This window comes from Nostoc sp. CmiVER01, from assembly GCF_034531135.2.
GTDB lineage: Bacteria > Cyanobacteriota > Cyanobacteriia > Cyanobacteriales > Nostocaceae > Nostoc.
Window position 1 is genome coordinate 560,359 of the sequence record NZ_JAVRBU020000001.1, and the last position, 57,671, is coordinate 618,029.

29 protein-coding genes and 1 pseudogene (2 of these 30 only partly in view) are annotated in these 57,671 nt (G+C 40.8%); 10 read left to right on the plus strand and 20 right to left on the minus strand.

What is annotated here, in order from left to right; translation table 11 throughout:
- From RMZ43_RS02200 to RMZ43_RS02210, 3 genes are all read left to right on the plus strand, one after another.
- On the plus strand, positions 1 to 709 hold the final stretch of the coding sequence (locus RMZ43_RS02200) for an NHLP bacteriocin export ABC transporter permease/ATPase subunit (protein ID WP_322655566.1). 2,207 nt of this gene lie to the left of the window's left edge; 709 of the gene's 2,916 nt are visible here — the last part of the coding sequence; the start codon falls outside the window, past its left edge; the stop codon is at positions 707 to 709.
- Between the two features lie 432 nt (positions 710 to 1,141).
- The gene (locus RMZ43_RS02205; RefSeq protein WP_322655567.1) at positions 1,142 to 1,777 is read left to right on the plus strand and encodes a PEP-CTERM sorting domain-containing protein; all 636 of its coding nucleotides are present in this window, start codon (positions 1,142 to 1,144) and stop codon (positions 1,775 to 1,777) included.
- 405 nt (positions 1,778 to 2,182) lie between these two features.
- A complete protein-coding gene (locus RMZ43_RS02210; RefSeq protein ID WP_322645962.1) occupies positions 2,183 to 2,566 on the plus strand; it encodes a nuclear transport factor 2 family protein in 384 nt (127 codons plus the stop codon).
- A gap of 83 nt (positions 2,567 to 2,649) precedes the next feature.
- On the opposite strand, the gene RMZ43_RS02215 is transcribed toward RMZ43_RS02210, so the two are convergent.
- Positions 2,650 to 2,964: a hypothetical protein gene (locus tag RMZ43_RS02215; protein ID WP_322645963.1), complete on the minus strand. Its 315-nt coding sequence runs from the start codon at positions 2,962 to 2,964 to the stop codon at positions 2,650 to 2,652.
- A 2,481-nt stretch (positions 2,965 to 5,445) separates the two neighbouring features.
- Here RMZ43_RS02215 and RMZ43_RS02220 point away from each other — a divergent pair.
- From RMZ43_RS02220 to RMZ43_RS02240, 5 genes and pseudogenes are all read left to right on the plus strand, one after another.
- Positions 5,446 to 7,368, plus strand: a pseudogene (locus RMZ43_RS02220) (non-ribosomal peptide synthetase); the annotation flags it as partial.
- Positions 7,369 to 7,371: 3 nt separating this feature from the next.
- Positions 7,372 to 12,285, plus strand: coding sequence for an aminotransferase class III-fold pyridoxal phosphate-dependent enzyme (locus tag RMZ43_RS02225; protein WP_416212464.1), 4,914 nt, complete (start codon positions 7,372 to 7,374; stop codon positions 12,283 to 12,285).
- Positions 12,286 to 12,319: 34 nt separating this feature from the next.
- Positions 12,320 to 13,318, plus strand: a complete 999-nt coding sequence (locus RMZ43_RS02230; RefSeq protein WP_322655570.1) for a cupin-like domain-containing protein — start codon at positions 12,320 to 12,322, stop codon at positions 13,316 to 13,318.
- A 66-nt stretch (positions 13,319 to 13,384) separates the two neighbouring features.
- Entirely contained in the window at positions 13,385 to 17,920 is a 4,536-nt protein-coding gene (locus tag RMZ43_RS02235) for a non-ribosomal peptide synthetase (protein WP_322655571.1), read from the plus strand.
- Positions 17,917 to 22,155, plus strand: coding sequence for an amino acid adenylation domain-containing protein (locus tag RMZ43_RS02240; protein ID WP_322655572.1), 4,239 nt, complete (start codon positions 17,917 to 17,919; stop codon positions 22,153 to 22,155). Before RMZ43_RS02235 ends, RMZ43_RS02240 begins: the two co-directional genes overlap by 4 nt.
- A 148-nt stretch (positions 22,156 to 22,303) precedes the next feature.
- Here the strand turns inward: RMZ43_RS02240 and RMZ43_RS02245 are convergent, their stop codons facing one another.
- The 14 genes from RMZ43_RS02245 to RMZ43_RS02310 all read right to left on the minus strand — a co-directional run bounded on the left by RMZ43_RS02245 (position 22,304) and on the right by RMZ43_RS02310 (position 47,123).
- Complete coding sequence (locus RMZ43_RS02245; protein ID WP_322655573.1) at positions 22,304 to 25,162, minus strand: CHAT domain-containing protein; 2,859 nt, start codon at positions 25,160 to 25,162, stop codon at positions 22,304 to 22,306.
- Between the two features lie 230 nt (positions 25,163 to 25,392).
- Positions 25,393 to 29,064, minus strand: coding sequence for a filamentous hemagglutinin N-terminal domain-containing protein (locus RMZ43_RS02250; RefSeq protein ID WP_322655574.1), 3,672 nt, complete (start codon positions 29,062 to 29,064; stop codon positions 25,393 to 25,395).
- Positions 29,065 to 29,122: 58 nt separating this feature from the next.
- Entirely contained in the window at positions 29,123 to 29,938 is an 816-nt protein-coding gene (locus tag RMZ43_RS02255; protein ID WP_322655575.1) for a DUF928 domain-containing protein, read from the minus strand.
- A gap of 131 nt (positions 29,939 to 30,069) precedes the next feature.
- On the minus strand, positions 30,070 to 32,382 hold the full coding sequence (locus RMZ43_RS02260) for a CHASE2 domain-containing protein (RefSeq protein WP_322655576.1): 2,313 nt from the start codon (positions 32,380 to 32,382) through the stop codon (positions 30,070 to 30,072).
- Positions 32,383 to 32,645: 263 nt separating this feature from the next.
- Entirely contained in the window at positions 32,646 to 33,926 is a 1,281-nt protein-coding gene (locus tag RMZ43_RS02265; RefSeq protein ID WP_322655577.1) for a DUF1822 family protein, read from the minus strand.
- Between the two features lie 23 nt (positions 33,927 to 33,949).
- Positions 33,950 to 35,593 (minus strand): sigma-70 family RNA polymerase sigma factor, encoded by a 1,644-nt coding sequence (locus RMZ43_RS02270; RefSeq protein WP_322655578.1) that lies wholly within the window; start codon positions 35,591 to 35,593, stop codon positions 33,950 to 33,952.
- 506 nt (positions 35,594 to 36,099) lie between these two features.
- Positions 36,100 to 38,136: an ATP-binding protein gene (locus tag RMZ43_RS02275; protein WP_322655579.1), complete on the minus strand. Its 2,037-nt coding sequence runs from the start codon at positions 38,134 to 38,136 to the stop codon at positions 36,100 to 36,102.
- Positions 38,137 to 38,218: 82 nt separating this feature from the next.
- The gene (locus RMZ43_RS02280) at positions 38,219 to 39,202 is read right to left on the minus strand and encodes a YbjN domain-containing protein (protein ID WP_322655580.1); all 984 of its coding nucleotides are present in this window, start codon (positions 39,200 to 39,202) and stop codon (positions 38,219 to 38,221) included.
- A gap of 192 nt (positions 39,203 to 39,394) precedes the next feature.
- Positions 39,395 to 41,920: a hypothetical protein gene (locus RMZ43_RS02285; protein ID WP_322645978.1), complete on the minus strand. Its 2,526-nt coding sequence runs from the start codon at positions 41,918 to 41,920 to the stop codon at positions 39,395 to 39,397.
- 113 nt (positions 41,921 to 42,033) lie between these two features.
- Positions 42,034 to 43,341 (minus strand): DUF4255 domain-containing protein, encoded by a 1,308-nt coding sequence (locus tag RMZ43_RS02290; protein ID WP_322655581.1) that lies wholly within the window; start codon positions 43,339 to 43,341, stop codon positions 42,034 to 42,036.
- A 57-nt stretch (positions 43,342 to 43,398) separates the two neighbouring features.
- On the minus strand, positions 43,399 to 43,884 hold the full coding sequence (locus tag RMZ43_RS02295; RefSeq protein ID WP_322645980.1) for a phage tail protein: 486 nt from the start codon (positions 43,882 to 43,884) through the stop codon (positions 43,399 to 43,401).
- 120 nt (positions 43,885 to 44,004) lie between these two features.
- Complete coding sequence (locus RMZ43_RS02300) at positions 44,005 to 44,463, minus strand: phage tail protein (protein ID WP_322645981.1); 459 nt, start codon at positions 44,461 to 44,463, stop codon at positions 44,005 to 44,007.
- A gap of 50 nt (positions 44,464 to 44,513) precedes the next feature.
- Complete coding sequence (locus tag RMZ43_RS02305; RefSeq protein ID WP_322655582.1) at positions 44,514 to 46,232, minus strand: phage tail sheath family protein; 1,719 nt, start codon at positions 46,230 to 46,232, stop codon at positions 44,514 to 44,516.
- Between the two features lie 45 nt (positions 46,233 to 46,277).
- A complete protein-coding gene (locus tag RMZ43_RS02310; RefSeq protein ID WP_322655583.1) occupies positions 46,278 to 47,123 on the minus strand; it encodes a beta-sandwich domain-containing protein in 846 nt (281 codons plus the stop codon).
- 783 nt (positions 47,124 to 47,906) lie between these two features.
- On the opposite strand from RMZ43_RS02310, the gene RMZ43_RS02315 reads away from it, so the two are divergent.
- Positions 47,907 to 48,275, plus strand: coding sequence for a hypothetical protein (locus tag RMZ43_RS02315; RefSeq protein ID WP_322645984.1), 369 nt, complete (start codon positions 47,907 to 47,909; stop codon positions 48,273 to 48,275).
- A 123-nt stretch (positions 48,276 to 48,398) separates the two neighbouring features.
- Here RMZ43_RS02315 and RMZ43_RS02320 read toward each other — a convergent pair whose 3' ends face one another.
- Positions 48,399 to 49,409 carry a helix-turn-helix transcriptional regulator gene (locus RMZ43_RS02320; RefSeq protein ID WP_322645985.1) on the minus strand — a complete coding sequence of 337 codons (1,011 nt, stop codon included), beginning with the start codon at positions 49,407 to 49,409 and terminating at the stop codon, positions 48,399 to 48,401.
- 147 nt (positions 49,410 to 49,556) lie between these two features.
- Here RMZ43_RS02320 and RMZ43_RS02325 point away from each other — a divergent pair, with 147 nt between their 5' ends.
- Positions 49,557 to 50,465: an SDR family oxidoreductase gene (locus RMZ43_RS02325; protein ID WP_322655584.1), complete on the plus strand. Its 909-nt coding sequence runs from the start codon at positions 49,557 to 49,559 to the stop codon at positions 50,463 to 50,465.
- 362 nt (positions 50,466 to 50,827) lie between these two features.
- Here the strand turns inward: RMZ43_RS02325 and RMZ43_RS02330 are convergent, their stop codons facing one another.
- The 4 genes from RMZ43_RS02330 to RMZ43_RS02345 all read right to left on the minus strand — a co-directional run.
- The gene (locus tag RMZ43_RS02330; RefSeq protein WP_322655585.1) at positions 50,828 to 52,747 is read right to left on the minus strand and encodes a glycoside hydrolase family 15 protein; all 1,920 of its coding nucleotides are present in this window, start codon (positions 52,745 to 52,747) and stop codon (positions 50,828 to 50,830) included.
- A 908-nt stretch (positions 52,748 to 53,655) separates the two neighbouring features.
- Positions 53,656 to 54,357, minus strand: coding sequence for a serine/threonine protein kinase (locus RMZ43_RS02335; protein ID WP_322655586.1), 702 nt, complete (start codon positions 54,355 to 54,357; stop codon positions 53,656 to 53,658).
- Between the two features lie 242 nt (positions 54,358 to 54,599).
- Positions 54,600 to 55,991 carry an ATP-binding protein gene (locus RMZ43_RS02340; protein ID WP_322645988.1) on the minus strand — a complete coding sequence of 464 codons (1,392 nt, stop codon included), beginning with the start codon at positions 55,989 to 55,991 and terminating at the stop codon, positions 54,600 to 54,602.
- Between the two features lie 18 nt (positions 55,992 to 56,009).
- Positions 56,010 to 57,671: the 3' portion of an FAD-dependent oxidoreductase gene (locus RMZ43_RS02345; protein ID WP_322645989.1), read on the minus strand. It continues 3 nt past the right edge of the window; the window shows 1,662 of its 1,665 coding nt (coding positions 4-1,665); the start codon falls outside the window, past its right edge; the stop codon is at positions 56,010 to 56,012.

A 57,671-nucleotide genomic window follows, 5' to 3' on the forward strand; every position in this document is an offset into this window, starting at 1 on the left:
CGCTGTAGATCATGTCACATTCCGCTACCGACAAGATGGCCCTCTGATCCTAAATGATGTGAGTTTGTATGCCGAGCCTGGGGAGTTTATCGCACTTGTAGGTGGTTCTGGGAGCGGTAAATCTACTATATTTAGATTGCTATTGGGGTTTGAAGCTCCTGAAGATGGCACTATTTATTATGATGGCCAAGATTTATCTGGGTTGGATGTTGATGCAGTGCGCCGACAGTTAGGTGTTGTCCTGCAAAATGGTCGGATGATGTCGGCTTCCATTTTCGACAACATTGCTAGCGGCGCTGGGATTACACTTGATGAAGCTTGGGAGGCAGCTCGTATGTCTGGGTTTGCTGACGATGTTGCAGCTATGCCCATGTCTATGCACACTGTGATTAGTGAAGGAGGTGGCAATCTCTCTGGAGGACAACGACAACGGTTATTGATTGCTCGCGCTCTAGCATTAAAACCCCGTATTTTGTTATTCGATGAAGCTACTAGTGCGCTCGATAACAGAACCCAGGCTATTGTCAGCGAAAGCTTGGATAAGTTACAAGTTACCAGAATTGCGATCGCTCACCGACTTAGCACTATCCGTAATGCTGATCGCATTTATGTACTTCAGGCAGGGCGGGTTGCACAACAAGGAACTTTTGAGGAACTTGCTGCTGTTGAAGGTTTATTTGCCCAATTAATGGCTCGGCAAATGGCCTAGTGGTCTGTCTCATAAGTTCTGATTGATTAGTTTGTTACCAAAACCCTATATAGACGCGAAATTTTGCGTCTCTACAACCCAGCAGAATTAATGCGATAGACCACTAGTTAGTTGAGATTTGTGAAAGCCATTACCTGACTACCTGTTAAAATATCATTGCCAAGAGTTGCACAAATACTGATAAAAACTCTTACTTGCAGCGTCAATAAGCTGTTACACAAATAAACATTACACATCCACTGACTTTTTTTCTGAAGCATTTATCAACGCAGATTCATTTAGCGATCGCAGCTCATGTCGGCAGAATACCGAAAACCCGTATTGAACTAAGTACAAAGCTTCTTGAATTCTCTTTGCTTAAATAATACTAACCTTCACCAGTTTCCGTATAATACATGGGAACTCTCTACAAGAATCGGGATCACCTTTGTTATGTTGAAAGCGATCGCACTAACGACCTCTAGGAAAAATTTAGCTCTACTATCTGCTACAGTCCTTACTACCACGTTTGGCTTAGTTTTTGGAACAATACAAACCGCCTCTGCAATAAATTGGAACTGGAATTATTCTGGTACTGGTATAGAAGCGAACGGAACTTTCATCACGAATGACACCCCTAACGAATTAGGTTATTACTTAATTTCTGGAATTACTGGTACACGTAATGGTGAAACAATTACTGGTTTACAAGCCGCAGGGACTCCAATCTCAGGAAACGAACCTTTTAATGTTGATAATTTAATTAGTCTTAATAGTCAACAGTTAACGGGTGATGGTTTTGGTTATTCTACATCAGGAGGAAACTTTGTGAGTCCTTTTTTTGCTAGTTTCTTGCCGACACCGGGTTATTTAGAGATTTTTTCTGCACCACCGTTAACACCAGGTTTTGAAAATTTGGGAACAGAAGATAGTGAATTACCCATTAGGTTTTCTGCAACTATAATCAGTGTCCCTGAACCCACATCTATCGTGAGCTTACTTGCTCTCGGCACTTTTAGCACACATTTATTATTGAAACGTAAAAAGCTATCCAAATTAACTGATAATAAGCTCGAAAAAGTTTCCTAAAACTATCAGCGAAAGCAGAAAAGATGGCAATAAGTCACATAAGCAACCTTAACGAATACTGATCAAAGCTAAATATGGGCATAAACTGGCGTACAGTCCAGAATTTTCTCAAATCATTCCTGCCAATACTATTTAGCAACTTCTGGTTTGTTTTCTAACCAGAATGTTGAAAGTGAACGCTTGATTTCTCTAGTTTTACTGATAGCGATCGCTTACATTTCTGCAACGATTCAAGGTTAGCAGATTAAACGTAAACGCTATAACTTGTATAACTTCGTCGCCTGATTAAACTTGCTTATGGTTGCAGCAAGTTTACTCAAAACAGGTATGGTCTAGCCACCTTGCTCGTTGGCTTCACACCCTGTACTATGAACTCATCTAGGGTCAAATTAAACAACAAACAGTATGGATGCCACCCCCAAAGCCCAGGTCATCGCTAACGAGAAAAATCTTCTCTCAGCGATGAAAACCAATAACGTGGAACTTTTGGATCAACTGCTTCACGATCAGCTTCTCTTTAACGGGCCTAGTGGGGAAACGGCAACCAAAGCGATGGATCTGGAAAATTACCGTTCGGGAAATATCAACCTGCATACAATTGAATCAAGTGATCTAATGCTAAACATGGTCGGAGACGACATTGTTGTTGCCGTTACGGTAGAGATCAAAGGAAACTATTTAGGGCAAGAAATTGATGGCAAATTCCGTTATCTCAGGGTTTGGAAGCTATTTGAAAAAAACTGGAAAGTAATTGCAGGAAGTGTGGTTACGTTAAACATCGGCAACTGAAGACTGCCAGAGCTTTTCGATGATCTCTATTTGCACGTATTTCGTCATACCTGTACCAATCGCTTGTTCGCCTCTTTTAAGAACTAATTCTCCATTGGATCATCCCGCCCGATACCAAGCGATCGCAATTGTACTTTAATATTTTCTGGATCGGTTCCACAGTAATAATATTCTTTCTTGCGGAGGTCAGCCAAGTAGTATCCTGGCTTTCCACCATTGATCCGAAATAGTTCAATAACAACTTTCTTTTTAGTTGTGCCAAACATGAATTCAATATCGCCATCTGGCAAATTTAATGGGTTGTAAAAAGTTTTACCTCTAAGAAAATGCCAGTAAGACTTTTCAAATGTGATTTTACGCTCAATGATTCGGTATCTAATGGGATGAATTATTGTCATCTTGCGATCGCCTCTTTTAAGAACTAATTCTCCATTAGATCATCCCGCCTGATACTAAGCGATTGCAATTTAGCTTTGACATCTTCCCAGTCTCGGCCACAATAGTAATATTTTTTGTCCCGAATATCTGCCAAAGAGGGATGCTCCCGTGTCAAATAGTGTAACTACCTTTCCTCATTAGGCAAAAAAAACCACGTTGAAAAACGTGGAATTCAAGCAAGAACACTTTGTATTACCTTTAATGCGATTCTGCTTTTATTGAAGAGGTAAGAAGCAGAACGCTTTTATGTTTTATTTAGAACAAGATTTAGACTCATTAGGATTAAAAACACAAATTTAATAACCTGCAATTTTGATTTAACTTACAATAGTGGCGTACTTTCATCTAACGAACCCTACTTTTGCACTTTATTTAATACACTACCTTTAGATATTGCTTGACATTGCTCGTCAGTCAATATTTCAAATCCTTCTATTAATGCTGTTTTATAGGAAAACTGGACTGTTTGATTAGCTGCCATTTTTTTTGACAAAGTTTGGGGGTTTAAGTCCCCTGCCTCTACAGGCAGCACGTTTTGTGTCGGGTAAAATCCCCGTTACAAAACGTAATTGCGTTAGCGTGGCGGGGCGTTCGCTTTTAGCGTCTCCAAGAGTTGCCCATTGCGTTAGCGTAGCGGGGCGAAGCCCATTGCGAATTGCGTTAGCGGAGCGGGGCGAAGCCCATTGCGAATTGGTTTAATGCTTTTATTAAGCATGTCTCTTTCTCCTGATTGACTAATATTTTGTTATCAGTTATACAATTGCTCTCCTGAGTCTTTGTGTGAGTGGTTTGTTAAAGTTTGACTTAAGATTAGGGAAAAATTTTATGTAGAACCAGCTAATTATTTACAAAAGTTCATAAATGATTCTGTCCAATAATTTGGCAGATACTGTGTCTATTGAGTTTTCATTTCCATCTCATAAGTTTTTCGCAGACGACACGCGATATTTACAAAAGTTCACTAACTGCGCTATAGCCAATATTTTCTCTGTAACCCAAAATGAGGACGAATCATACCAATTCACAATTCTCAATGGGCTACGCCCCGCTACACTAACGCAATTAAAAAACTTATATGCAGCAAGGCTTTTAGGGTTTATGTCTACATCAAATTTTTCGTGAAGCAGCAGTTATAGAGGGGTTGAAAAGACATTTGAGTTGTATAAAGAAATTTTCTCTAAAGCTACGCCTAGCTTTAGTAGCGACAACCACCACCAAAATTTGCAATTCGCAATTCGCAATTTGTAATGACGGACGAAACTCGTACTGAGCAAAGCCGAAGTATTGAAAATTCATTCAAAAATTTAAGTTCCTAATTTAAATTCTAAAAAAACAATTAGTATTAATATTTGAGCCAGAGTATTTTTGCCTAGTATTTTAATTGCGAATTGCGAATTGGTTTGCTCTATGGTCAAAGCTATTGTCAACCGTCTTATACATTAGACCTTCATAGGCAATTGATATTCTTGCAACACATTCAATATTTTGGGTGATGTCTACATCCCGCTTTGAGAGCGATCGCTCGTTTAGGGAGTTACTTAGAACATCGACATAAAACCTCTATTGGTATTCAGGTACTGTGGCGAGGCTAGTTAAAATTGCACGACCTTTGTGAAGGCTGGCAGCTTGCAAAAGAAACTTAACGAGAAAAGTCAGAAAAATCGTTCTATTCCTTTCCCCTCAAGCTCTTTACTTCTCTTGCCATCTCAAAATTAGCGAACGTACAGTTAATACTCCCATTGCAAACCATCTTTAAAGTTTTAATTTTCAATGAAGATGTATTGAAAATAACTACAATTTTGAAAAAATAAGTCAAAATGAGAAAACCAAATCTTAAAGTCAGTCTCCTTTCATACAAACATTGTAGTATTACAGCCTAGTTTCTTGTGAAATGAGTTTTTTAATATAAATTTAAAGCTAACAACGAAACTATAAATCAATAGGGTTCATTTAAGAAAAATTGTAGGTTTGGTTTGGAATGAGCCTGCATGGTCAAGTAGTACAGAGTGAATTACGTACATGCTATTAGCTTTATTATTATTTTTTTAGTGAAACTTCCAAAAATATGTGATTTAAAGATTTATCTAAGTTCCTTAAGATGTTTATTTTGATTAATAAAATTTAACTATGGACATTTGAATTTTTTAGGTATACCTTCAATATGTATATGCACTCTAGAAACGATAGTTGGGGTTTTTACTTATAAAGTCTACCGTAGTAATTATCGAAAATATCTCAGCCTTAATTTCACTGTAACTTTATTATGATTATGGGTAGTAATTGTTATGCATTATGAGTATCAGGATATATTGATAATTTCAGGTTTTTCCATCTTAATAACTTTATCTGTTTTTATAAATACGAAAAATAATAATTAATTGCTGGCAACTCAGTGTCAAGCTTCATTATCAAAAAATAACTTGAAACGAAATAACTTGATATTACCTATTTTGAAAGAATCCAAAAATCACCTACTATTTGAGTTGAATGATACTCAAACTGATTATCCTCGACAAGCGTGTATTCATCAATTATTTGAAGCACAAGTAGATAAAACACCTGATGCTGTAGCACTAATCTTTAATAATCAGCATCTCACCTACAGAGATTTGAATAGTCATGCTAATCAACTAGCACAATATCTCCAAACAGTAGGGGTGGGAACAGAAACTCTTGTAGGAATCTGCATAGAGCGATCCTTTGAAATGGTTGTAGCACTTTTAGCTATTCTCAAAGCAGGTGGAGCTTATGTACCATTAGATCCAGGATACCCGCAAGAACGTTTAGCTTTCATGCTGTCAGATACTCAGGTATCAGTACTATTAACTCAAAAAGAACTAGTTACGAAATTACCTACTCATACAGCATTTTTAATTTGCCTAGATGCAGATTGGCATAAGATTGCCCAAAATAAAAATGAGAACTTAAGCACTAGCATCACTGCTGATAACTTGGCTTATGTCATGTATACCTCAGGTTCTACAGGTACACCCAAAGGTGTTAGCGTTATCCATCGTGGTGTAGTTAGGTTAGTCAAAAAAACTAATTATGTTCACCTCACAGATGAAGAAATAATTCTTCAACTCGCTCCTCTTTCCTTCGATGCTTCAACTTTTGAAATTTGGGGTTGCTTACTTAACGGTGGTCGGCTAATAATTTGCCCTCCTCATACCCCATCCTTAGAAGAATTAGGACAGATTATTCAACAGTATCAAGTTACTACTCTTTGGCTGACAGCCGGTTTATTCCACCTTATAGTAGATGAGAAAATTGATGCTTTAAAACCCTTGCGGCAACTTTTAGCTGGTGGCGATGTTTTATCTGTTCCCCATGTGCAGAAATTTATCCAAACAGTAGAGAACTGTCAGCTGATTAATGGCTATGGTCCAACTGAGAATACAACTTTTACCTGTTGCCATCCTATAACAGCGCCACTGCAACCAGATGTTTCTATTCCTATTGGTCGTCCAATTGCGAATACTCAAGTTTATATATTAGATAACAACCTACAACCAGTATCATTTGGAAAAATTGGCGAACTTTACATTGGTGGTGATGGATTATCTAGAGGCTATTTGAACCGTCCTGACTTGACTGCCGAAAAATTTATTTTTCACTCCTTGGATAGCAATTTAGCAACTCGCCTTTACAAAACCGGAGATTTAGCTCGTTATCTTCCCGATGGCAATATCGAGTTCTTAGGCCGGGTTGACAATCAGGTAAAAATTCGCGGTTTCCGAATTGAATTAGGGGAGATTGAACGTGAAATTGCACAACATCCTGACGTTCGTGAAATTGTTGTTTTAGCTCGTCAGGATGAAATAGGTGAAAAACAGTTGACAGCTTATATTGTTCCTTACTATAACAGTAGATACACGCATAATAAATTGCGTAGTTTCTTACAAGGGCGACTACCTAATTACATGGTGCCATCAGCGTTTGTGATGTTAGAATCACTCCCTTTGACTGCAAATGGCAAAGTTGATAGACATAAATTGCCAGCACCAAGTAGAGAACGTCCGCAACTAGAACAAGCCTACATTTCTCCCCAAACTGATTTAGAGCGTCTGCTTGCAGGTATTTTGTCTGAATTACTCAAAATTGATCGCGTTGGGATTGATGATAACTTCTTTGATTTGGGAGGAACTTCAATCTCAATTCTACAAGTTGCTGTGCGAGTGCAACAGGAACTTGGTATTGAGCTATCGGCTGTTAAGTTATTTCAGTATTCAACGATTGGTTCTTTAGCAAAGTATTTGCATTCAAGCCAGAATAGCCAACCGTCTTTTGACAAGCTGCAAAATCGTGCTCAACGCCAACAAGCCGCTAGAACTCGCCGCCGTAATCATCAACAAGGTGTTTAAGAAATGGTGAATATGCAAGCATCTGATAACCAAGATCCTATTGATGGTGTTGCCATTATTGGCATGGTAGGAAGATTTCCTGGCGCTAGGAATGTCAATGAGTTTTGGCACAATCTGTGTAAGGGATTAGAGTCAACGACTTTTTTTGAAGATGAGGAGCTAGATCCCAGTATTGACCCGAACCTTTGCAAAGATCCTAGCTACGTAAAAGCTAAAGGAATCATTCCTGGGGGAGAAACCTTTGATGCTGCCTTCTTCGGCATTAATCCACTGGAAGCTGTGGTTATGGACCCACAGGCTAGAGTTTTTCTAGAGTTGGTTTATGAAGCCCTCGAAAATTCTGGTTATGAATCAGAGTCTTTTGAGGGTTTGATTGGTTTGTACGCTGGTTGTGGTCAAAATACTTATTTTGCTAACCACATTTCTGGACGTATGGAAATTGTCGATCGCATCGGTGAGTTCCAAACGATGTTAGCCAATGAAAAAGACTTTTTAACTACTCGTGCTGCTTACAAGCTCAACCTCAAGGGTCCGGCTGTCAGTGTTAATACGGCTTGTTCTACTTCTTTAGTAGCAATTATTCAGGCTTGCCAAGCCTTAAGCAACTATCAGTGCGATATAGCCTTAGCTGGTGGTGTATCTATGACTACACCCCAAAATAGCGGTTATGTGGCTCAAGAAGGTAGTATGTTGTCTGGGGACGGGCATTGTCGTCCCTTTGACGCCAGCGCTCAGGGGACAATGTTCAACAATGGCGCAGGAGTAGTTGTCCTCAAGCGTTTAGAAGATGCACTCAATGATGGCGATCGCATCTATGCTGTAATTCGGGGATCTGGTATCAATAATGACGGCGCTGATAAGGTGAGCTTTACGGCTCCCAGCGTAGACGGACAAGCAGAGGCCGTTGCAATGGCGCAAGCTGATGCCAACTTTCACCCAGAAACCATCTCTTATATTGAAGCTCACGGTACAGCTACACCCTTAGGCGACCCAATTGAAATTGAAGCGCTGACGCAAGCATTTCGTGTGCATACAGACGCAAAACAATTTTGTGCGATCGGCTCTCTTAAAAGCAATGTCGGACATTTAGTTGCGGCGGCTGGGGTCGCAGGGTTAATTAAAACCGCTCTCGCCCTGCATTATAAAAAGATTCCACCTAGCTTAAATTTTGAGGCTCCCAACCCCAAGATTGATTTTGCCAACAGCCCTTTCTATGTCAATACCAAACTAGTTGAATGGTCAGAGGGTGAAACTCCGCGACGAGCTGGTGTGAGTTCTTTTGGTGTCGGTGGTACTAATGCTCATATAGTGCTAGAAGAAGCGCCACAAATCCAAAGTTCCGGATCTTCTCGCCCACAGCAGCTATTGTTGCTCTCGGCAAAAACTAGTAAAGCTTTAGAGACTGCAACCGCGAATTTACAGCAGCATTTACAATACAATACCGAAATTAACTTAGCCGATGTGGCTTATACCTTACAGCGAGGGCGCAAAGCCTTCAACTATCGACGCAGTATAGTTTGTCACAACATAACAGATGCGATCGCAGCCCTCCAATCTTTAGATGCAAATCAAGTAACTACCCGTCATACTGAAATCCGCAATCCAGGCGTTATCTTCATGTTCCCAGGACAAGGATCGCAATATGTGAACATGGGACTGAATCTCTACAACTGCGAACCAGCGTTTCAGGAGGTAGTAGATCGATGTGCTGAAATCCTTAAACCTTTGTTAGGCAGGGATTTACGAGAACTCATGTATCCTGCATCGAGCGCTTATGAAACTGCGGCTATCTCCCTGCGGCAAACCTGCTTTACTCAACCAGCATTATTCGTCATTGAATATGCTTTAGCGCAACTGTGGCAAAGTTGGGGGGTTAAGCCCCAAGGCATGATTGGTCACAGTATTGGTGAATTTGTCGCCGCCTGTATAGCGGGTGTATTTACTTTAGAAGATGCGCTGATGTTAGTTGCAACTCGCGGTCGCTTAATGTGGGAGTTACCGAAAGGAGCTATGCTCTCAGTACGCCTACCAGCCAAAGAGTTAGAGCCGCGATTGAGTGCAGAACTAGCGATAGCCGCAATTAATGGCCCTTCCCTGTGTGTAGCTTCTGGCCCCACAGAGGCGATCGCGGCTCTGCAAAAACAATTAGAAAGCGAAGAAGTTGTCTGTCGCCATTTACACACTTCCCACGCTTTCCACTCCCCAATGATGGATAGCATCATTGCCCCCTTTGCTGAGGTAGTTGGGAAAGTTAAATTATCGCCACCCCAAATTCCCTTTGTTTCTACAGTTACCGCCGACTGGATTACAGCCCTGCAAGCAACCAATCCGATGTATTGGGCTACACATCTACGTCAGACTGTGCGATTTGCCGAGGGTGTACAAACCCTATGGCAGCAGCCAGAACGCCTACTTTTAGAGGTGGGGCCACGAATCACAACTACGACCCTAGCCCGCCAACAAGCAAAAGATATTAAACAACAGATAGCGATCGCTTCTCTAAGTGATAACGCCGAGAACGAAGCCGAATGGACGGCATTACTCAAGGCAGTAGGACAACTGTGGCTAGCAGGAGTATCTATTGACTGGAGCAACTTTTATCAAAGGGAAATGCGACAACGAATTCCCCTGCCTACCTATCCCTTTGAACGCCAACGCTTCTGGATTGATCCTCCACCTCATCCCAATCGCGCAGTAAATCCCAAGCTTCAAAATCCCCAGTTATTAAAGACCCAAACTATGACAACATTCCCTCAGCAAAAGCTCATTCCCCTGCTCAAAGAAATTATCGAAGAAACTTCGGGATTGGAAATCGCTAGTGTTGACAACTCGACAACGTTTTTAGAAATGGGCTTAGATTCCTTATCTCTGACGCAAGTCGGGTTAGCTTTGAAGAAAAAATTTAAAGTCAAAGTAACACTTAGGCAGTTACTAGAAATTTGCCCGAATTTAGTAACGCTAGCTGATTTGATCAATCAAGCCTTGTCTCCCGAAACTTTATCTGCACTGGGATTAACAGAAACTGTTGCAAACTCTATTCCAGAAGCGCCAGCACCTGCAACCACATCACCCACTTTGGCAGTGCATGAAGTTCATACAAATGGATCTGCACCTCAGATTTCTTCCCAACCTCAACCTATTGCATCTAGTTTCCTAGAAACTATGATTAATCAGCAGCTACAAATCATGAGCCAGCAATTGGCCCTATTGGGTAACAACAGTCAATCTGTAACAATCCCAGTTGTACCTGCGGCAACGTCTCAAAATAATCATGTCAAGCCACAAAACGCTGTATCTATCTCAGCTACTCAAATGAGTAAAGAATCAGCATTGGTAGATACAGAGTTAAATGGTGCGAAAAAAGCATTTGGTGCGGCTGCTCGAATTGAAAAGACCCAGACTAAAACTCTGACAGCGCAACAACGCACTCATCTAGACAAAATTATCCAAAGATATACACAACGGACTAAAAAATCTAAAGAATATACTCAAACTCATCGCCCTTATCTGGCAGATCCAAGAACTGTTTCTGGCTTTAACCCGACAATGAAAGAGATGGTTTACCCTATTGTGGCGTCTCGTTCATCGGGTTCTAAACTTTGGGACATTGATGGTAATGAATATGTTGATTTAAGCAATGGCTTTGGCTTAAATTTGTTTGGTTGGTCGCCACCTTTCATTACCGAAGCAATTGAAGCACAACTGAAACTCGGCATGGAAATTGGGCCACAAACTCCCTTAGTTGGAGAAGTGGCGAAGCTAATGTGTGAGTTGACCAACTTTGACCGAGCAGCCTTTTGCAACACAGGTTCGGAAGCGGTTCTGGGAGCGATGCGGATGGCGCGCACCATCACAGGGCGTAACTTAATCGCCATCTTTTCTGGAGCTTATCACGGTATTTTGGATGAAGTAATTGTTCGGGGAACAAAAAAACTCCGATCAATTCCTGCTGCTCCCGGTATCCCGCCGGAAATGGTAGAGAATATCTTGGTACTAGATTATGATTCACCTGAGTCTCTAGAAATCCTCAAAAATCGGGCCAATGAGTTAGCAGCAGTGATGGTTGAATCTGTGCAAAGCCGTCGCCCTGAATATCAGCCCAAAGAATTCCTCCAGCAACTGCGTGATTTTACTCAGGAAGCTGGTATTGCTCTGATTTTTGATGAAATCGTTACCGGATTCAGAATTCATCCAGGTGGCGCTCAAGCACATTTTGGTATAAAGGCAGATATAGCCACTTATGGCAAGATTGTGGGCGGTGGACTACCAATTGGAGTCATTGCTGGCAAATCACAATATATGGATGCTCTAGATGGTGGGTTTTGGCAGTTTGGCGATGACTCTGTTCCAGAAGTGGGTGTAACATACTTTGCTGGTACATTTGTCCGCCATCCTCTAGCACTTGCAGCCGCCAAAGCAGTACTTCAGCATTTACAGCAGAGTGGCCCCAGCTTGCAGCAAAATCTCAATGCCAGAACTGATAAGTTTGTAGCGGAACTTATGGGCTATTTCCAGCAAGTTCAAGCTCCATTCACAGCTTATAATTTCGGCTCCCTTTTCATGGTGAAATCTTCACCAGAGTTCCCCTACGGAGATTTACTGTTTTACTTGCTGCGGGATAAGGGAGTACATACTTGGGATCATCGTCCTTGCTTCTTAACGACAGCTCATTCCGAAGCCGATTTGGCTTTCGTAATGGCAGCTTTTAAAGAAAGTATTGCCGAAATGCAGTCTGCTGGCTTCTTAGCTGCACCACCCATAGAAGTAACAAACCGCGAAGTTACCAATAACAGCCTACGTAATCGTCCTCCGCAACCTGATGCCAAATTAGGACGAGATCCCCAAGGGAACCCTGCCTGGTATATTCCCGATACCGAACGACCTGGCAAATATCTACAAGTTGCCAGTGTTTCCTGAAGCGGGGTTAGTAAATATTTAGTAAAAAATTGATATGTCACTAGCAGATTCATCATATAAGCAGCTAGATTTGCTTGCTCCCGCCCAAAAATTTTCTACTTTTATTATTGAGGCTGACACACCACAATTTCGTGAGCATTTCAACCTTTCATCTTTCATGTTTTCGCACAACCTTGCAGGACATCCTTTATTTGAGATTCCCCGCTTGGTCGAACTAGCAAATACTATCTTGAGTAAAGGTGAATCTACAAAAGTTACTTGTCAATTAGGTCAAATTCCAGTCAACCTAAAATGGTCACAAGTACCGCGTAAAGATCAAGTTTTAGAAGCGATCGCCCGCATTGAAGAATCAGGTTCTTGGATATTGCTTAAAAGTGTCCAGCTTGACCCTGAATATAACACCCTGCTAGACCAGATTGTAGTGGAACTGGAAGAACTGACAGGCGTACCTTTACGAAAAGAAATCACTTGGCTGGATGCTTACATCTTTATCGCCTCTCCTCATTCAATTACTCCTTATCACATTGACCATGAGTCAAACTTTTTATTTCAGATTCATGGCGATAAGGATGTGAATGTTTTCAATCCACGCGATCGCTCAGTTCTTACCGAGGAAGAAATTGAACATTATTACATTGGACAGTTGGATTCAGCGAATTATACAGATGAGAAACAAACAAAAGCTAGCGTTTATCATTTAACTCCAGGTAAAGCAGTTCACCACCCCGTCCTAGCACCTCATTGGGTGAAAAACGGTAGTAATGTTTCTGTTTCTCTTAGTATTAACTTTTGTATGCGATCATTCGATTTACAAGCTAGGGTTTATCAAATCAACCATTACCTCCGAAAGCTAGGTTTAGAACCAACCTCACCTGGTCAATCTGCAATAAAAGATTATGCCAAAATATTGGCACTGGGTATTTTATCTAAGCGTCAATCAAAAAGCAAATTTGAGTTACTACGCTCAGGGGTAGCTAAGTTGAATTATTTAGAAAAATCAGCAACCAAGTTAAAGAATTTGTTTTATCGTTAGTTCCATTCAGTTAACATATCCTTCATTTTGAGCTATTTAAAAAAGCTGTAACATTAAAGGTTTTGTATGAGTTTATTACCCTTGAATTCGCAATCTATATTAACTGCTGTTGATTTCGATCCATTTTCTGGTGGAGAGTTATTATTAACTGCTCCTGCAACCGAATCTCAAAAAGAAATTTGGGCTTCTGTACAAATGGGAGACAGTGCCAATTGTGCTTATAACGAGTCCCAATCTCTGCGATTAAAAGGAAACCTTGATGTAGAAGCTTTCCAATCTGCTGTGCAACAGTTAGTCCAACGCCATGAAGCGCTACGGACAACCTTTAGCACAGATGGCAATACACTCTGCATTGTTGCCTCCCTAAGAATAGAAATCCCCATCATCGATCTTGCTGGACTAAAGCCACAGGAGCAAGAGACAAAAATAGCTAGTATATTGCAACAAGAGGTAGAACAACCATTTGATTTAGAACACGGCCCCCTATTTCGGGCAAAAATTGTCAAATTGCATCCTCAAGAGCATTTAGCAATTATGACTGCCCATCACATTATTTGTGATGGTTGGTCATGGGCAGTGTTGATGCCAGATGTGGGTAAACTCTATTCTGGCTTGCAACAGGGTATTGTTCCTGAATTGGAAGAACCAGACCACTTCAGTGAATATGCGATCTTGCAGGAAGAAGAAGCCCAAAGTCTAGAAGCGATCGCTATAGAACAATACTGGTTAGATCAATTCTCCGATTCTGTGCCTGTACTCGATTTTCCCAGCGATCGCCCTCGTCCATTATTTAGAACCTTTAACGCTGCCCGTGAAGATTGGCATTTAAATCCCGAACTAGTTGCTAACCTTAAACAACTAGGAACAAAACTTGGTTGTAGCTTTATGACTACGATCTTGTCAGGATTCGAGGTGTGGCTCCACCGCTTGACAGGGCAAGACGACCTAGTTGTAGGTATTTCCGCCGCCGGACAAGCTGCTTTAGGGCAATATAATCTCGTAGGGCACTGCGTTAATTTATTACCATTACGTAGCCGCATCAATGGAGAAAAATCCTTTAGTGACTACTTGCAAACGCGGCGGTCGGCTGTATTAGATGCCTATGATCACCAACAATTTACCTTTGGCAGTCTGATCAAAAAATTAGTGTTTCCACGGGATTCTAGCCGTATTCCCTTAGTACCAATCACCTTTAATATCGATCAGGGCTTGGACGGAGACAGCTTGCCATTTGCAGGGCTGGAGGTAGAATTTTTCTCCAATCCTCGCGCCTTTGAGAATTTTGAACTATTTATCAATGCTACGGAATTGCGTGGTCAGCTGACGCTGGAGTGCCAGTACAACACCAACTTATTTGATGCTGATACTATCCGTCGTCGGATGGCAGAGTTTGAGACTCTTTTAGCAGGTATAGTTGCTAATCCCAATCAAATTATTGCCAAATTGCCAATCTTGCCAACAACTGAGCAGCAGTTGTTAGCAGCATGGAACAATACTCAAACAGCTTATCCTGAAGATAAATCGATTCATCAGCTGTTTGAAACTCAAGTCGAGCGAACACCAGATGCGATCGCTGTTGTGTTTCAAAATCAACAACTGACTTATCTGGAACTTGACTGGCGTGCCAATCAGCTTGCTCATTATCTCCAAACTTTGGGAGTCAAGCCTGGAGTGCTAGTTGGCATCTGCTTGGAACGGTCAACAGAAATAGCGATCGCTCTGCTAGGTGTACTCAAGGCAGGTGGCGCTTATGTACCCTTAGACCCCACGTATCCCAAAGAACGCTTGACTTTCATGCTTGATGATGCTCAAGTGTCCGTGTTACTTACCAAAGCTAACCTACTTAATTTGTTACCAGACAACCAGGTAAAGGTGGTTTGTTTGGATACAGATGGAGAAAAAATTGTCTATTATCCAACTCATAAACCCGATTACCTAGCAAATGCTGAGAATCTAGCTTACGTCATCTACACTTCCGGCTCCACAGGAACACCCAAGGGAGTGAAAGTTTCTCACCAAAATGTTGTCAACCTTCTGGAAAGTATGCGTGAGCAACCAGGGTTGACGCAGCAAGATATTCTGCTATCTGTCACCACTCTCTCCTTTGATATTGCCGTTCTAGAAATATTCTTGCCATTAATCGTGGGGGCAACTACTCTAATAGTCAGCCGTGAGGTGGCTACGGATGGAGAGAAACTGCTCAAAACTCTCAACCATTCAAGAGCAACAATCATGCAGGCCACTCCTGCAACCTGGCGATTACTGCTGGCGGCTGGCTGGCAAGGTTCCAAACAACTCAAGATTCTGTGTGGTGGAGAAGCGTTACCACCTACTTTAGCCAAGGAACTGGTGAATCGTGCCCACAGTGTTTGGAATATGTACGGGCCAACCGAAACAACAATCTGGTCTACCTGCTATCAGATTCAAGCAGACGGAATCCCCCTAATTGGTCAGCCCATTGCCAATACTGAAATTTATCTATTAGATGCTTACCAGCAGCTCGTGCCTGTGGGAATTCCTGGTGAACTTTATATTGGTGGTGCAGGTGTAGCGCTGGGTTATTTAAATAGACCTGAGTTAACTACAGAAAGGTTTATCTCCAACCCATTTAGCCAAGAACCTCATGCTCGACTCTATAGAACAGGTGATTTAGTTCGTTATCGCGCCGATGGCAATCTTGAATATCTGCAACGAATTGACAATCAGTTGAAAATTCGCGGTTTTCGGATTGAATTGGGTGAAATTGAAACGGTGATGGCTCAACATCCTGCTGTGAAAGAAGCCGTCGTTGTTGTGCGAGAAGATATCCCAGATGAGAAAACTTTAGTCGGTTATTTAGTTCCAAAAATACCATCTGAAGTTGAGTCTTTAGCAGAGTCTGCTAGCAGTACTCAACATATCCAAGCCTGGAATCAAAGGTGGGATTTACTGTATGAATCAGGTTTAAAGAATGCCTCACCAGAATCTTTACAAGACCAAACATTAGGCGATGCCGCCATTATCAAGCAATTAAGTAATCAAGATAATTTTGAAGAGCAAGTCCAAGAGTGGCTAGACCAAACTGTAGAACGGATTCTCGATCTGCAACCCAGTCGAGTGATGGAAATTGGTTGTGGAACGGGTCAAATCCTACTAGAAATTGCTTCAAAATGTACATATTACTTTGGTACAGATTATGCTGCCTCAGCATTGCAAGAATTAGATAAGCAACTGCGAATATCTGAGAAAGAATTACCTGAAATTATTCTTGATCACCGAGCAGCAGATAATTTTCAAGGAATTGAAGCAGCTTCCTTTGACACAGTAATTATTCACTCAGTTGTTCAGTATTTTCCAGATATTAACTATTTACTGCAAGTCTTAAAAAATGCCGTTGAGGTAGTGAAACCAGGCGGTTGTATTTATGTCGGTGATGTCCAAAGCTATGGATTATTAGAAGCTTACCATACTGCTGCTCAACTAAAAAATTCATCATCATCAATGTCAGTCGATAAACTGAGGAGCATTGCTGAAAATAGAGTTCGTAATGAAGATGAATTAGTTGTTGATCCAGATTTCTTTTATGCCCTGAAACAGTATATTCCGGCAATTGGGCATGTTGAGATAAAGCTGCGTCGTGGTCATATTTGGAATGAGACAACTCAGTTCCACTATGATGTATTTCTTTCCATTGAACCAGAAGCAACAACAGCTATTAAACCAACATGGCATGACTGGCTAGATGAAAACTTGACAGTAGCAGATGTGCAGCAAATTCTCGAAAAAACTCAGCCAGATTATTATTGCATCAAAAAAATTCCGAATGCTCGGATTCACAAAGAAGTTCAAGCTTTGGCGTTACTTAAAGGAGACAGCCAGTTACAAACTGTCGCAGATGTAATAACAGTATTGGAGAAGCTACCAGGGGGTATCGATCCAGAAAATCTTTGGGCATTGGGTAAAAGTTTGCCATACAACGTAGACCTCAGATGGTCAAATGCTGCTAAAGATGGTTACTTTGAGGCTGTTTTTACACGAATTTCTCCAAAACAAGCACAGACTGTTGTCATCGATTCGCAGGCAGAGAATCAAGTAAGACCTCAGTCGTGGAGTGCTTATGCCAATAGCCCCATGCAGAAGCAGGCTGCAAATAATCAGCTAATCCCACAATTACGCGAGTTCTTAAAGGAAAAGCTACCAAACTATATGGTGCCTGCTACCTTCATGACACTGGATGCGATGCCTCTTACTCCTAATGGCAAAGTGGATCGGAAGGCTCTACCAATACCCGATTTTGCTCGTCCAGAACTGGCACAGAATTATGTTGCACCTCGCACTTTGGTTGAACAGCAGATTGCTGGCATTTGGGCACAAGTTCTCAACTTAGAAAATATCGGCATTCACGACAATTTCTTTGAGCTAGGGGGACATTCAGTACTGGCGATTCAAGTTACTTCACGGTTGCGTCAAACCTTTCAAGTAGAAATACCTTTACTCAACTTATTTGAAGTACCAACTGTAGCTGATCTAGCTGAACGAGTTGAAACACTGCAATGGGCAGCGCAAAATTCCCAAGCTTCTCAGACTGAGACAATGAGCGACTACGAAGAGGGACAATTATGAAAACCATTCATGAGTTTTTATCAGAACTACGTCATCTAGATGTGAAATTATGGGTCGAAGGTAGTAACCTGCGCTATCGAGCTGCTAAGGAGAGTCTGACATCAGATTTGCTGGCGCAGATGCGAGAACGGAAAGCCGAAATCCTAGAATTTCTCCTCCAGGCTAATTCTGCTAGTAGTAACAATCTTCCCCACATATTACCTAACATCAGAGATGGTAAACTCCCTCTTTCCTTTGCTCAACAACGTTTATGGATTTTAGAGCAATTTGATCCTGGTAACTCTGTCTACAATATACCCCTAGCCTATCGCCTCACAGGCTCACTTAATGTTGCACTACTGGAGCAATGTCTAGTTGAAATTGTCCGCCGTCACCAAATCCTACGAGTTACCTTTATATCCATAGATGGACAACCCAGCCAAGTAATATCTCCAGACATAACCCTGAATCTGCCGCTTGTTGATTTGAGTCAGTTACCTATAAAACAACGGGAAATTGAAGATAAAAGATTAGCTGCCCAAGAAGCTCAACAACCCTTCGATTTGGTGCAAGGGCCATTATTTCGCTTTCAACTGTTACGCCTAACTGAAAAGGAGCATGTGTTGCTCCTGATTTTGCATCATATTATTGCAGATGGCTGGTCTTCAGAGGTTTTCTTTCAGGAACTCACAGCACTTTATGAAGCTTTCGCTGCTGGCAAATCTTCCCCACTGCTGGAATTATCTGTCCAGTATACTGACTTCGTTCACTGGCAGCGTCAGTGGCTGCAAGGTGCAGTCCTAGAATCTCAGCTTGATTATTGGAAGCAGCAGTTAAGTGGCAACCTACCTATATTAGAACTGCCCGGCGATCGCCCACGCCCACCTGTCCAAACTTACTCAGGTGAAATTTGTCGCCAGATGCTACCGCAGGACTTGACTGATGCCCTCAAGGCTTTGAGTCAGCAGTCAGGGGTAACATTGTTCATGACTTTATTGGCAGCTTTTAAGGTATTGCTCCATCGCTATACAGGACAAGAGGATATTCTTGTTGGCTCCCCAATTGCCGGTCGCAACCAGGTAGAAACCGAAGGATTGATGGGTTTATTTGTCAATACCTTGGTCATGCGGACTGACCTTTCCGGCAATCCCACTTTTCGGGAAATACTCGATCAAGTGCGTCAGGTGGCTTTAGGTGCTTACGATCACCAGGATTTACCTTTTGAAAAACTGGTAGAAGAACTCAAACCGGAACGCGATCGCAGTCATTCACCACTGTTTCAAGTAATGTTCGCCATGAATCCCCCTTGGACAAAGGGGGCAGAGCGAGAAGTAGCAGATTTGAAAATTGCCTCCACCTTTGGATATACTCATAGCGGCACGGCAAAATTGGATTTAACCCTGGTGATGCGGGATACAGGCAAAGGATTGAGAGCTTCCTTTGAGTACAATACCGACCTATTCGATGAAGCAACGATCGCTCGGATGCTTGGGCATTTCCAAACAATCCTAGAAGGTATTCTTGCAAACCCAGAGCAACGTATCTCAGAGTTACCCCTATTAACGCCAGCCGAACGGCAACAGTTATTTATAGAGTGGAACAAGACTCAAACTGACTATCCCCGACACGCTTGTATTCATCAACTGATTGAAGCACAGGTCGAGAGTACACCTAATGCTGTAGCAGTAGTATTTGGAAACGAACAACTTACCTACCGTGAACTCAATAGTCGTGCCAATCAATTAGCTCATTATCTGCGATCGTTGGGAGTTCAAACTAACGAGCTAGTAGGAATTTGTCTAGACCGTTCTTTAGAAATGGTAGTGGGGGTATTAGGCATTCTCAAAGCTGGTGCGGCTTATCTACCGCTAGATCCAAACCATCCAGAAGCGCGTGTAGCATTTATGCTGGAAGACTCGCAAGCGAAGGTATTATTAACTCAACAACGGCTTGTAGAGTTTTTACCCAAACATACCGCTAAGTTAGTAGAAATTGATGCTGATTTTCAGTTTATTATTGAGCAGAATCAAGAAAACCTGCTCTGTGGCAAAGATACAACACCTGAAAATCTTGCTTATGTAATTTACACTTCCGGCTCTACAGGAATACCTAAAGGAGTAAAAGTTCCTCACCGAAGCGTTGTTAACCTCCTAACAAGTATGCGTGAGCGACCAGGCTTAACTCAGCAAGATATTCTACTATCCGTCACCACACTCTCTTTTGATATTGCGGTTCTGGAAATATTCTTGCCGTTAATTGTGGGGGCAACTACTTTTATAGTCAGCCGTGAAGTCGCTACAGATGGAGAGAAACTGCTCACAACTCTCAACCATTCCCAAGCAACAGTTATGCAGGCTACTCCTGCAACCTGGCAACTGCTGCTAGCTGCTGGATGGCAAGGTTCCCAACATCTAAAGATTCTTTGTGGCGGAGAAGCTTTGTCAACAAGTTTAGCCAAGGAATTGGTGAATCGTACCCAGAGTGTTTGGAATATGTACGGGCCAACCGAAACAACAGTCTGGTCTACCTGCTATTCGATTCTAAAAGATGGAATTCCTCTAATTGGTCAGCCCATTGCCAATACTCAAATTTATCTGTTGGATAGCTGTTTGCAGCCTGTGCCTGTGGGAGTTCCGGGTGAAATGTATATCGGCGGTGCTGGTGTAACGCTAGGTTATCTGAATCGATCTGAACTTACTCAAGAAAGATTTATCTCCAACCCATTTAGCCAAGAGCCGAATGCTCAACTCTACAGAACAGGGGATTTAGTTCGCTATCGCGCCGATGGGAATCTTGAGTATCTGCAACGGATGGATGACCAAGTAAAAATTCGCGGTTTCCGCATCGAATTGGGCGAGGTAGAGTTAGCTATAGCCCAATATCCGGGGGTAAAGCAGGCTGTTGTCATAGCGCCAGAAGTTGTTCCTGGAGAAAAACGCTTAGTTGGTTATGTAGTTCCTAATTCACAGCAGAAAATTGCGATCGCAGAATTACGTAATTTATTGCAGATGAAGCTACCGAATTACATGGTTCCCTCAGTCTTTGTCATACTGGATACTTTGCCACTTAATACTAATGGCAAAGTTGATCGTAAAGCTTTACCTGTAGATAATTTAGCTAATGCTGAAATAGAAAAAATTTTTGCTACAGCAGAAGATCCACTACAATTTCAGTTAACTAAAATTTGGGAAAATGTTTTAAATATTTATCCTATTGGCATAAAAGATAATTTTTTTGATTTAGGAGGGCACTCACTACTCGCAATACGTCTGTTTTCTCAAATTAATAAGACATTTGGTCAAAATCTACCTACAGCTATTCTTTTTCAAGCTCCTACTATTGAACAATTAACTAATATTCTCCGCCAACAAGGATGCTCAACCCGTTGGTCTTCATTAATTCCCATTCAACTCCAGGGTTCTAAATTACCTTTTTTCTATATCCATTCACTATACGGAAATCTTTTTCACAGCCGCGAACTACTGGGTAATTTAGATTTAGATCAGCCAGTTTATGGGCTGCAAGCACAGGGTTTAGATAGAAAACAGGCTCCTTATACTCGCATAGAAGATATGGCAGCCCACTATCTCAAAGAAATACGTACTATTCAACCTCAAGGTCCTTATTTATTGGGTGGCTGGTGTATAGGAGGTACGGTAGCATTTGAAATGGCTAGGCAACTTGAGATACAAGGAGAAAAGGTAGAATTACTAGCTTTATTTGATTGCTACCCTCCCCAAGTAAAATCAGGTGGAAATATCAAACGCTCCTTCGTGGATAAATTGAAAAAGCGTTTTAGTCATTTCCTCATTAATTCGCAGGATATAATTAAAAGGAATACAAGTCATATTGCTAAGTTAGAACAAAAGCAGCAGCTCATCTTTTTTGTTGATCGGGTCAATCACAGATTGCAAAATTTTATTAGGGAAATTGTTTACAAGCTTCATCTGAAGATGCGACTACCTTTACCTATTTCTGTGCTAGATTTAGCTGTTCGAGATGCTAATACTCAAGCGCAAAGAGCTTACATAGCTAAGGATTATAATGGTAAAGTGACACTTTTTTGGGCAATGGAAAGACCCGTAGAAGAGTATTATCTCATGGAGAAGTGGAAGGAACTAGCTACGGGTGGAATAGAAATCTACAAAATTCCTGGTTCCCACGATAGCATCATGTCATTGCCTCATGTCTTAGTCTTATCTGAAAAATTAAATGATTGCCTAAATAATGCTCAGAGGTATCCGCTCATTAAGTAGCAGGGCTGTTTCATTCCCTATAAGGCGCTAATTTACAAGCGTTTCAATCAAAAAAATCAGGTGACTAAAAAATATGATTGGACAAGAAAATGGCGATGCCTTCAATTGGGAACTGCTATATGTCCTGGCTTATTTCAGCGACAGTCACCTAAAGCCAATTCCCTACTAAAACATAGGGTGCCCAATAAAATGGATGTTCTTTATCCTTCAAAAGAAACTCTTGAGCACGACGTAGGGCTTCTGCTTTACTTAAATTAGTATTTTGTGTTAACTGTCGATAGAATTCACTCATCAAAACAGAGGTAGATTTATCGTCTACTTGCCACAGTGAAGCCAAGGTACTGCGTGCGCCAGAACGCACAGCTACACCAGCAAGCCCCAAAGCAGCACGCTTATCTCCAGTCGCTGTTTCACAAGCACTGAGGACAAGTAATTCAATTGGAGGAGGTACGCGATTGGAGCGCCCTACCACTTGTTCTCTAGTTTGCAGTATTTCACGCAACTGTTTAATTTTAATCTTGTCATTCCAAGCAAGAATATATGTATCTTCAAGTTTAGAACTAAATTTGCCGTGAGTTGCTAAGTGAACCACAGGAAAAGAAATTGTACTTACTAGCTGTTCAATGTTGATGCTAGTAAAAGCTTGGTTGATGAGTTGTTTAGAAGGAATAATAGACTCTATTTGCTGTAATTCAGTGCCGACATTTGATAGGGAACTAAAGCCTAAGCGAGATTCTGTTAATCCGGCGATTAATGCTTCCAATCGTCTTTGTTTTTGTTTGGGTGCTAGCAGTTGCAAACCGGGTGAAAGGGCAACACTATATTTTTCTATCAAATATTGTTTGCCGTCATAAAGCGCAGCCATTGGGATATTCTGCAATGAACCATCCATCACAAAGACTAGATTTTTGACATTGCTTTGCTCCAAACCTGCGATCGCAGGTTTGATAATCCAGTTATATACTTCTTGGGAAAGGTCTTCGCGATCGCGAAATGTATAACGTTGTTCTAGTTTTTGGCGCAGTGCTTCTAAAGTGTTTTCTACTTCAACTTTGGGTTTGTAAGTCGTGTAATGCCGTAATTCTTGAGAATATGGTAATTTGACAATTATTTCGATGCGGTCTGCTAATATAATTGAATAAAAAACTGCTGTTACTGGATTAGAATTATCTACTACTTCGTCAATCTGGGTTGGCTGGATGGTAATACAAGCATCTTGGAAAAAGTTGTCTAATTCAGCCAATTGTAAAGCTTCAATTGCATCACGAGCTTGCTTTAAATTCTTCTGACTGACTTGTTTTGTTACTGCTTTGTCAGTCGAGGTTTGGTCAGATTCTAAAAGTAATCCTACCAATTGACGATACACTGGTTCTACTTCATCTCGAAAGTCAAATTGAGTATCGGTATTAAGAGCTACTAAATCACCGCGTAAAGTATGAAGAGTGTCTACTGCTGTGGTATAAGCTGCTACTGCTCTTTCTAAATTTCCTTGTGCCATAAGCAGGCGTCCGAGTTGCCATTCCCAGTGATAAGCAATATCTGGTGCATTTATCAGTTGAGCAAGATTTAAAGCTGACTCAGTGTATCGCTGTGCGTTTGAAAATTGTTTTCTCATCTCGTAAAATTGAGCCAGATAACCCAGACTATAAGACTCGGCTCGTTGGTCTTTGATTTCTTTGGCTTGTTGCACAGAGATATTTAATAGCTCGACAATTTCTTCAAAATTTTGAATTTTAGCTTGTTCTCTGGCTCCTGCTTGGAACTCTTGATTTTGGGTTGGGGAATTGAAAATTTCTTTTGTTGTCTGCTTGTGCGTCTTTTCAAAGCAAACCAAACTCTGAACAAAATTTATTCTGGCGTATACTGCGGCTCGACTGGGGGTTAAATTGGAGAGTGCAGATTTAATCGATCCAAGATATTCGCTCGTCGGTTGTTGCCCAAGAAACTGCAATACGCTCAAGCGATTGAGTTGAGCTTGTACAGCAGTAATGGAAGAACTTGACTTATTAGCGATTTCATGATAATAATAAAATGCTTTTTTGAAGTATTTGGTATCCTCTGTTTGGGCGATAGCTGTTTGTCCACACCGCGACGGGAGAAAATTATCCTCGGTAGTGCTTTCTTTGATGAGATTTCTCTTACCCTTTGCGAATGCGGCATTGCCTAAACTGAGTAAAGTTGCACTTTCTTCTTGTGGCGATCGCAATTGTTGCGCTACTATCAAACTTTGCTCCAGCATTTTTTGAGAATTTTCTATATCTCCACTGGCTAGCAGCCAATTCCCCCAACTTCGCAATCCAGCAGCTTTTAAAAGCGAGTTTGGCATAGAAAGGAGATTCTTTTCTACTTGCTCAAATATTTTCATTGTGCGGCGGTAAAGCCCCAAAGATTGGAAAGCTGTAGCCTGGTTAATTAAACTACCAATATTACCAGCCGTATCACCAATTTCAGTATAGGTTTTAGCTGCCTCTTGCCATGATTGCAAAGCATTTTCAGCTTGACCCAGTGCTAATTGTAAATTGCCTTGAGTGTTGAGAACTAGAGCGAGAATGTGTTTTGCATTACTATTAGTTAATTTTGATTGGTTTAATAAATCGAGACTAGTTGTAATTGCAACACTTGCTTGGTTCCAATGACCCAATTTTTGCTCACTCAAGGAAAGAAAATTTAACGCCAAAGCTTGGTTTAGCGCGTCATTTTGGGACTGAGAAACCTGTGCAGCCTGCTGAAAACTTTGCACTGCAAAGGCAAATTGTCCTGATTGGTATAAAGTTTTGCCATTTTCTATTAGTTGTTCTATGCTTTCGGGGACTTCGGTATGGGATATAAAAACATTGCTAATTGGCTGACTTGATCGGATGGGGGCTTTTTCAATAACTGGGACAATGGAAGCAGTCGATAGCAGATGAACACTAAAGCTGAAAGTAAATCCCAGCAAAGCTAATAAGATATGCCACTTGCGAAATATACCCTTTTTTTTAGCCGTGTTCCAATTAGGTCTTGCCATTCCAAATCCACTCCAAAACAATCACCAGGGAGGCAGAGGGGAAAAGGGCTAAAAGCTTGCTCCCCCAAGCCTTTCCCTCTGCGACAAGGGTTGCGGAACAAGGATTTGAAACCCCGTCTTTCTTTGTCCGCTTGTGCTGGGGCAAAGTACAAGCTCCGTCTCAGTCTTTCCCCTGCCCCCTGCTCCCTGCTCCTCTGCCTCTTTTGACCATTGCCCTATGTCCGTGTCCATTACTTGGCAATTGCTGACTGACATCCAGATGATGAACTCCCTACTTTGTGTGGTGTTGCTGTGGGAGCGTAAGCCGTAAGAATTACTTCTCCGTTCTGATTAATTATCCACCCTTGCGCTTCCACAATTTGATTAGGGCTTAAGGATTTATTCTCTCCCCCTTGTTCCCTTATCCCCAGAAGGGATTCCGATCCCTGATCTTTTTCTCCCTCTCTTCCCTTTGCTACAGCAGTGAGTCGCCAATCTTCCCATACCGCATCACTATTAAGTGTGTTGTTAGGAGAGGCCGGTAAACCACCACTTCCGGTATAAATGAAACTACTGTTAGCAGTTTTCGCGCAGATATTATCGTCTACTAAACGTGCTACATCCACCACATCTGTTGTTAAAGAAACTAATCCTTTACTAGGGTCTGTATCAGGGGTATTGATTTGTATATTTCCGCTCAAGTCAGGACTTGCTCCTTTTGCTGTAATACTACTTATTAGTGGTAATGATGTTGTTGGAGATTGAAAACCAAAGATTTGAGCAACATTAATCTTGACATTTCCACCACGAAAGTTTTCAGAATCAGCACGAATATTACTATTTTCATTTTTAACTGCAACAAGAAAGGCATTTTTGCCATCGATTGTAATATTACCACCAGTAATATTGTTTCCAGAAGCTTTAGTAGTAATTTCACTATTACGACGCATTAGTAATAAATCTCTTGGATTTAGATTTATATTGCCTTGTGCTGCAATGGTATCGGCTGAAATTTTACCTCGGTTGTCAAGACTAATCAAATTAGCATTTACCGTTAAATTGCCTGCGGCCCCATTTCCCTGACTGCTGCTAGATAGTTCGGCGTCATTGGTAATAAAAAGTGAGCTAGTTGTAATATCAACATTTCCTGCATTGCCTACAGCATTTTCTTCTACCTTACTCTCAATCGTACTTGGGAATAATCCATCGCCACTTGCTCCATCAATAGATACTATATCTTGGGCAACAATATTTACTTTTCCGGCATTCCCTTGTCCTTCTGTGCCTGCGCGTAAGTTCGCACCATTCTGCAAAAAAAGTGAGCCTGTATTAATGTTAATATCATTCGCTGCACCTGTTCCTTGAGGTAACACAAGACTATAAGCACCACTTCTGTTGTTGTTAGTGCCTACACCATCAAATAAAACGAAATCAGTCGCATTGATATTGACTATACCAGCATTTCCATTACCATTTGTACGGCTAGCCAAAAGGGCACCATCAGTGACTTTCAATGACCTAGCAGTGATATTTACATTGCCTCCATCACCTGGTTTAATTGTCGCAACTTCGGTGTAAATGCCTCCTGGAAAACCTTTTTGGTTAACTCCACTTAAATTAACCCAATTAGCGGCATTAATAGTTATACTGCCAGAATTACCTTCTCCTAGAGTGCTTGTTGCTATAAAAGAACCATCACTCAAGGTCAAAGAATCTGCTTTAATATCTATATCACCCCCCCTACCATTGGCGTTTTCTTGTACTGTGCTATAAGCTCCTCCTTCAGTTATAAAAGACACATTGTCTCGTGCTTGAATACTAATATTACCTCCGTTTCCTAATCCATAAGTATCAGCTTGGAGCGAGGAAGCACTGGCAATTGAGAGTGAACCTGTGGTAATGCTGATATTACCTGCTTTACCCTTTATTTGCTCTCCTAACAGGGTTTTTATAGAACTTCCATCTGATAAAGAGACGGTATCACGGGCATCAATAATGATATTACCTGCATCTCCTTGTTTGCTATAGCTTTCTGCTGTTAATATGGCTTGGTTGGTGAGCTGAAGCGAACCTGTAGAGATTTTTACTATACCTCCGTTGCCTGATCCTTCGCCATATTCTCGCAAACCTACACTGCTTGCAGCATAACTGTTACTACCATCAAATTGAACCGAATCAGCACCAATTATTACATTGCCTGCGTTGCCTTCACCGAAAGTAGCTGCTGTTAAAAATGATCCATTAGTAACTGAAACTGACCTTGCTTGGATTGAAAGGTCATTTCCATTTCCTTTGCCGCCTGGTTGAACTGTGGTAAACACTCCACTCTTATTTGCAAGGGATACATTATCACGAGCTTGTATTTGCACACTGCCCGCATTTCCTTTTGCAATAGTACTAGCACTAAGAAGTGAATTATCATTCAGCGTAAGTGAACCCGTATTGATTTTTATGATGCCGCCATTACCTTCTCCTTTTTCAACTTGACTGAAGGCAAAGGAATTATTATAAAAATCAACGGTATTACGAGCATCAATTGTTAAATTCCCAGCATCTCCCGTACCTAAAGTACTAACCTTTAATTGAGAGTTATTACCAACTAACACAGAATCAGCTTGAATCTGCAAATCTCCACTTTTTCCTACATCTGTAGGGTTTGTAGGTTCTAAAGTAGTCGAGCCAAAGCTTCCATCAAGAAAAGAGACTTGTCCACGAGCATTTATATTGATATTGCCGGCATTACCTGGACGCTGCAAGGGATGATCATCCAAGGAACGAGTGTAAATTCCAGATCCGACCTTTACGGATAATAAGCCAGTAGTAATATTAATATCACCAGCATTGCCAATGCCATTTGTCCGAACCTGATTTCTAATTTCGCTTTGCTCTTCTATCCTAATTGCTTCGGTGGCGTCAAGAGTAATATTTCCGGCTTTGGCAGTTGCTGATCCCAAATTTGCCTCAATACCACCATTAAGTGAACTTCCTTTTAATAAATCTATGTTGCGTGCGTTGACTGCAATACTACCACCATTCTCATAAGAAACATTAGCGATCGCTCCATTATTCAAAAATACATCACTTCGTGATAATTCTGGTACTTGAGTACTAAAATTGTTGCCATCTGTAAAAAGGTTTATACTTCCTGGAGCAGCTAATCCTGTTAATTCGATCCGTCCACCATAAGCATTTAATTGTCCATTATCCATCGTTACATTACCACCGATTAGTAATATGCTTTTACCATCGGGTACTCGCAAACCATAGGTTTCAAAACCTGCTAAATGAGGGCCAGCATCTGCAATTGAGTTATTTTCAATTGCTCCTGTAGTGATTTGGTTGTATAAAAAAGCTGAAGGATTAATTGTCAGTAGCGGTGAAGGCGCTTCTGGATTTGTAGCACTGAAGTTGCCTAAACTACCGAATTGTAAAGCGTTGGCTGTTGTCGCAATAAAGGAACCACCAATACTCAAGCTGCCCTTTGGCCCAAATACAATGCCATTGGGATTAAGTAAGAATAAGTTTGCTTTACCATTAGCACGAATTAAGCCATCAATATTAGAAATTGACTTACCTGTTACTCGTGTCAGAATGTTCTGAATATCTAGTGAATTATTGAAGAAAGCTGTATTTCCATCGAGAACAGAGAACTCAGAGAAACTGTGAAACAGATTACCGCCTCTTGTCGTTCCACCCTCAATAACTGTGGTATTACCCTCTAATTTGACATTAGAATTATTCGGCAGAGTGGCATCTGGCGTAATTTTGGTATCTGGCGTAATTTGGGCAAAAGCACAATTAGCAGAGAATATTATTGCACCAGCGAACTGACAAGTTAGGGCTTGGGCGATAACCGAAGCATAGCGCGGGTACGCCGCAATTCCTAACCTTTTGAAGCTTCTAAAACCTATATATTTTTTCAAAATTGCATCCCTCTAAAGAAGTAGAAATTGTTGCAGATATTCAATACCATTTGCCCATTTAGAGACGACAACAAGGGGCGATCGCTTCAGTAGAAATATTTTCCAACCCTACAGACTCCAACAAATCTTTCCAATCAGTCGCCAAGGTTGCATCTTGGCGTTGGCTGGCGCGAAGTTCTCCTAGAGTAGTTAGAGCATCTTGCCAAATACCTGCTTGAGCATAAAGCGCTACTTTTTGACGTGGGGTTGCTGTATGTAAGCGACGTGTTAATTCATCTGTTGGAACAATGCGTTGTACTAACCCTTCAACGGCTGTATCTTCTGAGCGGCTTTGCGGGTTACAATCAATCAAAAAATACCAATGATAATATTGTCCAATTTCTAGGGGTTTCTCTGTTGCAGGAACATTAACTTCAATCACTCCTGGCGTATTGGATAAAGTAATAGGAATTGGTTCTTTGGTGAGAGAATTATTTTTTTCATCCAGTAAAACAAATTTCACCGAGTTGATATTCTTGGATACATAGGGAACGTAAAACCAAAAAGTTGGATGTTCATCTGTGGTTAAGCTTAAAACATATTGTGTGGTAGTGCCTCTTGTTACTTGCTTTTGATTTGCAGTTTTTGACACCAAAGGTACTAAGGCTGTGAGAGGTTTAGTCACGGCTGGACAATCACCGCGAGTTCCTGCACCTATTCTGTCTGTCGGTGCGCCCCGATTTTCTGGTTGTTTCTCTAAAGTTGGTTGAACAAAACGTATTTTTGTAGTGTTTGACTGCTGAGATTGTGCTGATAATTGCGTAACATTAACCAGTAAAAAGGTTGTGATCAATACTAATGCTTTTGGTAATGAAAGAAAGTTGATTTTAGTCATAATTAAATTTTCAATTTTTTACAATTATTTTTTCTAAGAATTCAGAAATAAAGACTTGATAAATAAATATCCTACTTTTAATAAACTCCTTATATATTGTGATTTCTGGGTGCTGAATTTTTATCTTTTTTTTATGAATAATTTTTTGTATTTTTTACACCGATTCCAGTAATTACTAATGCCAGTGCAGAGGGAAGAAATGGCATCCAACCTCCATATAACAAGAGAAGAAAACAGCAACCGTAGAGGATGAGTAATTCAGCAGTTATGAGAATAGCAAATTTCAATAGTGACCGACTGTATACAGCTAATATTCCGGCTACCAAAGACGTACCGCAAATCCCCAAAATTTCACCCCATGCAGGTAAAACCCATAATAGAGGGCGCTTGTCTAAAACAGCACTTAGAATTTGACTAACCATATTTGCCTGAAGCAGTACCCCTGGAATTTGTTGGTAGGGGGTATTTGCCATACTGTAGGGTGTAAGAAAATAGTCTTTAGCGCCTTGTGAGTCAACGCCAATCAAAACAATCTTATCTTTTACCCAGTTGGGGTTGAATTGATTATTCAAGACTTGTGCAACGCTGACTTGTTTTGCAACCTTCTGCGAAGAGCGATAATTAAGTAGTATTTGGTGTCCCTTTGCATCAAATTGTTGATAACCACCTGTAGGAACATCTATGGGTTTAAAGATTGTTTTGCCAAGCTGCAAGTAGCCTTCATCACTAATATCAAATTTGATGCCTTCTTTAGCTAAATATTGTCGTGCAAGTTGAAAGTTGAGAGAGTAGGACGACTTGCAATTTGATTCCGGTTCTGGTGTTATAGATAGTAGATTACGACGGATTATCAAATCGCTATCTAATACAACATCACTAAAGCCTATGCGGTTAGGTGGAATTTCTGGCGGTGGTGAAATCCCAATTGCTTGTTGTTTGGTACCACCAAGTTGACATATAGCAATAAAATTGTTGTTTGTTCGTAAATGATTTGCTAAATCTGGATATTGATAACCTACCGGAAAATCTCGATAAATATCTAAACCAATGGCTCTTGGCTTGTAAATTGACAATTTTTGCAATAGTTTTTGTAGCGTACTATCTGATAGTGATGATTTTTGTCTTTGTTCTTGAGCCTGAATATCTGCTTCTGTGACAGTAATCACCAAAAGACGCTTATCTACACCTTCGTCAGGTCGCATCCGCATCATTGAGTCGAAAGCCGACAGTTCCCATTGTTGCATGAAACCGAGCGATCGCACCCCCGTAATTAAGCTGGTGATCAAAACACTCACTAAAAATGTGATTTTCAGATTCCGTGCTGTCAATTTAGAGAAAGCACCTTTATTAGTTTGACCGCATAATTGTTGCCAAGTTAGAGTTTCTTCCGCTATGTTTTGACAAATCACAGGTAGCCAAGAAGCAGCAGGAAATTCTTCTTCCAAACCCTGTAATCTGGAACGTGCATAACGTACCGCTAAATAGAAAGATTTACCTTCAGAAAAAGCTCCCAAGAAATGTTTTAGAAACTCTTGTGCTATCAAGTCCGGTATTTCCTCCCGCATGACAATAATTTGGCTAATTTGCAAATCACTTAACTGTCGCGCTAATCCCAAACCATCACAAGAATTGAAAATAGCTATTTTTAAACCGCGTGAAATTGCATAAGTCAACGAATTTTTTAACTCATTTATTGTTAATGCACTATTTGGATTTATATGTATGTGACCTTTATCATTTTCGCTTTGACTATGACCTGCAAAAAACAGTATATCCCAGCCTTGTTCGTCCCAAAGCCACTTATCTAATTCGTGACGTGAAGGCTCTACTAAAAATACTGTTGATGCATTTGGTAATTGTTCTAAAATATTTCTATCTTGTTGAATATCAATACCTTGACTATTACCCAAAATTGCCAATATTCTAACTTTATTTGTTTTCTGTTTGGGTAATCGTATTACTCGCTCATATCTTGGAGTACTTACAGCAACTTCGCATAATTGGTAATGCTCAATAAAATTCCATAAATGCCAAGGTAGCCGTTGTAGAAGAGAATCGCTCGCTTCAATAATCACTTGAAATTCTTCATTTAAAGCCAATTTCTCACGTAACTTTTGATCGATTGGGCGAAATGAATCAGAGTTTAGCCAAGAATTGATTGCTTCATATAATTGTTCTTGAACTTCACTAAAATCTACTTCACTAACGTTATTTAAACCTGTGGATTCTACTTCGATTCCCGAACGACTGACGAATCGTTTATGAAGTGCTTGATATATTAATTGAAAGCGTTTATAAAGTTCAGCAATTTTTGGTGCAGGAGGTAAACTACCTGTAAATTTTATCGGACGAGAGTTGTTATTTTCCCACAATTGTGCAGTTACAGGGAAAAAGCCATCGTTTAAGTTACCTTTTTCTAAGCTGATAACAATTAACTTACTCATCTTTAATTTTAAGATAGCTATAATTCACAGTCAAAATGCATACTGATTTAATGCATATTATAAGTTTTAATCTGTTACCTCATGGCTTGAAAATACTAATTAGTTAATATCAACTTTTTTAAACACTTATAATATCTGTAGGTTAATTATTTGAAGAACAAAACCTAACGCGACTTTAAAGCTCATTTTGGGTTTCACAAGCATCAACCCAACCTGTATCAGTAAATATTTATTATAAGTAATTATCCAAGTTTGATATAGTTTCAAATAGAAAAATTTTCTGTCATTCTGAAATTATCAAGAGTCAATTGGATAGAGAATTTGGTTCCGCTTAAACCTTTAAAACGGTTAAGTTGAATGTAGCAATCTAAACTTCTCGATTCAATTTGCTGTAGAATATTTTCCGATTCTAAAAGCATAACTTTGAGATTTGCTGGCAAATATTTCTTATTGCCAGTGGGATGAACTTGTACGATAATAGCAACTTTCTTGTCTTCTTCCTGTGAGAGAGCAAGCATCAATGCTAAAGATTGCCCTCCTAATTGTACCCCCAAATCAATTAACTTGACTCCATTTACACCTGTTTTACTAGTTGCAGAAAAACTTCTGAACTCAAATGCTAAATTTCCTAGTTGTAAATTTAAAACTTCGTCAATAGGTTGCCATCCTGCTGTAAACAGCTTCTGAAACCATTGATTAAGGTTCACCTGAATCAATGAAGAGTCTACAGAGACGTTATTCATTGATTCTATACTTGGTGACAAGTATTTATTAGCAGTGGATACAGGATTTTTTTCTTGGCTTAAACGTTGATTATACAGTTGTTGTCGCCACTGTTCGTTGGAAATTAATGCCGCCCACTGAGCAAATGGTATATCTAAATGTACTCTAGGAGAATAAATAGAAGCATCACTCAATGTCTGCAATAGGTTTTGAGCTTCTGTTGCTGACAAATTTACTTCAGGTAGAACTTCTTCTCGCCAACGCAATCCAAGTGTAGCAAAAAGTAAGGTAAAATTTTCATTTAACTGTTCGATAGGTAAAGAATAAGTGCGATCGCTTGAATTATATTTGCCTTGGTTTTTTAATTGACGATGTGTAGCAAATCCGCATACTCGTATCCAACAATCATCATCATCACCTTCCAAATTTACCTGCACTGATATATAATAGTCACCTGTCCAACTACTAATATCTATCCATTCTTGCGGTACGCGCAATTCTTCTATATCTATTGTTTCAGTCGGCACGAATACTATCTTGGTTTCACCCACCTTAATTGCTGTGCCATTTACTATCTCTGAGATCGTAGGTAAATTTTCTTCACTAGGAAATATCTCTGCGCGTAAACTAGATTCTTGCAAGGAAACCTGAAACCAAGTGAGTAAGCGGCTCAAGCAGATGCGATTAAGATAAGCATTATAAATTGCGATCGCATTTGAGTGATGTTGGGAAAGCTGCCATACTTTTTCTTGTTCAGCTGTCTCTACCTGCAACCAAATATGCTTAACGTCAATATTTACGAAATCTGATAAACTCAACATAATCTTCACTCTCACTAATAAAGTTAATACAACTGATTTTGGATATATATTTCCAGTAGGTAAATTTTTTCTTCTAGTTTTAATTCTCCCTTTCCTGATTTAGGTTCATTTTTTAACACTAATTTTAGTAGAGATTTGTAATAGTTAACCAACCATTTTTCTAAATATTCTTTCATCCAAATATTTATTTCCTTCATCAATTTTTCTTGTAATATATTTCTTGCTTTAGTAACCCTTGTAACTATTTCACTCAAGCCAGTACCTAACTGAGAAGCAATTTTTATCTCATCCATTTGCTCTCCATAATAAAGTTGTAAAACCTCACGTTCTTCATTTCCTAATTTCTTAATGGCTGATACCAAAGCTGCTTGAATCAAATCTGAGTGCACTGGTGTATGATAGTCGTTTTCTAACCATCGTTTTACATACTGTTTAACCCATTGTTGTGGTTGGGAGATTCTTGCTATAGCTTCTAATAATTTGATTGTAGATTTAGTTAGATAACGAGAAATTGTACTTTGATTCATTCCTAATCTATCTGCTAGCTGTTTTTGATTAAATCCAAACCCATAATAGAGAAGTAAAATCTTCTGAGCATCGAGTTTCATGGATTGAAGTTGCTCAGATAAAATTGAATTAGCTTGATTAGCCAAAAATCCTTGTTCTCTTGTATCCTCAGTGCTTGATATCTTTTCCCATTCGATTTCCGAAACTTGTAATTCTGATTTAACTTCAAATTCACCTGATTGAAAAGCATCAAGCGAAAATTTTGGTAGAATTGATATCGGATAACTTTCTAAAGCTTTAATGCAAATCTCCATCCAATCTTTAATTTGTTTTGCAGTCACCTTAGTAGAGTTAGCAAATACTTCATGGGGTGCAGTTGGTAATACTTTTTCCGCGTTATAACATTGAGCAGATTTTGAAAAATCCTCTTCGTCAGGGGCTATCCATTTTTTACCTGTAATTCTGGCTGGATTTTTAACCTTGTTAATTAAATAAACTTGCTTAAAGTATTTTCTAGCAAAAATAATTAATGAGATTTCTGGCTCGATAATACCGAATACTTTTAGTGCTTCTATGAGTTCTTTATCGCTCTTTTTATATAATAATCTCCACCGAGAAAATCTACTAACTTCTGCTGAATATTTAATATGGTTTGTTAATACATTGCTTATATATGTATCTATATTCGCACTTTTAGAATTATATTTAACTAAAATTTCTTTCAAATTGAGTGGATTGTAAACTAATAATCTAGCAATACATAGATATTCTTCCCAAGAATTGGCATTACGCTCTTTAGATAAGTCTTTAGCAGCCCAATAGCATCTTTCCTCAAAGTAACTTGCTAAATGTTCATAGGCAAGTTGTATTTTATTACTTGGCTCCCAATTTCCTATTAATTGTGATTCGTTAAATGCTACTTTTCGCCAAAAATTTGCGATGTCTATTCCTTTATCTTGATGGCAAAATAAATTGGAAAACTCTTGATGCTTTTCTTCATATAATTTCAAATTTCGTTGCAAAGAAGGTTGATGTTTCCATTGCAACGCTAATTGATTATTTTGGTCACTCAGCACAATATAGGTAGAAAATTTGTTAAGATTATCCCTTCGCTTCGGTAGTACAGGAATACTATTAATTTTGGTAAAATTAAGTACCATGATTTTTTCTCCCTACTTGACAACAAAATGAAATTTACAATATATGCAAGGGGAGCAACGCGATTTGGTGAAGTGTTAAAAACAACAATGGAAATAGGCTATTTTGGAATGCCATTACCTCCGGTAAGCTACGCGTAGGCGTAGCCCGCCGTTGGCATCGCAACACAAACCCTGGTTCTATTGATAAATTATCAACGTAATGATAATTTAATCCCGATTTCACTAAATCGCGTTGCTCCCAGCAATATGCAAGTATCAAATACACTGCATTCTTTTGTGTGATTTTAGCTTTACTGAACTTATTGGGAGCAGAGCAACCTAATTATGCAAGTTGTAGGTATTATATAAACTTGAGAGTAGAAATCGGTCAAAATGCTTATATTTTTACCTCGTCTACATATAATATCTATTTATCAAACAACAAAAAGGCTGATTTTAGCAGGCTAGTATTCAGGCAGGCAGGTGGAGCAGAGGCAGCAGGGGGAGAAAATTTTTGCGATACAATCTTAAATCCAGCCAGCAATTTCTATGCTCGTTAATGATTTCCCTAGTTTTTCATACTCTGTTTGAGTTGCTTTAAGAATATGCTTCATTTGGACAGGCTCTTGGGCATCTGCGGCCATAAAAGCTGAGTTGAGGGCAATGATGCGGATATTACCGCCAGGAGCGTTAAGTTGAGCCAGTCTTTCAAAGTTTAAGCCTTCGGTTGGGGTATCAGGCGGAAAAATCCGTCGCCAAATTTCAGATCGGTGGGCAGCATCTGGCAGAGAAAATTGAGTCACGAACCGAAGTCGCCGCATGAATGCAGGGTCTAAATTACTCTGTAAATTCGTCGTTAAAATAGCCATTCCTGGATAGGATTCCATTCGCTGAAGTAAATAACTGACTTCCAGATTGGCATTGCGATCTTTAGAATCTTTAACTTCACTCCGTTTACCAAAAATAGAGTCTGCCTCATCAAAAAGCAAAATTACACCCCCACTTTCAGCCGCATTAAATATTTGCTGTAGATTTTTCTCAGTTTCGCCAATATACTTACTAACAACAGCAGAAAGTTCAATTTTATAGAGATCGAGGTTCAGCTCATTGGCAAGAACACCTGCTGCCAGAGTTTTTCCGGTTCCGCTAGGCCCAGAAAATAACGCTGTAATACCCAGTCCACGTCTACTTTTAGATGCAAATCCCCACTTTTCGTATACTTTGGCCTTCTGTCGCACATGAGCCGAAATTTCCTTTAGAATTCCCTTCTGAAGGGGCGGTAATACTAAATCTTCCCAAGACAATTTAGATTCAATTCGCTCTGCAAGCTCATCTAATCCAGGACGAGCTTGGACGCGGCAGCTTTGCCATAGAGCCTGTTTTAGGGAAGGAGTGGATGGCATTGTCAACTGCCCAACAGCCGCCGCACAGGCTCGACGAATCATAGAGGTACTAAGTTGAAACTGAGACGTGAGTTCCTGCAAGTCTTGCAGCAGTTTATCTGAGTCTGGTATATATTTCTCTTGCTCATTAAGTTGAGTTTTGAGTTCGGCCACAGAGGTTTGCCAAGTAATTAACTGTTCTTGAGGTAGGGGTTTAGGAACATCAAAGCGAATCATTTGACGCTTTACGCCTTGAAGTGGAGAAAGTGTCGTAACGATCGCAAAACATTCTAGTTCCTCAAGTAGTTGATGCACAGAAGCAAGTTGTAACTTGTCGGAACGATCAATATCCTCACAAACTAGAAGGAGCGCTCTACGCTCCAAAATACATTCTCTTTCCAGTCGACGGATGAAAGTCTTTAATTCATCGGGTTTGAGAGGGATACGATGGCAGTTCAACAGACTTACTTGTAAATTAAAATGCTGACATACAGCTTGGGCAATGTCAGTTTTATCCTCCATCTCTGAACCACATAGCTGAATGATCGGCAAAGAATTCTGAAATGAATTCAATTCCCATAGAGCCTTTATACTATCTGCCAAGCATTGATGAGAAGGAATTAGTCGTTGTGTGTACGATGGTAGTTCAGTAATTTCTGTTAGTAACGAGTCTGTTGTTTTTACACCTATAAGATAATGAAGGATTCTCTCATCTATATGAAGAGATGTGCTAGTTAGGGTACTACCTGAGCCTAAGTCGATCAGTTTCCAATAACGGAGTGTTCCATCGGGTGCTAATGCGCTCCAGTGAGGATTGGGCAAGGCATTGAGAACCAAACCGAACGTTGGATGGTATTGGGAATTACCGCCTTGGGCTTCATCACATAAATCTGGAAAACGCGAATCGATTTCAAGAGCTGCACAAAAAACTAATATATAGCGTTCAAATTCTGAAAGTTTAAATCTTTGACAGAGTTGTTCAAGTGCTGGAGGAAATGGCATTGCTGCCAATATTTTAGTTAGCTCGGATTGATCTTGTTTAAGGTTTGAGGCTTCTACGCCAGAATTATTTTTTGATTGATTGATATAGTTCTTAAGAAGATTAAACAGTTGATTAGTGGCAGTCACTAAATAATTTTGGTTAAATTGAAACCAGACTTCAGGATTGATTGAGCTATCCATACAAAATTATCCTTTGAGTCTATACATAGCTATCTGTAATAACGAAAACAGCGTTGTTGCAAACTAGATGTTTATTAGCTTATCAACCTTCAAGATGCGCGATCGCAGCTTTGGGTTTAGCTTTTCCTTCAATAACCTGTCGAATACCAGGCAAGTAACGATCCATCGCGTTCACGTTTGCGGCAACCAATTGTTGAAAAAGTTCTAGAGAAAGGCGATCGCCTTCTACATCAATGCTAGTTTTAAGGCGAACTTCGCCAGAATCCAAGTTAATTTCAAAATTGCCAATCACCATTCCAAAATTAGCTCTAGTCAAAAACTCAGTCACAGCAATCCTTTGTTCTTCGGGTACAAGGTCTGGGTAAACAGAATAGAAAACGCATTGCTGCATATTTTCTCTAGGACAAGCAAAGCAATTCCATTCCCCATTTTCACCTTGAGAGATGAGACGGTAGATTATTTGGTCTTGATTTAATGCAGATACTCCTTCATCGAAAGGCCACTTCATTTGAGTGAAGAAGTCAACCATAACCTCAGCTAAAGAATCAACCATATCGTTATTGTCTTCTTTGGAGCTATCACCCCAAGCAGTGCTGTACCCAGATTTAAGTTCGCCTTCTAGTTCTAACTCAGGCGGTAGGTCTATAGACTGTTTTACATGCAAGGCATACCAATTTTCAGAGAACAATATTGGAGATTTAATTGGATGATGACTTTGATTCAATTGCAATAAATGTTCAACAGCAGTTTCTGCTGAGTTGGAATGATCTGTCAAATGAGAAAGCAAGCGATCGCTCAAGCGGGCTTCAATTTCGATATCTTTGTCAGTTACAAAATTGTCTTCCATTGTTTGGTAACGAACGTCTGACTTCAAGTTAAAAAGTGTTTCTGTATCGATACGTTGGTAGAGTTCTGGACTTACTTTGCAAGTGATACAGCATTCTGTAAAAACATCATCGACCTCCGTTAAAGATAATTCTTCAAGCTGCACTATAAGCGGGTTGCCAGTAGGCGTTTTTAGTACAAGTTGGCGATCGAGGCGATAACTGTCTGTAATTGATTGCATATTTAACCACCGTATAATAAATCTAAATGAACTATAGGAATCGTATTTAATTTTTGAAATTATCTACATGGGCGGGGAGTGGGGAGTAGGGAATAAAAAATTAGGCTTTTGGATCTGTACTTAGCTTTTTCAGAAATCAAACATTAATCCTATATTTACTAAACATTACTAAACATTACTAAACATTGCTGATTACCTTTTTTTAAACTTACCCCACGTATTGGGATTGTCTTCGTCTTTGTTATACTCTTTCTCCCATGTCATCGGATAAAATTCAAGTTTGGCTTTCTTACCTTCTTGCCATTTCCATTGGGCAATGCGTTTAGCAGTTTCAAGTTTGACCTCAGAATCAAGAAACTTAATTCCCGTATAACTGGTTTTTTGCAGAGCAAGTTCAGCCTTAAAGGGATCTAAATTGGCTTTGCCATCTTTGACTTGTTCATCTGGCTTGGCTTCTTGTCCGCACTTAAAGTTCACCCCAAGACCAATGGCTCCTTCAAACTTAGTCTTGTCTTTGCCTAATAACGCTGGTACCTTGTAGGACGCAGCGCTAGCAGTAAAAGCCGTATACAATTGTGAAGTCAAATCTTTCATAGGATTAACTGCTGCGCCGCCAAACTGAGCTTTATTCTGATATTTTCTTTGGTAGGCTGCCCACATAGACCGCGAGGCTTCAACGGCAGAAACAGCAATGGGAAGAGCAGCAAGCCCTGGATTCTGTGCAAACGTATATGCAGGTATTCTCGCCCCTCCGTCTAAATCAATTTCCCATTTATTAACTTTAGGTTCTTCCCATTTAGATCCAGGTTTGCTACACAGATCGAGTTTTAACTTAATGCTATATGTACCTATGCCAGCAAAGGAACCGGAATTAGCAATTTGAATGCGATGGCTGCCTTGACCTTTAGTCCGTTGCCGGCCTTTTTGCTCAAATTCCTCTTTACCTACCCCTGTACCTTGCTTGTTCTTGCTTTCCTCATCATCCCTTGTGCCTCTTGTTTGATCGAGTGAGAACTGGTTAACCCTCCTGCCTTCAAAAACTTGTGCAGCAGCTTTTCCAGTCCCCACTCCTCCTACACCAAAGTCAGAGATAAATGCTGCGGTGGTGCCTGTTTCAATATGAGATTTCTTTGCCGGGTCGGTGAATTTGCCATCTTTCTTCTCTCCAAAAACATCTTGCTCAATCTGTGCGGCCATCTTTTCAGATTTTTCATATCCCGATTTACCGAAACTTTCCCCCCAAAGGGTATTGGTAATACTTCTAGGCATTAAACGAGACTCTCGAAAGCGTCGATATAGCCCATAGTTAAGTAGTTTTCCAACGCTTGCACTATCTTTAGCTATACATTCAAAATAAGGGCCAATTTCTCCGCCTAAAGCAGCAATTCCAAGCGTCCCACCACCTTGAAAAGTCCCTTCAAAGATCACCTTTAAGTCATCATCTTCTCTACGTTCAGCACTTAAGGTCACACGACCGCCAATAAATACGCCAGGGTGAACTGGAAACCGCAGTTGAGTTTCAAATTTACTCTTATCTCCAGTATCAGGAGACATAAGATCGAGAACTTTAGGGATAACACCAGTAAAGAATCCACTTGGAGTTCCTGTATAATTCTTGTATTTATCTATCAGTTTTTCGGCTTTTTTTTGTGTCTTTTCTCGCTTCCCATTCTGGAGTTCGGCATTTTCTTCAAAACCAGGTAATGGTTTATCTTTCAGTTGGTTTATCTCTGTTTTAAATTCTTCCAGATATTCAGAAATAATTTTATAGCTAGGATTAGAAATAATTGTGTAGGTATGTTTCTTCAGCCATGCATCACAAAGCGATTCAATATAGTCTGTAATTCTATTTATTTCTTCTTGATTTGAACATTTAGAAAAATCGTTGAGTAATTTATCTATAGTTGAGAAAATACTACCTCTGCCTTTACTCCTACCTTTTCCTTTGAATGTAATTTTGAATTTTCCTCGCTTATTATGAGTAGACTCTCTAAATCTTTCTATTAATTGTTGTATTTCTATTTCTGAAATTTCAATATTATCTGAAGTATCGTTCGAGCTTGCTTCAGCATTAGATATCTCGCATTCATCCTCGGTTTCGCCGTCATTCGAGGTTATGCGATCGCTAGCGATATCAGAAGTTTCGAGTGCATCATGAAAAACATCCGATTCTGAATCCGATTCGCGATCGCCAGAAGATATTACTTGATTTTCTGAACTATTTGAGTGTTCGGAAATGTTACGCTCTAAAATATTTGAGCCTTCCCTACCATTCGAGGTTATGCGATCGCTAGCGATATTAGAAGTTTCGAGTGCGTCATGAAAAACATCCGATTCTGAATCCGATTCGTGATCGCCGGGAGATATTACTTGATTTTCTGAGCTATTTGAGTGTTCGGAAACGCTCTGCTCTAAAATATTTGAATCTTCGCCGTCATTCGAGGTTATGTGATCGCTAGCGATATCAGAAGTTTCGAGTGCGTCATGAAAAACATCCGATTCTGAATCCGATTCGCGATCACCGGGAGATATTACTTGATTTTCTGAGCCATTTGAGTGTTCAGAAATGCTCCGCTCTAAAATATTTGAACCTTCGCCTGTTAAATTTTCGATACCAGCATTTAAAGCACGAGAACTTTTTTGAAGAACCTGCTTTTTTTGGGACTCATGAATATTCCTATTTCTATTACTATCTCTATGCACATTTAAAAAAGTCATAATCTTCTCATAACTTTACTATGAATAATGTTTATATTTACTTTTAAAATAGCAAGTGTTAAAATAGACATTTAGCGAATTTTATTATCTTTTAAAGACTATCTAAAACATTTCTAATCGTGACATAACTCTTTTGAATATCCTGATTTTAGAGCGACAATATTCTCAGCTTGGTTCATGTCAGCATAGCTTTCAACACCATCAATATCTGATTTAACCAGATAAGAACCTGCTGGTATGTTAGTGATTAAAATCTGAATTTTATCATCATCTACATTTCTGGATGGAGCATTAAAAATATAAACTTCTTTATTATTCTCATTAGTTGAAATAAGCCTAAAAATTACTTGCTGTTGCTGACCAACTTTAGGATTAAATTGGACAGTTAAGATTGTTCCTTCAGAGTCATCTTGATTATTAAAGCCTTGTTTCTGGACAGAAACCTTGGTGGTTGGATGCAAGACAAAAGTTTTATCATTCGAGACCACCTCATGATTGTTTTGGTACTTATACATTTGTTGATGAACGATTTGAATTTGGTGAACTCCAGCGTATAGATTTTGAGGAAGTTTAAATAAAATTCGGTTATCTTCAATAATTTGCGGCTCTAATAAGGACTTGCCTTCGTTTAAACGAATCCGAGTTATATCACCATTAAGATTTTTCCCATATACGATCAGACTACTGCCTGCTACAATCTTGCTATTTGTAGGTGATGCAACAATTTTTTCAATTTGCGGCTGATTCGATGCCTCTTTATTAGAACCTGGAGCAAGTGAAGATTTCTTAGATCCAATAAACATCATCGATACTTCATACGCAATCGAAGGTCGATAAGAACCTTGTAAGAGTGACCACAATCTGGACATCTGTTCTGTATCAAACAAGTTTGGCGCGATCCTTACTTGGTCTAACTGCTCGGTCAAAGCTTCAACAGAAGTCGATTCAATCGCTTGTGCCAAAAGACCGGAACGATTGATGGTTGCGACATGATTTAGCGTTGCTCGAATCATGGCATTGGATAAAACCGGAGTTTGATGCATGAGCTGCATAACATAACCCAACAGTATTTCCGTCTGAAAGTCTTTGTTTCCGTAGGCGGTCAATACATAATGAAGATTGATGGCTAAAGGGAGAATTGCACCTTCTTCTGCACTGGCTTGATGATGGGTTGGCTGGTAGCGTAGCTCGCCGCCTTTGGCATCGCTTTTACCCATATCTGCATTACGATTTTCTGAAACCTGGTAGAGAAACAGATTTAGCTGAGGTTGACCATCGACTCCAATAGAAATCTGATCTGGGGGAAGTGTAGTTACTAAGACATTTCCCATACTCGATAGTGCTGCATTCTGAACCAAGCCGTCTTCTAATAAGTTTTTGAATACAGCAGTTATCGCTGCGATCGCTAGTCCATTACTCATAAGTTTTTACTTAATGCACTATCTTCATTCAAAGCTTTATTTATTTGTATAAACCTTTTATTTCACCCGTTTAAACCCTTCGTAGGCTACTTCTACTTCCTCAATTTCTATCTCTTGACTATTAGATTTAACATCTGAGATTTTGTAACGCGTAGGCCAAGCTGCTGTAAGTTCAAATTTTGCTTGGGGTTTCCCATCTTCATAGATTGTTAAAAGAGCATTTTTTCTTTGTTTAGCCCAGTTACCATCTTGAATCAACTCAAACCAGTTCCATAAAGCCATCGAACTTGTCATTCCTCGAAGTAATGTTAAATTTCCGCTTTTGGCATTACCTGGAAGTTTCGTTTGCACAAATTTTCCTTTGTTTGCCTTGCCCCATCGACCTGAAGTAACCTCACTAAACTCAATTACATCCTGCGAATAGTTAAATCCCTGACATTCTAAGAAAACTGCATCTACTACATCGCTTGAACCATCAAGCTTTAAATCTAAATAAAAATTAGATGCAGTAAAAAAAACGGGGCTTCTAGATAACTTTGCCATAATTTATTTTGTTCGATTAAAGTATGTTAATGGCTGGACTATACAGGATTAAAAGATAAGGTTTGCCCTCTATTAAAAGAGGGCAAGGGATTCTTATGTGATAACAATAGCTAATATTCGCTATTGCTCACGCGTAACTTCTTGAGCAACTAACTCTATGGTTTCGCAAATTAATTCTCCACCGGCAGCAGTCAATGAAGAAACGGAATACTTGCAGGGATAGCATTGCTTAATCTGCCATTCCATAACTGGTTTACCGTCTGCATACGCAGTGATTTTTGCATCTTCAAGTTGTCCTTTCCAGTCAGGACTCTTACCCGTAGGAGGATTAACTTTGTTAAACCAAGTATAAGCACTTTTGTCTTTACATCCAGCCAAAACAATCGTTGGATTCAACGGTTTGACAGGTGTTGGCCTTGGTTGCATTGTTTTTTCTCCAGCTTTTCCAGATCCAGCAACATGATCTGTAGGAGGAGCATCCATCCCCATATTGCTGAACTCTTTGACTGGTAAATCCTTGATCTTAGATCCTGCACTAAAAGTAAAGCTAGAACACTCAAGATAATCTGGGCCTGGCATAATTTTCTCCTAGTAATTTCGTTCAATGAATAGTTGACTTAAGAAGATAGTTAGTTTTGTTCTGTTTCAAGAGCATTCCACTGGCTGATGCGGAAGACTACAAATTCAGCCGGACGTACAGGGCATACACCAACATCGATATATAAACGCCCCAAGGTCATCGTTTCAGGTGTATTGTTTTCGGCATCACATTTGACGTAAAACGCTTGGCTAGGTGTAGCTCCGAACAATGCACCCTCGCGCCATATCCGCTCTAAAAAATTACTAACGGTATATTTAACCTGCGTCCATAATTCTTCGTCGTTCGGTTCAAAGACAGCCCACTGAGTTCCAGCTTCAATTGAGCGTTCAATATAGCTAATGAGCCTTCTGACGCTGATATAGCGCCATTCGGTTTTGTCCGGTTCAACCAGAGTTCTAGCACCCCAAATCCGAATTCCTCGGTTCGGAAATTTCCGAATACAGTTGATACCCAGTGGGTTAAGGAGTTCTTGCTCTCTAAAGTTGACATCATAAGCTAAACCAGTAATTCCTCTAGGGACTTCATTGGCAGGGGCTTTATAAACACCCCGCGATTCATCCGTTCGACCCCATACGCCCATCATGTGGCCAGAAGGAGGAACAAGAATTGAACGTCCTGCATTTCGAGGATTAGGTACTTTAACCCACGGATAATAAAGAGCGCCAAACATGGAACGACGACCAAACTCATCTAACCAATCAACAACATCTTGAGGTCTAGTGCGATCTGGGGGAGGATCTAACACAACCATTCGATTCGTTGGCCCTGGCATATCGCCGCTAGTAGAACCTTCAGACATGCTGATCATGGTCTCCATTACACCATGAACTTGTTCAAGGCTTAAAATTTGAGCTTCATAGGCTCGCATTAAATCAGGAAAGCATATCATTGTAATCTCGTCGATTTCAAAGATACCGAGAACGCCAGTTCGTTCGCTGCGATCGCCTTCTATTTCACTAGCAAATTTCTCAGGTGTAGAATTCGCCCCTGGAGGCAGTAGTTCGTATTCGCCATTCAAGGGCCGTCGGGATAAGGGTAGTCCAGGTTGAGCAACATCTCCAATCGAAATATACTTAGAGTTTTTCAGAGCCTCAACAACATAGGTTACAGCCTGGGTTTGAGGTTTGGGATCCATACTCAAGTGATTGTATTCCTCAAGCACTTGATCGTCTCGGCAGACTTTTAGAGAGAAGAACTCACGCGGATTATGAGGTATTTCTACTTTATCCGTTCCCTGCGATTGACCTTTAATCTGGTCATTCGCTTTATCGAGATTCTTCGCAGGAGGTAATGCACGAGGCGTTCCATCCTGAATTGCGATTTTAATGGGGCCGTTATCGAAGTGTTCAGGCCGGATAGATAAATTTAAACTAGGGCTATTACCGCGTCTTGGGATCTCTAAGCGAGGTGCTTGCCGTTTTGAATTTTCTTGGCCAATACTGGGTAGTTGGGTTCCAATACTTGTCACCCAACAACGTCCACCTCCATTCAGGAAATATCCTCGAACTGAGAAAGGTAAATACGCATCGAAGTCTGTGAACCCGTTAGAGTTGCGTCGGGCAAAATATTCAAGATACTGAGTCCAACTTGTGACAAGCATGGGTTTAAAGAGTTCGGCCCCGCCTCGTATATCTTCAGTAAAGCCGATAAATCCTGCGACCGAAGTACTAACGCCCTCAATCGGACGACTGCCGCGATCAACTTCTTCAACATAAACGCCGGGTGCAAAGTAGTCTAGTCTAGCCATGTTAAGTGCTCCTTGATTTGTTGGATAATCGATTGATATAGAAATTTAGTAGGCGGGCATAAGTAATATCTCTTTGGGGATACATGGTTTTTCATCCACAAAAACATTACAAGTCTTAAACTGATAGCCAAATCGTCTCAGGTGTAAAATGTAGTTTCCAGAGGTCAAATTCTCAAACATAAAATACCCCTCCTCGTTGCTAGTTACTGATTGCTCGGTTCCTTGAAGGATAATTTGAACTCGTTTTAATGGCTTTGAGTTAAGACTATTTTTGACAATGCCAGCAATGGCAACTCGTTGAGTTTTAGATACATTCCTGCTGATAGCTGGAATTGAATTATTAACCCCAAAATGTCGTTCAGTAACCAAAGGAACAGTTGTTTTTCTCCATACATTAAAGGGAACAGTTACTGTCAAATAAATAGCAGGTCGTATGGGAATAGAAAGAGAATTCCATAAACTTACTACATCAATGGGCGGGTCGCTAGTGACTGATAATGATAAGTTGCCGTGACCACGAAGGTCAGGAGTTAGAAACTCCTCCCGCAATAGTCGGCTACGCATTAACAGCAGTAGAGTTTCAGACAGAAGATGAAGCTCTCCTAATACAGTGCGATCGCGGGCTGTAATTACAATGGAGATATCGAACCAACTGGGTGCTCTACATACTTCTGCAACCTGTCGTGAATCATCAAAATAGCGTTCCACCTGCCTGCCATTATTTGGCATTTTTTTACTGATTCGAACATCATACAGATAGAGATTAAGTGATAGCTCTCTATTACTATTTTCTAAGCTTCCAGGGTGACTAAAGTTTATTTGCTCAGTGCTAGTGAGAACAGATCCGTTAGCCAACATTTCAGCAAGAGTTTGAAGAATCGAATTCAGCATAAACAGAAATCTAATTCGTTTCTATATACTCAGGTTAAGCGGTATCCTAGCCTATGCAATCAGACTTATGTACTAATTTAAATTCAGACGTTATAGCTTAATATTTTTCAAATATCACGGTAAAAGCTTATTTTGACATAGACCTTTATCTCATGATTGAATTAATTTCACATATCATTTAATTACAAATAAATCAACTCTATTTGACAGAGAATCTAAACCGAATGGCACTAAGGGACTTCCAACTAAAAAAATATACAATCGCTTTGGTGAGCAGGGGAAGCAGGGGAGGAAGAATCTAACAATCATCTTCGCTCAGAAAATTGAATAATTTAATTTCTGGAAGTCCCTAAGAAAAGCTCTAAGGTATGTAGAATAAGGGTTACAGTTTTTAATGCCAGAGAGCGCAGTAATTAATGGCATAAGTACCTGCGATGCCTTCTCCTATCGGAGACGCTGCACGAACGGCAACGTCAAGGACGAACGCTGATGAAGAAATGATGCACAATTGCCTAAAAAATTTTTGGAGGTAGAAAAAGCTTACTCGTCCGTGAAATACTTTTCTGAGATGAATAAGCCAACATTATAAACACTACTGTCACACTAAGAGTACAGGAGCGTCACCCGAAGGGCGGTTGGTTTAATATTCTGGTCTGTCTGCAAAGGCAATTTTATAAAGAATTCTTAAGAAATTAACATTCTTCAGAAAAGGAAAAACCTAATGCTGAAGTAATCATGTCGAAACCTAATTATTAGTTTTTCAATTTTTTGGAGTCGAGGATAATGTTGAAGTTCACCAGTTTGATGATTGTCGGGGCAGTATTGTCGATTAGTGCGCCGGCTCTAGCTGAAAGTCGTGCGGTTAATATCAGTATTGGCAGTATTGGTGGTTCCTTAGATAATGCTGCTTTGCGAACAGTTCGCCAGGTTATCGGGTTTGCAGTCGGCACTAGCACCGTTGATAAATTCATTGTATATAGTCCCAGTACCGGATCTATTCCCATTGAGGGAGGTTTATCTGCTTGTGCTGAAGCTGGCTTCGGCATAAGCAATACAACATTTAATGCTTTTATACAGCAGTTGCGTTCAATTAATCCCAAACCAGGGACTTTCTACAATGTAGAACTTACCACAAGCTGTAAACAGAAATAAGAATGTCGTTTGCCAAAACGCGCGGTAGGATGGGCTTCCTACCTCAGCCCATCCATCAAGTTACACGTAAGCTTGATAACACTTTCTTTGTCTCAACCCTATTTAATGGTTTTATTAATGAATTCACTCATCACATCCCGCAGCGAGTTGCCCATTTAATTGAGCGAGGTGAGAATGTTCGGTATAAAACAGGATCGTCTTTTTTGCTGCTTGCAAAACGCGATCGCGTAATTCTAATGGCTCAATTACCTCCATCTTTGCGCCAAATCCCAGCACATAAGCACAAGCCGCTTCCTCTATATCAAACCTCAGCCAGACGCGAGTCCAGCCATCGGCATCGGGCGAGTCAATCTGTTCTATTCGGGCAAAGTATCCGGCATAGCGTAACCGAGGCATACCCTCTGGAGCAACACGCACCGTCACGCCATAGTAAGGCAGATTGGCTTTGAACTCAACCATCGATTGTTGCCAATAGTCAGCTAAGTTGAATTCAACCGGACGAATACAGGGGTAATCCATAAGCATAGCATCTCGCACCCGTGAAATCCGGTAGGAGCGCACCTCTGACTCTACCGAGGCAACAAAATACCAGACACTACCTTTGGCGACCAATCCCAGTGGGTTGACTAATCGTTTGACCAGTTTGCCATTACCGCGCTCATAACTGAGGTTTACTTGCCGCTCTTGCCAAATCGCTGTTTGCAGAGTCGCAAACGCCGACATTTCCTCGTCCCACCGATGCCAGCCTGTTGGATCAACATGAATGCGCTGGCTAACCATTTCTGCTTGCTGACGATTTGCGGCAGGTATTGCTGCCAGAAGTTTGAGCAGAGCCGCTTCAAATGCTTGACTCCAGCCTAAATCAGCTAGCAAGTGTGCGGGCTTTGGCAAAAACAGCGCCTGAATCTCTGCCAAGTTAAGCCCTGTCAGCTTAGTTTGATAGCTGTCGAGTAAACTCCAACCACCCCCTTTACCGCGTTCTGCCATCACCGGAACTCCGGCACTGCTGAGGGCATTCATGTCACGATGAATGGTGCGCTCAGATACCTCCAATCGTTCTGCTAAATCTCGCGCTGTTAGCTGACGATGAACCTGTAACAACATCAGGATCGAGAGGAGGCGATCGGCACGCATAACTATCCCAAGACCAATTGGAACTACTTTTTACTTTACTGCCTAAATATGACAAAGGATGTCATGAAGTTCAGCTTATCCTGCATAAAGATGGTTTGGAGTCATCGATTTCTTTAAACCACCTAGCAGGATTTAAGGAGGTCAATTATGCAGCTATTGAAGAATAAAATTGCGCTTGTAGTTGGGGCAACACGCGGTGCAGGTCGTGGCATTGCTGTGGAACTTGGTGCAGCAGGAGCAACCGTTTATGTTACGGGACGCACTACTCTTACTGTGCGATCGGAATACAACCGCCCTGAAACAATTCAAGAAACGGCGGAATTAGTAAACCAGGCTGGTGGGAAAGGAATCGCTGTTCTAGTCGATCATTTAGACCCAAAACAAGTACAGGCGCTTGTTGCTCGTATTGAGCAGGAACAGGGCCGTCTGGATGTTCTGGTCAACGATATTGGTGCAGAATATTTGGTGGAGTTCAACAAGCCTGTGTGGGAGCTTTCTTTGGAGCGAGAATTACGGATGCTGAGACTGGCGATCGACACCCACCTGATCACCAGCCACTTTGCATTGCCGCTATTGATCCAAAAACCCGGTGGATTGGTGGTCGAAATTACCGATGGTACTGCCGAATATAACGATAAAAATTATCGGCTGTCGCTGTTCTATGACCTTGCTAAAACCTCGGTAATTCGTATGGCGTGGGGATTGGCGCAAGAACTTAAACCACATCAATGTACTGTCGTGGCGCTGACTCCGGGCTGGTTGCGCTCGGAACTCATGCTCGATCATTTTGGAGTGACTGAAGCCAACTGGCAGGACGCAACGGCAAAAGAACCGCACTTCATAATTTCTGAAACGCCCCATTATGTTGGGCGTGCAGTTGCTTATCTAGCTGGTGATCCACAAGTGATGCAATGGAATGGACAATCGCTTTCTAGTGGGCAATTAGCACAGGTTTATGGCTTTACCGATCTTGATAGCTCTCAACCCGATGCTTGGCGCTACATTCATGAAGTGCAGGAAGCGGGTAAACCTGCTGATGCGACCGGATATAGGTAATGTTCGAGTCACAACACTTCGTATTTTTTGGCAAGCTTCACATTGCAATTAATGTTTGTTCTAATTTCGCGCACTTATACCATTTCACGAAAAATCTGATACAGATGTAAACCTTGAAAGCATTGCTGTATCTAATACCAATTTGAAAAAAGAATGCGACAAATAGACCATTTGTAGAGACGCAATTCATCGCGTTTTTACCCAAGGATGTGTTGCAATCATTAATTGAATTGGTATAAGTTTTTTAATTGCGAATTGCGAATTGTGAATTGTGAATTGGTATAACGCAAATTGCCTATACGTAAGTTCCATCTCACTTGGTTTAGTTTGCAGAACTCAAAGCGATGTCTGTCTTGAAAAGTTCAGAAGGGTGGCTGACGCCGCTCCGACTTTTTGAGTTTTTGAATACCACCGCCACCTCTTGATGCAGCATTTGCTGCATCAATATGCCTAGCCTCAACTGTTCCAGTATTACCTGCGTGTGCTAAGGAAACAGCAACGTTAATCACGCCAATATGCGAAAAAGCTTGAGGAAAGTTGCCAAGATGCGCTCCTGTCTCTAAATCAATTTCTTCTGCAAATAGTCCCAACGGACTACTTCGCGCCAGCATTTGCTCAAACCAAATACAAGCCTCTGTTGTCCTTTGAGCCAAAATGAGCGCGTTAATCAGCCAGAAGGTGCAAAGGACAAAGGATGCCTCCTTACCGCTAACACCTTCTGGCGCATCTCGGTAACGATAACACAGTCCATTCTCAACTAAATGTTCGATAGTCGCATTAATAGTTGACACCATACGCGGGTCAGTTCCATCAATGAAACCAACACTAGACATGAGCAAATTCGAGGCATCAAGAGTTTCGTCCTCGTAGGATTGCTTGAAGGCACCAAGTTTTTCGCTCCACCCTTTTTCAAACACTTCATTACGGATTAGTTGGCGCTCCTGTCGCCAACGGGTAGTATCACCAGTTAGCTCAAGCGCCTCAGCCATTTCGATACCACAGTCTAACGCCACCCATAGCATCACTTTACCGAAAACAAAATGTCGCAAACCCCCACGCACTTCCCAGATGCCGCTATCTGGTTCGTGCCAGTGAGTAGCAGCCCAATCTACCAATGGGCAAATGTGTGCCCAAATTACAGTTGGATCGTACTTTCCAGCCTTCCAGGCGAAATGTAAAGCACTAACTACCTCACCATAGACATCAGATTGAACTTGCCCAGCCGCACCATTGCCGATCCGAACTGGCTGCGAGTCTCGATATCCCCGCAAGTGATCTAAGGTTTGCTCAACAACCTGTCCACTTGATGTAATCGGATAAAGGATTTTGATTCCAGTTGCTTCCATCTTCACAGTCTGGGCGATCCAATTGAAGAATTGACACTCATCATCAAAATAACCTGCTAATAGCAATGCATAAAGAGTAAATGATGAGTCCCGAATCCAGGTGAAGCGATAATCCCAGTTTCTTTCCCCACCAATTTCTTCTGGCAACGAAGTTGTCGGTGCAGCTACAATTGCTCCTGAAGGGGCATAAGTCATCAACTGTAAGGTTAGCGCACTGCGAACAACCACGTCTCGGTATGCTCCTTGATAAGTACACTTATTTGCCCAACCCCGCCATTCGGCGCAAGTTGATGCCAGGGCATCCATTGGGTGTAGATTTGGCAATTGTGCGTCCTCCTGAGTCAAAAGCGTGAACACCGCTCTTTCTCCAGCATGGAGGATTATGTGACACATAAATGTATTGCTTGTTCTGTCCAGATGCCATTCAACAGGCCCAGTAATGGTGAATGAATCAAACCTGACTTCGTTGCCAGATTTGACTAACTTGGGAATTGTCCGCCCATAGTCGGGGCGAGGAGAGCAAGTACTCATAATTTCAACTGTTCCTTCACTAACCTCGACAATTCGGATTAGCCTACCAGGTGCTATTCGGCTTTGCTGCTCCTGGTTGCTAATATCCATAAAATCCAGCAGCGAAATTCGTCCTGACTCACACGTAAAAATAGTTTCTAGTACATTGGTTTCATTTAGATACTGATGACTACTTGACCAGGCAGTGGTTGGCTGAATACTCCAGCTTCCACCACGTTCTAGATCCAAAATCCGAGCAAACAAAGACGGTGAATCAAACCGAGGTAAGCAAAGCCAGTCAATCGAACCGCAACTACTGACAAGAGCTGCTGTATGGCAATTGCCAATCACCCCATAATCTTCTATCGGGGGAAAGGATCGGGTTGGAGGCGTTGGGTCATTATTGGAAGCAGATGTAATACTCATTACCGTCTTTAGCTGCTGATAATCTTTTACGAACATCTTATTTGGAATTGGTAATTTTTTATAGAAATTACCATTGGGTTAACGCTAAAACTCTTTGTCACAGTTAATTTTTTGAACGTAGATGCTTCTGCGGCTTAAGGCATGGTAGCGCAAAGAACGCAAAGGACATAAAAAGAAGAAAGAAATGCTTAATTAAACTGTATTAGATCATAAAATAGGAAGCTGTTGTGGGAGCAACGATATCCCAATAGAAATCAGCAGTCGAGGTTGAGCATCAGAATTCTTAAACAACTTAAGTTTTTTAGTTAAAATTTTATTATTTCATGTAAGTTTGACAACGTTATGACAAATTTATGACGAAAGTTTGGCTATTTTAACACATCTGAAACTAGTGATGTGACACTGACTTCTTTATATGTCTGACGATAGAAGATTTGATAACAAGAGTCAAGTTACTTTATATATATAAAGCAGATAAATTAGGAAAATTAGCATCAAATGAATATCCAATCCCAAAATTTATTAATTCCATTAATGGTAACATCTATTGATGATTCATTAATTGATTGGCAATCAGAAAATGTTTTGAAAATATTAACTTTTTTATTTATATTTTTGATTGCAATTGCGATAAATATTATTAGTAGTAAAGTGGAACACGCAGTTATATTCGCTTTGGTATGCACGCTCATTTCTGGAGCTTTTCTGATAATTAAATAACAACTATAAAACCAAAAAACCGAACATAGACTTTATTCCTGTGATCACCACACAAGTAATTGTAGAAGCTTTCTTGTCAAGGGATAGATTTATCCGCTTAAACTCGAAGCAATAGCGAGAGGGTTAAATACCATTTTGTATTCACTTTGTGGCGAAGGAATACTTAATGTTTGCAAGAATAAATTAGCCTAACGTTTTAAATATTTAAAACGAGTTAATCTTAGAACTAGTTGACAATAGGAAGTTTTGAAAGAGGTTGCCAGACGATAAGATTTGCGGATTATATCTAAGGTAGAGTATGGTACACGGAGTCGAAGTGGGCATAACACGGGGAGATATAACCAGTAATAAGCCTTCTTCAAGTCATTCCACTTTGAGCAGGCTTCAAGATGTAAAAAATCTGAGATGTCTACAACTAATCCTCTACCTTGGTGCATCATAACATTACGTCCGTGGACATCATGAGGGTGGAGGGAGCAACGTCGAGCATAGTCAAGAGCTTCATCAATGTCTCTTATTACCTGCTTGGGAATCGGTAAACCTAAGTGCATACAATCGTACAGAGTTGTTCCATAAAGCCGTTTCAAAATTAGAAAGTTATCTTTGGCGTACAAACACTCAGAAAATGCCGGATGATAACCTAAGCGACGGTAGACTTCTACTTCTTCTTCAAAGCCTGGTCGTCCTGGGGCATAAATTTTAACTACATACTCAGGGTAATCGGGATGATAAACTACTGCGGCATAATTTCCTTTGCCAAGCAGCCGCCAGGGTTGTGGAAGATAGCTGACATTAATGGGATTACGGGGATTGATACTTTCAATTTTTAATCTAGGTAGTAGTTGCTGATAAATGCTTTTGACTAACTGTTCTGGGAGCAATTTGTCCATACCAGATAAGTTTTTGACACCAAAGAACAAGATAACCCTCTTCTGTCACTCTCCGGGGTAATTAAGTAGTAAATAAACGTGGGTAGCGATTTATGAATTTTAAGGTTTAACACTCAATAACTGTTACTTTTTCTAGCTTTCTTGGGAGTGCTTTTTTTGGTGATGAATTTCACGATAGCAGATTCAGAGGATAGAGTTCATAATAAGAATTTATCATTTTGCACAAATGGAGAAAGCAGGATTTAGAGAAAAGGCAAGCAGATGGTGAAACAAGTTCTACCTGGCTGCGACTCAAATGAGAGCGTACCGTGATGGCGATTTTCTACAATCCGGCGAACGGTTTCCAAACCGAGTCCTGAACCACGCCCCACTGATTTAGTGGTGAAGAAGGGTTCAAAAACACGGGTTTGAATTTCAGGTGGAATTCCACTACCAGAATCGATGATGTCAATGTGAGCATAGTGATCGCAATGGTGGGTTGTAATTTCTAGCAATCCCTTACCATCCATTGCATCAATGGCGTTATCAATTAAGTTCGTCCACACCTGATTGAGTTCGCTGCCATAGGCAAGGATTTTAGGAAGATGTTGATCGTAATTGCGTTGTACTTGGATGCCGCATTTGAGTTTATGAACAAACAATCGCAATGTATCTTCTAAACCTTGATGCACATTCACTTCTTGCTGAACGCCTTGATCGAGGTAAGAGTATGACTTCATCGCTTGCACAAGTTCAGAAATTCTCTCAGCTCCTCGCAAACCATGTTTAATCATTGATATGACTTCAAACGAGAGCGATAGCCAGTGCAATCCCATCTCTCGCAATTCAGTGTCGTCGTTGCGCCAACGTTCCATGAGATGATCTAAGGTTTCGACCTCAATCCCACCTTCTGCTAAAGGTTCTGCTAATTTCCATGCCTGGTTCACGCCATAATCTTCTAACCATTCCAGTAAGACGTTTTCGCGATCGCTTAATGTTACCGGATCTAGACGATTATTTAAAATCGCATCATAACCCTGATCCCGGACTTTCAACCAGTTTTGAGTATGTGCTTCTTCAACATTGCGTTGCCCATAAACTAAATTCATTCGTTGTAGCTCTAGGATAGCGGCTGGCATTTCCCCTAAAGTCCGAACCAGTGCTGAAGCTGGGTTGTTCAGTTCATGAGCTAGACCTGCGGCAAGTGTCCCTAAAGCTGCCATCTTTTCGCGCCCACGGATAAAAGACTCTAGCCCCCGCATACGACGTTGCATAATGCGAAATACCATCCGCTCAAAATCACGACATTCATGCAGCAGTTTACGGAAATCTCCTCCCTTCATTTCATAGAGGTGGCAATTTGTGAATGCCCGCATTGTCACAGGTGCAGGTTCATCTGTAAGGACTGGAATTTCACCAAAAAAGGATGGGGCTTCGTGTTGCCCGATGGGAATTTCAATTCCTTCACTGCGGCGGGTCATGTTGATTTTACCTTTGACTAAGATAAATAAGCGACATACAGGATCTCCCTCATGGGACAACACTTCTCCGGCGGAAAGTTCAACTGTTTGAGCGCGATCGCAAACCCACTCCAATTGTTCTTTAGGAAGCTGTTGAAACGGGTCTAAGTTGATTAATTCCTCAACACACAACATCAATTAACCTCCTTTTAGTTAAACATTACTCAGGTAGCGGTGAACGAATTGAATAGCAATCGAACCTTCTCCCACACCGGATGCCACCCGCTTAATTGAGCCAAAGCGTACATCTCCGGCTGCAAATATGCCAGGAACATTGGATTCTAGTAAGAAAGGAGAGCGTTCTAAAGGCCAACCTGGAGGAGATTTGCCATTATGCATCAAGTCGGGGCCTGTGATGATAAACCCCTGAGTATCGCGCCGAATAACGCCATCGAGCCAATCAGTTTTAGGGCTAGCACCGATGAAGATAAAAAGCGATCGCGCTGACACCGTTTCAGTATGTCCAGTCTTGGCATGGGCAATCACTATTTCTTCTAAATGTTCATCTCCCTTCACTTCCACGACGCTGCAATTTGTGCAAACTTTGATATTTGCAGTAGCTGCAATTTGGTCAATCAAGTATTGCGACATACTTGATGATAGTGATTCACCCCGTACTAACATGATCACTTTGCTGGCATATTTAGAAAAGTGCATTGCTGCCTGTCCGGCAGAATTGGCCCCACCTACCAAGTAAACCTCTTCATTGGTACAGGCGATCGCTTCAGTCATGGCAGCACCGTAATAAATTCCTGCCCCTGTAAGCTTTTCGGCTCCTGGGACATTTAGCCAACGGTAGGAAACACCCGTTGCAACTAAAAGTGCATGGCAACTAATCTCGCTACCGTCCGCTAATTGCAGAACCCGGTAAGGATCTTGCAGCTTAACTCCGGTTACTATTTGAGGAGTGAGAATTTCTACCCCAAATCGCCGCGCCTGGGTGACTCCCCGCCTGGCCAAATCACTGCCGCTCAAGCCAACAGGAAACCCTAAATAATTCTCAATGCGTGAACTAGTGCCTGCTTGTCCACCTGGAGCCTCACGCTCAATTAAGACTGTACTCAATCCCTCGGAAGCGCCATAGACGGCGGCGGCTAGTCCGGCAGGCCCACCACCCACGATCGCTAAATCATAGAAAGGTCGCTCTGCCTGGGTTTGCAATCCAATTTTGGCAGCAATCTCTAAATTAGATGGTTGGATTAATCGAGAACCATCGGGAAACAGTACCAGGGGCAATTGCTGTCTGCCATCAGCTTGTGCGTATTCTACTAATTTTGCTGCTTCTGGCTCCAATTCAATATCTAACCAGTTATATGGAATCTGGTTACGCGCTAGGAAGTCTTTCACTTGATGAGAAAAAGGCGACCAGCGATTACCAATGACTCGAATACCTTCAAAAGGTGGGCGAAATCCAGCTAGCCAGTCATCTAATAAATCATCCAAAACCGGATATAGTCGCTCTTCTGGCGGGTTCCAGGGCTTAAGTAAGTAGTAATCAAGTTTGGCACTATTAATTGACTTAATCGCTGCATCGGTATCTGCATAAGCTGTTAGCAAAGCACGTTTTGCATCAGGAAAGACACCTTTGGCCTGTTCAAGGAACTCCACACCTCCCATTTGGGGCATTCTTTGATCGACCAAAAATAGAGCAACTGCTTCATTCCGCAATTTTAGTTGCTGCACCAAGTCCAGAGCAGCAATACCGGAATCTGCCCGGACAATGCGGAAGCGATCGCCATACTGATGCCGTAAGTCTCTTGACACCGCTTGTAACACTTCTGGATCATCATCGACGGTTAAAATTGCAGGTTTCGC

Bases quoted from the DNA above. Each gene is read 5' to 3' on its own strand.
- RMZ43_RS02280 (WP_322655580.1), bottom strand. From the start codon at position 39,202: ATGCAATCAATTACAGACAGTTATCGCCTCGATCGCCAACTTGTACTA.
- RMZ43_RS02275 (WP_322655579.1), bottom strand. From the start codon at position 38,136: ATGGATAGCTCAATCAATCCTGAAGTCTGGTTTCAATTTAACCAAAAT.
- RMZ43_RS02235 (WP_322655571.1), top strand. From the start codon at position 13,385: ATGAGTTTATTACCCTTGAATTCGCAATCTATATTAACTGCTGTTGAT.
- RMZ43_RS02210 (WP_322645962.1), top strand. From the start codon at position 2,183: ATGGATGCCACCCCCAAAGCCCAGGTCATCGCTAACGAGAAAAATCTT.
- RMZ43_RS02205 (WP_322655567.1), top strand. From the start codon at position 1,142: ATGTTGAAAGCGATCGCACTAACGACCTCTAGGAAAAATTTAGCTCTA.
- RMZ43_RS02290 (WP_322655581.1), bottom strand. From the start codon at position 43,341: ATGAGTAATGGACTAGCGATCGCAGCGATAACTGCTGTATTCAAAAAC.
- RMZ43_RS02330 (WP_322655585.1), bottom strand. From the start codon at position 52,747: ATGAGTATTACATCTGCTTCCAATAATGACCCAACGCCTCCAACCCGA.
- RMZ43_RS02340 (WP_322645988.1), bottom strand. From the start codon at position 55,991: ATGTTGTGTGTTGAGGAATTAATCAACTTAGACCCGTTTCAACAGCTT.
- RMZ43_RS02255 (WP_322655575.1), bottom strand. From the start codon at position 29,938: ATGACTAAAATCAACTTTCTTTCATTACCAAAAGCATTAGTATTGATC.
- RMZ43_RS02310 (WP_322655583.1), bottom strand. From the start codon at position 47,123: ATGCTGAATTCGATTCTTCAAACTCTTGCTGAAATGTTGGCTAACGGA.
- RMZ43_RS02245 (WP_322655573.1), bottom strand. From the start codon at position 25,162: ATGGCAAGACCTAATTGGAACACGGCTAAAAAAAAGGGTATATTTCGC.
- RMZ43_RS02335 (WP_322655586.1), bottom strand. From the start codon at position 54,357: ATGGACAAATTGCTCCCAGAACAGTTAGTCAAAAGCATTTATCAGCAA.
- RMZ43_RS02325 (WP_322655584.1), top strand. From the start codon at position 49,557: ATGCAGCTATTGAAGAATAAAATTGCGCTTGTAGTTGGGGCAACACGC.
- RMZ43_RS02300 (WP_322645981.1), bottom strand. From the start codon at position 44,463: ATGCCAGGCCCAGATTATCTTGAGTGTTCTAGCTTTACTTTTAGTGCA.
- RMZ43_RS02320 (WP_322645985.1), bottom strand. From the start codon at position 49,409: ATGCGTGCCGATCGCCTCCTCTCGATCCTGATGTTGTTACAGGTTCAT.
- RMZ43_RS02265 (WP_322655577.1), bottom strand. From the start codon at position 33,926: ATGTTGAGTTTATCAGATTTCGTAAATATTGACGTTAAGCATATTTGG.
- RMZ43_RS02215 (WP_322645963.1), bottom strand. From the start codon at position 2,964: ATGACAATAATTCATCCCATTAGATACCGAATCATTGAGCGTAAAATC.
- RMZ43_RS02225 (WP_416212464.1), top strand. From the start codon at position 7,372: ATGGTGAATATGCAAGCATCTGATAACCAAGATCCTATTGATGGTGTT.
- RMZ43_RS02305 (WP_322655582.1), bottom strand. From the start codon at position 46,232: ATGGCTAGACTAGACTACTTTGCACCCGGCGTTTATGTTGAAGAAGTT.
- RMZ43_RS02315 (WP_322645984.1), top strand. From the start codon at position 47,907: ATGTTGAAGTTCACCAGTTTGATGATTGTCGGGGCAGTATTGTCGATT.
- RMZ43_RS02230 (WP_322655570.1), top strand. From the start codon at position 12,320: ATGTCACTAGCAGATTCATCATATAAGCAGCTAGATTTGCTTGCTCCC.
- RMZ43_RS02240 (WP_322655572.1), top strand. From the start codon at position 17,917: ATGAAAACCATTCATGAGTTTTTATCAGAACTACGTCATCTAGATGTG.
- RMZ43_RS02260 (WP_322655576.1), bottom strand. From the start codon at position 32,382: ATGAGTAAGTTAATTGTTATCAGCTTAGAAAAAGGTAACTTAAACGAT.
- RMZ43_RS02295 (WP_322645980.1), bottom strand. From the start codon at position 43,884: ATGGCAAAGTTATCTAGAAGCCCCGTTTTTTTTACTGCATCTAATTTT.
- RMZ43_RS02285 (WP_322645978.1), bottom strand. From the start codon at position 41,920: ATGACTTTTTTAAATGTGCATAGAGATAGTAATAGAAATAGGAATATT.
- RMZ43_RS02270 (WP_322655578.1), bottom strand. From the start codon at position 35,593: ATGGTACTTAATTTTACCAAAATTAATAGTATTCCTGTACTACCGAAG.